Origin of the sequence: Paenibacillus sp. FSL F4-0087 (assembly GCF_038020215.1) — a bacterium.
Lineage (GTDB): Bacteria > Bacillota > Bacilli > Paenibacillales > Paenibacillaceae > Paenibacillus > Paenibacillus taichungensis.
The window spans coordinates 5,478,795-5,536,465 of record NZ_JBBODJ010000001.1 but is presented as its reverse complement, the minus strand read 5'-3'; the positions used below and the strand labels follow the sequence as shown (position 1 = coordinate 5,536,465).

Genomic DNA, 57,671 nt, shown 5'->3' with positions numbered 1-57,671 from the left:
GGCTACCTGTTCTGTCATATAAGAAGAGAGTATGTTCACGTTTACTGGTGGCAAGTCCTTATCTTTGCCACTCCTTTTTTTATAATTGAAGTGCTTCATTAGAGGCTTCATCCGAGTCTGGTTCAACATGAACATGGACAGTGTATACCTCATGTTCCCTTAACAATTCGTCTTCTACATTTGTTGAAATATCATGAGCTTTCTGAAGATCCAAATCCGATCGTACCAGAATTACCACATCGACAACGGCATTATTACCGTAATTTCGGGCTCTTAAGTCTTTTACCGCCTCTACGCCATCTACACTGGCAATTGTACTCCTGTATTCCTTGATTAGCTCTTCGTCAAATCCATCCGTAAGATGGTGTGTTGCTTCACGAAAAATGTCCCAAGCGGTTTTACATATTAGAAAGCCCACTGCTACAGCTGTTAATGGGTCAAGCCATGGTAGGCCGAATTGTGAACCAATAATCCCTATAACTGTCCCTATACTAACCCAGGCATCAGAAATATTATCTTTTGCAGCCGCCATAACCGCCTGGCTCTTGATCTTCAAAGCAAGTCTCTTGTTATATCTGTATACGAGATACATCACAGCGGCACATAAAATGCCTGTCCAGGCTGCCATGATGTCCGGAGATTCGCTTTTCCCCTGGAAGACGGATGTAATCGCTCCGTAAAGCACTTGCAGCCCAACTACCATCATTATGAAAGACGCAACCAGTGAGGCAACGGTCTCTGCTTTCCAATGTCCGTATGTATGATCTTTATCAGCAGGTCGTTGAGCAAGTCTCAGACCGATAAGAACCGCGATCGAAGCTATAATATCGGTAGCATTGTTCAACCCATCGGCTTTTAAAGCTTCAGAATTAGACATATAACCGATAATCATTTTAATTGCAGTCAAACAAATATAAGCAATAATACTGATAATTGCTCCCTTTTCACCTAGTTTTAAGTTGTCATACTTTATTTGCTCCACGAAACGTAATCCCCCTGATCCCAACTGTTTTCTAGCACTTTACGATGGTATCATCACGATGTTGTGTGGGTCTAGAGAAACGTTTTGAACCAAGTAAAACAATGTCTGTACAACGAAAGAGTTTGACCTCGGCCAAAAAAAGTTGCGATAAGTAAACTTTTAGATATTGTGAATCGCACCCCTTCTCCAGTCACAATGCTCCTCTTTACTTCGGTCTGCCCCACCTTTTCCGCCATAGGCTTGACTCTGGTATCGTACCAGGGTTTATCGTGATGTATAACAAATATGGCTTTACAATTCAGGAGTGGATGAAGATGATGTTGCAAAAACAGTTTGACCAAGTGTTTAAAATTATGAAGCAATCGTTTCCCACAGCCGAATATCGGGAATATTCAGAACAGAAGAAGCTGCTGTCCCATTCATGCTATCGCCTTCTTACAGAGGAAAATGAGCAGAATGAAGTGATTGGCTTTCTCGCAGGCTGGGAGTTCGAGTCGTTCAGATATGTTGAGCATTTGGCTGTATCTCCGAACATTCGTGGAGGCGGCATAGGCAAGCGGTTAATGGAGCGTTTCATGAACCTGTCAGACAAGCCGGTTATATTGGAAGTTGAATTGCCAGAAGATGAGCTGAAGCGGAGAAGGATTGGATTTTATGAGCGCCTGGGATTCTGCCTGGGAGATCATTCTTATGTTCAGCCACCCCTTCGTGCTGTAAGTCAGCAAACCTTACCTTTACAGATCATGAGTTATCCGGCAAAGTTGACCCCGACACAATTTGAAATGGTGAGAAAATTGCTGTATAAGGAAGTGTATGGCGCGACTTCAGCATACGCGCACGCATATAATAGCTAAATGCAAACGAGGAAGAAAACCGATGAAAAACGATTATAAAATCAATGAAATCTCGAAGCTTTACGGAATAGGTGTTGACGCGCTGCGTTATTACGAAAAATTAGGATTGCTCGTGCCTCGGCGAGACGGAAACGGATATCGTCTGTACAGCCTTCAAGATATGTATAAGCTGAACATCATTCGGGACCTGCGCCAGTTGGATTTTACCATGCAACAGATCAAAGCGTATTTAGATCAGCAAAGTGTCGAAAATACACTTGAACTGTTATTGACTGAACAGGAACTGATTAAGGAACAAATAGCCAAACTCGAAACTACCCAGCGTATTATTCAAGGCAGAATCAAGGTGTTAACTGATGCCAGCAAAATTCATACAGGAGTTTTCTGTATCAAAACGTATCCTGACCGGCCGTGTCTGCAGCTCAATACACGCATAACTCGGGATGAGGAGATGGATTATGCCATTAAAAAGCTACATCAAAAACATAAAAGTCATATTCCGGACTTTGGAAACCAATTATATGGTGCATCCGTGTCGCTTGAGGAACTAAAACATGGCGTGAAGGATGTTTTTAACTCCGTCTTCTTTATCTTCGATCCTGACGAAGCCAGAACGATCGATTACGATTACATGCTGCCAGCTGGTGAGTATCTTTCCCTTTTTTATCGGGGTAACTACCGTCAAAGTTATGAAAAAATGCTTGAGGTCGTTGCTTATGCGAATGAAAAAGGGCTCTGTGTAATGGGGGATCCTTTTGAAATCTATGAAATTGATAATCGTGATACGATCATTACCGAGCAATTTCTGACCGAAATACAGTTGCGGATTGTCAAAGAATGATAAACTCCTTAAGGTAGAAGTTATTGGATACGACGACTTGATACTATAACTTCTACCCTTATAATAAAAAAAGCCGCTAAATTATTAGCGACTTTTTTTATGTTAGTATGTTAAATCCTTTTCTCTGCGACTGTAACTCCAACTCATTGTAGTGATTAGTGAATATCTTTCTTTTTGAAATTGCCGCCCTTCACTTCGGCTACGTCGTACACTACAATAAAAGCGTTGGGATCAATTTCGTGAATGATATCCTTGATTTTGCTTTCTTCCATACGGTTGATTACGCAGGTAATCTCTTTGAATTGTTCATTGGAATAACCACCGTAAGCATCGGTATAGGTTGCTCCACGACCTAATCGGTCACGAATGGTTTCGACCATGATTTCCGGTTGATTGGTGATAATTTTAAAGGTTTTGGAGCCGCTCAAACCTTCTTCAACGATATGTATCACTTTGGAAGCGATGTAATATGCAAGTGCGGACAAAATCGCCCCTTGCAGACCAAATACAGTTGATACGACAATAAAGACAAACATGTTCAAGAATAAGATTAGATCACTGGTTCCAAAAGGTAATTTGCGTGAAAGCAGGACAGCCAACATATCGATTCCATCCAATGCTCCACCGTTACGTAGCGCCAAACCCATACCAAAACCGATGATAATCCCGCCCACAACGGTAATTAATAGTGTATCCCCTTGAATAATCGTGGGTACATGGTGCATAAGGCTTGTACCCACAGCTAGCGAGGCAATACCGATAATGGAGTAAATAGCAAAGCTCTTACCTATTTGTTTGTAACCTAACCATACAAATGGAATGTTGATGATACCAATCAGCATCCCTAACGGTAAACCAAACAGTTGTGAACCAACGATACTAAGACCTGTCACACCACCGTCTGATACATTGTTTGGAATTAATACGGCTTCCAGTCCATACGAGGTGATAAAAGCCCCGATCATAATCAATAATACTTTGGAGATGATTTTCAGTTTGTTCGATTTTTGCACGTTCCTTTGATTCATTCCTTTTCCCCCTTGGACAATTAACCGATAAAAAATAGTCTATAATAAATATCACTATTTTGGCAAATTAATAATCTTTATTAGCAGGACTGCTTCTGTTGATTGTATCAATTACTCCACAGCTCCAGTGGCGCCGATTCGAAGATCAACTTCCACATCAAAATCAGCTCGGGATAGTTCTTGCCCCCAGTTAGACTGCGCTTCCTTATATAAGGGGTATTGATATGCCCTGGCATAAAATCCAAACCCGAAAGGATCAATTTCATAGTCCTGGCACTTTTTGATGAGCGCCTCAATGTTTTTTTTCATTTCCTTACTCAATTTATTTTCCATTTCCTCAGAATTTTCCAAAAGTTCAAATTCAAGAAACTTTTCAGTTATAATAATGATCGACTTTACTTTAATTTTGTATTGAAATCTGCCATTTTCATAAAAGGATTTAGTTTTTACGGAAATATCGCCTAAAGAAAAACTCACCTTGTCGATGTTAAAGGGCAATGTTTGTTGTAGGTCATCAACCTGAAAAGTTAAACTGACCCCTGGCTCAGCTTGATTTTTCAAAATATGAAGAAGTGACGTTTCCTGATAAGACAGAGAAGTTCTGTATTGCCCTTTTTGGGATAAAAGAGTCGTTCCTTTTAGCATAATCTTGTTATTTTCGATCTTGATCTCCGAGATGGAAGGCGTCATCGCTCGGTCATTCAATTGTCTATGCAGCTCCTGCGCGGTTGTTTTCACAGTAGCTGAACTTCTACTGCCTGAATCCACAATCGCTTTTACAAATAAAGGTAACGGCGGTTGGTCTTTTGCTTGAAACTGAAAAATATCCGCAATAGAACCATCAAAAGCAACGATGCGATCGGTAATCGTATTCCGAGGATCACGGAATGTAACATCAAGGACTTTAAACCAATCCTTATATTGAAGCAATTGGTTTCCTATAATAATGACTTGATAATTACGTCCCGCAAGCGAACCCGGAAATTGGGCATCCTGCTGATTCCTCGACTGCCTTAAACCTTCTGCTATTCCTCCCCCTTCCCGGCTTTTCTTTTGAATGTCTTTACTGAATACAGGTGCAGATATATAATAATGGAGCTTTTTATCTACGACATCCAAACCAAGAGCCAATGGAACCGTTGCATCTTCTAAATTGGTTTTGTCGTTGGAGCAACCTGTGAGCGCAGCCAATAAAATACAAAACAGACTCGAGATCATGAATTTTACGCCCCATTTCATAAGTCTCGCCCCCGTCCCATCTTTTTGCGGATCGCTACATACAGAAGAATGCCCGCAGGCAGAGCAAACTCCATCATAAATCCAATGTAATTAAGTGAATAGTTTATTTGGGCTGATTCAATAAAGCTAGGCCGATAGAGGAAAAAGCTAAGTTCAATGACAACACACCACACTGCAAGGTGGTATCTTTCCTGACCCTTTCCCACCAGCGATGCAGAGCACTTCGACACCAGATACATGGAGGGAATCCATATGCATGAGAACACAAACAGATAAAATGCAATAAATAGCACTTCCACCCGCTCTATAAACTGGAATTCAATGGACTTCATAATGCTAATCACCGGGTCGTTATACTCCCCGATCTCATCTGGGCTAAAATACACGTAACAAATCAGCGTGATTCCCAAGTAAACCATGCAAGTAAGCGTGTTTGATATCATCATGGCAGGCAATGCCTTTTCTTTGTTAACTAGATGGGGATAGAGAAACAAAACTAAACCGATGCCAAGCATCGGATAGATCATAAATTTTATGGATGAAAGAACCGGAAACCATCCCTCTTTAAAGATGGGCAGTAAATAGAGCCAATGGGCATGACTCAGCGTAGATACATAAATGAACGGAATCCAAACGGAGAGCATCGTGACAATTTCACTATACCGGCCAATCGCCTGGAAACCATGTTGCGCAATCTGAAATGTGGGTATGAGCAGCAGCAGGACTAGAATATAAATATATGTGCTCGGCAATAACCATAATTTAATGACAAGTGAAGCAACCATATAACCGTCATATGCCAGAAGCAAATAATAGGCCATAAATATAAAAGCAGCCATTTTTGCTGCCCACACGCCAATATAACGCTGAATCAATTCTAGTATTGAGCTGTTTGGATTATATCTCATCACCTTGACGATCGCTATGGAGGCCAACGTCGCCAGTCCCCAGCCCAAGAAAATCACTAGCCAACCATCCGTCCCCGCATGTCTTGCGAGTTCTCTTGGAAGAGACAAAAAAGCAACGCTGATTTGGAAAGTAGAAATAATAAGAATGAATTGAAGCATAGTTACCGGACGAAAAGTCTTCATTTGCTAGTTTTTCTCCTTCCATCCTCTACTTTTCCCCTGGCGTCTTGACTGACGTGATTGCGTGCTTACTGGACGGTTGTTCATCATCCACAACGGTACCCGTAATAAGGTATCCTTCCAATCCGCAGCTCTAAATGGAGCTATAGGTGTGCTATAGGAGGTATTGAGCGAGTTTAATGTTATTAATCGGCCGATGATGGTCATCATACCCACGACTAGTCCGATGAACCCAAACCAGTTAGCGAGTATCATCATCATGAAACGCATGAGGCGTACAGCTGCCATCATATCTGGATTAGGAATAATAAAAGATGAGATAGCTGTAAAAGCGACGACGATAACCATCACATTGCTGATCAGCCCAGCCTGAACAACCGCCTGTCCAATGACAATACCTCCCACGATCCCTACGGTCTGCCCTACCGGAGCTGGAAGCCGAACCCCCGCTTCCCTTAGCATCTCAAGTGTGATTTCCATAATGATTGCCTCAACGAATGGAGGGAATGGAACTTGGCCCCTTGATTCACCAAGCGTTAACAACAGTTTCATCGGTATTATCTCAAAATGAAATGAAATGACTGATATAAAAAATCCAGGCAAAAAAATGGCGATGAAAAAGGCAAACATACGTAAAACTCTAAGAAACGACGAAATGGACCATCTGGAACTGTAATCATCAACCGTCTGAAAAAAGGACATGAAGGTAACAGGCGCTACCAACACACTGGGCGAACCATCGACCACAACGACACATCGTCCTTGCAGTATTTGAGAAGCAGCTGTATCCGGTCTTTCTGTCGTAATGATTTGGGGTAGTAAAGCAAGGGGTTGGTCTTCAATAAATTCTGCTAATTCTCCAGTGTTAATAATGGCATCCACATCTATGGATTGAATCCGTTCTTCGAGTACTTTAATCATCTCCGGTTTCGCCACATCTTCCAAATAAAGCAAGGATACTTCCGTTTGGCCTCGCTTCCCAACGATATACCGTTTGAGCTTTAACTCTTTGTCCGCGATATAACGGCGGATCATGGCTATATTTTGAGAACCGGTCTCAGTAAATCCTTGATGAGCTCCTTTCAGTGATGGCTCCTGCTGAGGATCCTCAATCGCTCGCTGCGGCAAACCTTTTGTATCTAGTGCATAGGCGATACTTCTTCCTTCGATAAACAGTACGCTATAGCCGAGGATAATGGAAAGTTTGAGATCATCCCACTTGGTATACGGCTTCATATATCCAACCGTTGTTATGAAGTCTTCGGAGGGGTTTCCGGTTTCGAGCTGAAGCGGAGCAAGAACATCATGATTAAGCGACGTTTTGTCAGTCAATGCTTCCATATAGATGATGGTAGCTTGTTCTCCAGTTTGTTTTATATATAGCTTTCGAATGATCAGATCGGGAGTATCTGTGAAAATTTCTTCAATTCTAAGGATGGATTCGTCTAAACTTTTGGTGATGCTTTCATCTTTCCTGATCATGGCAGATTGTTCATCCACTACCCTAGCCTCCCTTCTTCCAGCAACTTTTCCTTATTATGACGATTATTGGAGACGATATGCATATCACTGAAATCTACTTCAAAGTTAGTCCACAAAACTTATTTTATGTAAATAAAAATGTAACCGTTGGCTCTTTTAGTCGGGAATAATATACCTCAAGTCAAACACAAAAAAGACGCTCCTAGTACCCAATTGGATTGGTACTAGGAGCGTCTTATATTGGATCATTTCCTAACAGAAACGGATTTATTATAAAATAGACCATTCTGTCTGAAAACGCAGTATAAAGTAAGGAATAATGAAGTTAAGCCAATCTCATTTTGAAGTCCTGATAGCCGAACTCGCGAACCACTTCGCAATCGCCATCTTTTCTTTTCACTGCGATGGCTGGCAGCGGCATACCGTTAAATGTATTGGTTTTGACCATGGAGTAGATCGCCATGTCCTCAAATACCAGTCTGTCACCCGTTTTGAGCGGTTGGTCAAACGAATAATCGCCGATCACATCACCTGACAGGCAAGTTTGTCCACCCAGACGATACAGGTGGGCTTTCTCCCCTGCTTCTCCCGAACCGATAAGCGGCGGGCGATACGGCATTTCCAGCACGTCCGGCATATGGCATGTTGCCGAGGTATCCAGAATGGCAATGTCCATACCGTTCTTGTGGAAATCGAGCACAGAAGTCACCAGGAAGCCCGCGTTCAGCGCAACCGCTTCGCCCGGCTCCAGATATACTTCCAGACCATATTTTTCCTGCATGCGTTTAATGCAGGCTTCCAGTCTAGGAATGTCGTAATCCTCGCGTGTGATGTGGTGTCCACCGCCGAAGTTGATCCATTCCATTTGTGGCAGCCATTGTCCAAACTTCTCTTCTACCGCATTCAGCGTCGTTTCCAGATCATCTGAATTTTGCTGGCACAAGGTATGGAAATGCAGTCCGGAGACTCCTTCCAACAGCTCAGCACGGAAATCTTCTTGCTTTGCACCGAACCTTGAACCAGGAGAACATGGATCGTAAATCTCATGCCCCTCCTGAGTCGAGCATTCAGGGTTAATACGCAGGCCTACTTTTCGACCAGCCTGAAGCGCTTTGCCCTTGAATTTCTCCAGTTGGGAGAATGAATTGAAGATAATATGATCAGTAATCGAAAGGATTTCATCGATCTCATCTTCGCGATAAGCCGGGGCAAAGACGTGGTTCTCTTTACCCATCTCCTCATGACCCAGGCGGGCTTCATACAGCCCGCTTGCCGTTGCACCGCTCAGATATTCTCCAATGAGCGGATACATCGTGGTCATGGAAAATGCTTTCTGAGCCAGCACGATTTTGGCTCCTGTACGTTGCATGACACCGTTCAGGATTTTGAGATTTCTTTCGATAAGTCCTTCGTCAACAACAAAACATGGCGTCGGTAATTGCTCAAACCGCATCTTAACGAACAAGCTCCGATTCTTTGACTTCTTCTGGCAATTCGTCAACGAGTACTGGGTTGAAATCTTCAACCCATGGGAGACCCCATTTGTTCAACTCTTCCATGAATGGATCTGGGTTGAACTCTTCAACGTTGTATACGCCTGGTTTGTTCCATTTGCCTATCATCACCATTGCTGCACCAATCATAGCTGGAACACCTGTTGTGTAAGAGATGGCTTGGGAACCAACTTCTTTGTAGCATTCTTGGTGATCACAAATGTTGTAAACGTAGTACGTTTTGTCTTTGCCGTCTTTTTTACCTTTGAAAATGCAACCGATGTTCGTTTTGCCCACAGTACGTGGTCCAAGGGACGCCGGATCTGGCAGTACCGCCTTCAGGAATTGAAGCGGAATGATTTGTTTGCCTTCGTATTCGATAGGTTCGATCGAAGTCATGCCCACATTTTCAAGTGCTTTCAAGTGCGTAAGGTAGCTTTGACCAAATGTCATGAAGAAACGAATGCGTTTCAGACCAGGCATATTTTTAGCCAAGGACTCCAGCTCTTCATGATAAAGCAGGTACATGTCTTTCTCGCCAACTTCTTTGAAGTCATAGACACGTTTGATTTCCATTGGTTTCGTTTCGATCCATTCACCTTTTTCCCAGTATCTTCCGTTAGCCGAAACTTCGCGGATGTTGATTTCAGGGTTGAAGTTGGTTGCGAACGGATAGCCGTGATCCCCACCGTTGCAATCCAGAATGTCAATATATTCAATCTCGTCAAAGTAATGTTTCAGGGCATAAGCAGAGAATACACCAGTAACACCTGGGTCAAATCCACTGCCTAGCAAAGCTGTAATTCCCGCTTTTTCAAAGCGCTCTTTGTAATCCCATTGCCATTTATATTCAAATTTTGCCGTATCTTCCGGCTCATAGTTCGCTGTATCCATGTAGTTCGTTTTCGTTGCAAGGCAAGCATCCATGATTGTCAGGTCTTGGTAAGGCAATGCCAGGTTCATGACGATATCCGGTTTAACTTCGTTGATCAGTGCGATCAGTTCGTCAACGTTGTCGGCATCCACTTGAGCTGTCGTAATTTTTGTTTTACCGCCGTCCAACTTCGCTTTAAGATCGTCACATTTGGATTTCGTACGACTTGCGATGCAGATTTCCTCAAATACTTCGCTGTTTTGAACGCATTTATGAACTGCTACTGAAGCTACGCCGCCGGCGCCGATGATTAGTGCTTTTCCCATTTTCCATTCTCCTAACCCAATATGAATTTTTTTTAAATTAACTTCATTATTTTTCTCATTTTTCAACTTTTCGCCCGTTCTGAACCAACAAAAAAAGCAAGGTGAAAAATGCCCCAAACGCGCATCATCACACTTGCTTGTCGATATACATCATTAAAAAGACGCAAAGTTTCCATAACTAAAAAAGTTCAAAAGAACTCCTCTAGCGGAAAGCTTCTTCATGTATATCAATATCAGATCAGAGTCTATATAGCAAATAATTCGCCTTTACCACTCTTATTGACCGTTTCACAAGTTGATGTGCAGATGCACTGGTTGTAAAGTAACCAACTTATAAAATTTGAGCTTTTAACTCAATCAATAAGGCAACATAAGTTGCCAATCGGCGTTTGACCCGGCTGTCCGTATGGCCTTAACTTCCTTAAGAGAAGTGGTCAAAAATTATCTGCTGGAAAGACCTGATTCATGTTGATATATCTGCTTTCCAAAATCACAGGTCTTACAATATCAGATACATTAAAAAAAATCAAGCGATCTCTAAAAATTTATTTATTCATCATTTTGGAACACACATTTCTCTCTTAGGCATATCTGATTATAATGGCAAATCTTTAAATAGTTACTGCCTAATGTATCCAGCTCTTTCTCAATTTTCAAACTGACATGTCAACGATAACGATGTGTAACATAGAAGTTGGATTATCCTAAAATAGATTGATTTAGGTAGAATAATCCTTTAGTTTTCCATGTCGAATATAAGTTATTACGCGAAGTTAAGAAAAAATATAAAACTCCCAAAAATATTTTCTTCCCACTTGAAATTTTATACATTTTTGATAGGAAGATATGATATATTTGGTATGTAATTTAAAATATATCCCAGAAAAGAGGATCTTATGAAAAAAGCTGTTTTGCTATTAGCTGCAATTTTCATGTTTTTGCTTTCCAGCGCTCCATCAGCATCTGCAGCTGGAGACCGCCTCATTTATGACATCATGTATAACAATTCGATTCCACTCGTATCCAACAACGTCAGGTTTTCACTGCAATACAGCGTCTACGGCGACCTACAGCTCTGGGATAACCGCACACACACGATGTTATGGAACACCAAGACCAATGACACGAGAATAAATCACTTCAAGATTGATTATTGGAGTGGAAAACTAGTGCTCCAGGATCCCCAAAACACACCTTACTGGACGTCAGACAACAAGGCATGGTCTACATCGTACTATGGAGCGGACAATCTGCCACCCAACCTCAGGGGTAACGTGCTCATCGTTCAAAACGACGGCAATTTGGTGCTATACAATACAGAAACACCGAGTGCAGGCTGGTATCCTGTCTGGGCTTCCAATACAGGAGGCCATTAAGGTCTATTGTACTGGAGTACAAGCTGTTAATCGAAGCTTCAATTGACTGATGCTTACCCTCATTTCTTTACGGTAATACAAATACACTCCACACAGTATAAACGTGTGCGAGTGTATTTTTTTGTAAGGTGAATGTTTAAGCTGCATTGACGCATACTCTTTCATTCGTATCTGTGTGTATCTTGCTCTCTATACTCCAACTTCTCCGATCATTTGCCGCTCTATCTTTTTCAACTCATAAAAATAACCTTTTTGCTCCATTAACTCCGCATAGGAACCTGCTTCCACTACCATTCCCTGTTCCAGCACTACAATGCGGTCCATCTCTTCCAGACCAGTAAGCCGATGACAGATCAAGAGAAGCGTATCCTCAGCTGCTTGTGCGTAGAGATGTTTCATCACACGTTCTTCTGTAACGTAATCCATTGAGGAAGTAGGTTCATCGAGAAGCCATAACCGTCCCTTACGAAGCATGGCCCGTGCCAAAGCCAGTCTTTGCTTCTCACCATCCGACAGGTTTTCCCCTTTTTCATATACTACATCGGTTAAAGCTGTATTCGGCAGCTGTACTTTTTCCAGCACATCTACCAGTTGTTCATCCGAATGTTCTTCATCATTTAACAAAAGGTTATCCCGGATCGTTCCCCGGAAGAAATGACTTTGCTGCAAGACAACATTAGCCGTCTGCCAAATGCTTGCCTCATCCAGTTCCTTCAACGAAATGTCATTTAATTGAATCTCCCCAGTTGTAGGTGTACGCAGTTTAAGCAGCAGTTCAATAATCGTTGATTTGCCTGATCCGCTCGGTCCGACAATCGCCGTTTTGGAGCCGGGTAAAATATGCAGCGAAATGTCCTTTAACGCTGGTCTCCACCCCCCTTCATATTGAAACGTAACATCGGAGAGATCAATCGAAACAGCCTGATTGGCAGGTAACGCTCCTTCTGGCTGTGAAGACACAGACTGCCTGTCGGAAGTCTGTATGGTTTCCGTCAGACGTTTGGCTGCGTGCTCGCTATCCTGCTTATACAAAGGTAATGTCGCCATTGCCGCAGCTTCTTCGAATACGGTTAGTGAGGCCATGACCAGCATTGCAAGAAACACGCCAGCCAGCGCTCCATCGATAATCAGATAAGCACCAAGTGTCAGCACGCCCCAGGAAATAAGGAACGTAACCAAAGCATGCATGGATTGCCCGCGCAGTAGGTGTCCGGCAGCCCGTTGCTGCTGGACCGTCAACGCAGCAGAAGCCTTCTGCAGCTGCTGCTCCCGTCGAGTCAGTTGTCCGTACACTTTCAAATCCCGGAACCCATACAATACTTCGGTGACTTCTGTGGAAAGCAGCGCCCGTTGTTCGCGAACGTGTCCATGTATTTTTCGCTGCCCAAGCAAAACTATTCCCGGTACAACCAATGTCGTTGTGAGCATACCTACTACAAACAAAACCGCAATCCAGAATGAAAAAGCAGAAGTAAACAACACTGTAGCCAAAAAGACCATAACAACAATAATCGGTGGATAAGCGACGCGCAAAAAATAATGTTGCAGACTCTCCACATCCCCAACAATGCGCGCAAGCAGGTCCCCGCTTCGTTTTTTGTTCAATATACCCGGCGTCAAAGGAATGAGTCGGGCAAAAAAGGATGTACGCAAACGGCTAAGCATGGAAAATGTCGCCCGGTGTGAATACAAGCGCTCTCCGTAACGACTCGCCGCCCGAAGCAGTCCAAGCAGCTTGACCAGCGAGGTGAGTACAATTAAGGTGTAAAGCGGTGGCGCGAAGACCGTCTGCGAAATCAGATATCCGCTAGCCGAGAAGAGGGCCACTCCTGCTATCCCGGCAATAAACCCACCTAGAATAGAAAGAATGATATCCTTGCGCTCCTGAATCATGGCTTTGGACAAAATCGCTAGCTCATTCATGATAAGCCCCCCTTTCGTTGAACATCAACCATCTCGGCATACTGGGGTAGGCGCGCCATAAGCTCTTCATGGCGTCCCGAATCTACTAGCACACCGTCGTCCATAAACAATATACGATCAGCATGTTGAATCGTATATAACCGGTGAGCCACCGTAATCATCGTCGCGGTTTCTGCCAATGTGGCAATGGAATGTTGCAATATCTGCTCTGTGCGCAGATCCAGTCCTACCGTGGGTTCATCAAACAATATGATGGATGGGCGCTTCAAAAAAGCACGTGCCAAGGCAAGTCGCTGCTTTTCCCCACCAGACAGCCCCCTTCCTCCTTCACCAACCAAGGTATCGAAGCCATGCTCCAATTGGGCAGCAAGTTCGGCAAGCCCGGCAGCCTCTGCCGCCTGCTCGATTTCAGTCCTGGATACATTTCGCCCAGCACCAATCGCAATGTTCTCAGCAAATGTACCTGCAAAAATATAGGGATGCTGTGTAATGTAGCTAACGTGTTCGAACCATGAAGTCTCATCATATTTGAATAGCGGCTGTCCATTTACCAGAACCTCTCCTGATGCTGGTTTCAGCAAACCCGCAATGAGATGGAGTAACGTCGTTTTCCCTGAACCACTTTTGCCGACAATGGCAATGTATTCTCCCGGATCAAGCTGTGCTCGACCAGTCTCAAGCTCGAATGATTCGGGCGCATACCGAAATCGGAGATGGTTCAATATGATGGTCGGCGGTATGGAACTGCCATTGGAACGGTCCATTTGCAATGTCCCTATCCCGTTTCCTCTTTCCATCCGATCCATGTTATCGACCTCGTCAATTCCATCGGATGTACCTGATCCTTCTTTGCCATCTACCGATATACTCTCCCCAGCCGTTTCCTCAAGCATCTGCTCTACCTTACGAACTGCTCCCATACTTGTTCGACCGCTGTGAAAAGCCGTTCCCGTATTTTTCAACAGACTGTAGAACTCGGGAACGAGCAGCAGCACGAGAAACGCGGTATGGAACGCCATCGATTTGAATACAAGCAGCTGGATTGCAAGCTCAAGAGCCACGATACCGATGCTTAGCATTACGATCGATTCCAGCATGAACGTATTGGTAAACGCAATCCGCAAAATGCCCATCGTGGCATCGCGGTAACCGAGGCTAGCGCGTTCAATCTCCTGCTGCTGACGGTGAGCCCGTCCAAATATTTTCAACGAAACCAGCCCTTGAAGAGAGTCCAGAAACGTACCGGAGAACTCGGCCAGCTGCGCATATTTCTCCTCTGATTTGTTCTTTGTTTTCAGTCCCACCAAAATCATGAACAAGGGGATAAACGGTGCCGTAAACAGCATAATGAAGCCTGAATTGGCATGCTGCATAAACGTTACCACCAAAATCAGAATCGGAATGATGGCAGCCTCCATCATACGCGGCATGTACTGACTGAAATAACTGTCAGCCTCATCCACAGCATCCAGAGCAACACTGACCTTTCCGCCTGTTTGTCCACGAAGGGTTGATGGCATCGAGGCATGGGTCAAATGTTGCAGCACGGCTGCTCGCATATTCGTCTTCGCACTGGAAGCCATATGCAAACCAACTTTTCCGTTCCCATAAGACAACCCTGTACGTACGACCATGACAGCCAGAAGTATCCCGAGCAGCATGACGACCGACGAAAGGGAAGCCTTCTCCACAAAAATCCGTTGTACTGCTTCAGCAAGCAGCGCAGCCTGACTTACAATCGCTGCACCCAGCGCAAGTGAAATCACTGCAAGAAGCACGAGACGTTTTCGTTGCCCAGACATTTGTTGAGAGATCAGGTTTGTCTTCCTCTTCATGTAAGCTCTCCTCCTTTCAATGAACCTGTGAGATTACTCCCTTACATCACATATTAAATTCAATTTATTTTTTTCCCTTAACATAATCCGCATCAAACAGAAACAGTTTGAAAACCAGAATTAAGGAAGGAATCAACATGCACATGCCACCGATAAACACAACAACCAGTGCGAAGCCCATCGCTGGTGAGGTTACACTGTTTTGAATTGTAATAAACGGATCAAGGATATAAGGATATTGACCAATTCCGTAAGCGAAAAAGGCACAGAAAAATTGCAGCATGATACATATAAACGCTAATCCGTAGCGGCGTCCGTTATAGATCAGCCACATCGCAATCATGAAGAAGGCAACGGAAAGCGCAAGTAGCCACCATAAATCCATCATATTTTGAAAATGTCGCTCATTGTGCTGTCCCAAATAAATAAATGCAGTCAGTGCGATGATAATCGTCGGTGTGCTCCAGAACAGGGCATAGTTACGCACCAGCTTCAATGCAGAGTGATCCTCTGCCCGCGACGCATAGAAGGTCAGAAATGAGCTGCTAATGAACAATACGGACACAATCGCGAGTCCAACGATGCTCCATGATAACGGATTGGTAAACAGTGTCCAGTAATCCAGCGAAACCGTCGAACCCTGCTTCACGATAAAACCACCTTCAGACAGCGTTAGCGCCACTGATAGCGAAGCCGGAATAAGCAATCCCGAAGCTCCATATAGAAACAGATACACGATATTATTTTTGGAACCATAGTTCTCAAAGGCATAAAACGACCCACGAATGGCGAGCAAAATGACCGCAATACTGCCCGGTACGAGCAGAGCTGATCCGTAATAATAAGCCGTGTCCGGAAAGAATCCAACGATGCCAATATAGAAAAAGACAAAAAATACATTCGTAATCTCCCATACCGGTGATAAATAACGGGAAATCAGACGATTAATCAGGTGATCCTGTTTCGTCAAGCGTGCATAAAAGGCAAAGAAACCCGCCCCGAAATCAATGGAGGCTACAATTAAATAGCCATACAGGAACAACCAGAGCACCGAGATGCCAATCAGTTCGTAACTCATGTACGCTCACCCTTTTCTGTAGACGGATTGCGCTTCTCCTTCATCCATTTCTCCATCTCGACTTCTGCCGGATTATTGTTGAACAAACGTCTTAGTACGAGAACACACATGACTCCCAGAACGATGTAGAGAAGCAGGAAGAAGAAAAAGATCATTCTGATGTTGGGTGATGAAGTGGCGGCTTCCTCAACACGCATATATCCCCGGATAATCCACGGCTGTCTCCCCAGTTCAGCATAGAACCAGCCCAGTTCAACTCCGAGAAAAGCCATGGGTGCGCCTAGTGCTATAATCCCAAGCAGCCACTTGTTCAGCTCATTGCGCTTTTTCCAGAACACAAACAGGAAGTACAGAACCGAGATAGCCAGTAGCGTAAATCCGATTCCCGCCATTAAATCAAACAGGTAGTGAACGAGCAGCGGCGGCCATTCGTCCTCCGGAAACTCCTCCAGTCCGGTTACTTCGGCATTAAAGTCACTAAAGGCCAGGAAGCTAAGCAGTTTCGGAAGGTGAAGCGCTCCTATAATTTCATGCTCCGCATTCAGCCATCCCAATAAAATCAAATCTGCGCCACTTTCTGTCTCAAAATGCCATTCTGCTGCTGCAAGTTTCTCCGGCTGATGCTCGGCCAGAAATTTGGCGGACACATCTCCCGCTAATGTGTTCAGTAAGCCGAACAGCAGAACCACCGCCATCATGAGATTCAAGGCTTTTTTGTGGTAGGCGGATGCCCCTTTTCTCAGTAGCGCAAAGGCTGCAATTCCGGCTAACAGGGCAGCTCCTGTCAAATAGGCCGAGCTTAACACATGGAACACCTTGGAGAATGTCGCCGTATTCAGCATCGCCTCCACCGGGTTAACCGCAGTGAATTGGCCTGCTTCCATGACAAAGCCTCCAGGCTGGTTCATGAAGCCGTTCACCGTCGTAATAAACACAGCCGACATGCCTGCACCGGTGACGATGGGAATCGTCAGCAGCCAGTGGATGTACGGATTTTTGAATCGATCCCACGTATACAAATAAATGCCCAAGAAGATGGCTTCAAAAAAGAACGCAAACACTTCCATGAATAGCGGGAGTGCTATGACATTGCCAGCCAGTTTCATAAAATTCGGCCACACCAGGGCCAGCTGCAGTGAAATCGCTGTACCGGTCACCACACCAACCGCCACAGAAATGACAAACCCTCTTGACCACCTCTTCGCCATCAGTGTGTAATGGGGGTCCTTCTTGCGAATCCCCATGAACTCTGCAATTGCGATCATTAGAGGTATACCGACGCCAAGCGTCGCAAAAATAGCGTGGAAGCCCAGCGTCATACCTGTCACCAGCTTGCTCCACATCACCGTATCGATTGCCATCCTTTACTGCCTCCTTTCAAACTCTGTTCGATTTTCGTACTGATTTGAAACTTTTAATTATTAGGTCAGTCATCCCTTGGGCTGCGTTTAATATCAGGTTTAGAGAAGTCCCACGAAATAGGTTCAGAGTTTGTCTATAAAGCGTTCCTCCATCATTGTATGTACAAAGAGAATTTTTTCACAAAGTAAGAGACGAGGAAGCTTTACCTGATACTGAAGGGCCAAAGTACTTAACAGGACCTAATAGTTAAAATTATTATATCTTTGTGAATTAGCAATTCAATCACTGACACGTCTTCGTCCCTAAATGTTCAAGAAAGGATCAACTCTTTCTGACAACTCGGTGAAAAGCGTAAAAAATACCCAAAGGAGCTATTGATTCTTTGGACACAACCGTGGTATTGCGATTTTCAATTCTACTATGCGTGCAAGATGTTCGGGAAAAATAAAACTAAAGAAGCCGCTCGTATAGCGAGCGACTTCTTTAGTTTTTTTGTTCATAAGTCTAACGAAGCTTCAATTCTTTTGCTGTACGGTCTCCTCTAGCCATTGCTGCAAAGGAATATCCTTAGTCAACTCACCGAGCAAAATGTGACTGAATATACCTTCCTGATCTATGATCATAGTCGCTGGCAAACCGGTGATACGATACAGACCGGAGACCTTTCCGGTCACATCAATGATAACAGGGAAATCGAATTCCTGTTTCTCCATAAATTCACGAATGGTGCCCTTCGCTTCCCCCACGTTGACAAACAGGGTCTCTACATCGTTTTGATACGTCTGAGCGATCTGATTAATCATTGGCATTTCCCTCACACAGGGCGTACACCATGAAGCCCAGAAGTTAATCATGACGACTTTACCCCGATAATCGGAGAGCTTCACCTGTTCTCCGGCTGAATTAATCGCAGTGAATTCAGGAGCAATTGCACCGGCTTCAATGGCACCGGTTCTTTTGGGCTCGGATGATGAAGTCTCCTGGTAAATTGCCCACACAGCTACCAGCACTGCAGCCACTCCAATCAGGATAGTAAGCAAACGTCTCATTTTCGCACTCATTTTTTCACTTTTTATTTCCAATAAATTCACCTTCATTTTAAGCCAAGACTATGATGAAATGCAGCATGAAGCGACCCGAACTGTTGACGAAACTCCTCAGTAGAGCCATCTCCCACATTACGTCCTTGGTTCATAAAAACAATCTGATCCGCAACATCATCTGCGATTTCAAGCTGGTGGGTGGAGAACACGACCATATGTCCCTCCTCCTTGATCTGTTTTATCAGATTTGTAAACTCTTGCATCCAGAAGGGGTCCAGTCCATTCGTCGGCTCATCCATGATCAGCAGCGGAGGCTTGGACAGCAGAGCCTGGGCAAATAACACACGCTGCCGCATTCCTTTGGAAAAGGTCGTGACCCGCTTCTTTTTTTGATCGGCCAAGCCTACCATAGTCAGCACTTCCGCTACTCTCTCTCTGGACACTTTCCTAAGCGCCGCCCAGAACTGGAGCACTTCCTCTGCCGTCAGACCCTGGTTGAAATGATAATCATCCGGCATATATCCGATCTGTTCCGAATATCGCTTTCGTTCTTTGGACCAGCGCATTTTGTTTACAATGATTTCTCCGGAGGTAGGTTGAAGAATACCTGCGAGCATACGCAGAACAGTGCTTTTTCCGGCCCCATTTCCGCCACATAAGGCAAGCACATGACCGGAAGAAACGCGAAAGGATATATCTTCAACGATCTGTTGTTTTTTTACGGATTTATACAGTCCAATAATCTCTGCTTCCACGTTATCCATGGGAACGCCCCCTTTCCCAGATCCCGTAGACTACCACGATAGAACATGCAATCCACAGCAGACATATCCCTGTAAAAATCCAGCTTCCACTGGATGGTTGCACCCAATCTACCCACTGATAATATTCAGGTCCCAGTATAGAGCCCCCGCCAAGTTTGATCACAACAAACAAACGTACCAGCTCAGCCGGATTGATGAAGGTTAGAACGGTGAGTAAGGGTTTTACCCACTGATAAGGCATGAGTCCCAGCACGGAGATTAGAAGTGTAGGCCATCCGATCACAGCAAAAAACCAAACGGATACGGATATTGTTAACGCTTGCCACCGATTTTTGGATAACGAACCAATGAACAGTGCAATAGTCAGAAATAGCAGCACCAGTCCACAGGAGAATACTAGAAACAATAAGTACGTCATAACATCCAAAGGGCTACCCACCCATCCGCTAAGAAGTCCCATGAGGCCGTAACCGAATGTTACTATAGTCACTAATACAACCGACAGACCCAGATATTTCCCAACAATAAAAGACATCGTACCGATGGGGTATGTGGACAACAGCTGCCAGCTACCCTCTTCCTTTTCAGAAGTCAACGAGAACGAGCCCAGAAAAAGCGTCATCAGCGGCAACAGATAAAGAATAAGATTTAACATGGAACCTGTCGTGCCAGAGTAGCCTGTTACAAAATTCTGAGAATTAATGATTAGCAAACTCAGACTAAATATGCAGAAAAGAATCAAAAATGAATATGACCAGGGGTTGCGAAATCCCATTTTCATTTCTCGTCGAACGACTTGTAACATATCTCCCATCATGCATCACCATCTTCATTGGACATTTACTTATGGCCTGAATCTTCCGTTGATTCACTTTCCCCATGTGTTTCTTCATGTACGCCTTCACTCATTCCCTCTTCGGAATGCCCATGCTCACCCATCATATCCATCGTCTCTGTGTTTTGTTTCCAGTCGTGGGAGGCGAGATCTTTAGCGGTCATGATCGTTCCTACACCCTGCTCGGCAACAAATGCTTCGGCAGATGGTTTATCCTTGAAATTGAGGATCCCGTAAGCCATCGGTGTACGCAGTGAAGCGTCATATACATACGTGGCTTTGCTGTACTCAATCCATTCCTTGTCATTATAATCACGAACGAAATCCATCCCGATGTTATCTGTTCCGTTCTCTTCTTTCCACTGGTGCATACAACCAATGTCATCAAATTTATAATTTTTACCGTCTTTCGTGGTAAGCTGCGTGGCATAAGCATCATCTTTCACCTGCATTTTGCAAATGGCACAGATATCCACGTCTTCATTAATAGGCAATGCCTCGTATTTTTTTCCGCAAGCTGTTAATAACAGCATCCCAAAGAGAAGTACCATGACTGTTTTCCAATGTGTTTTCATTCTCATTTTCGTAATACCCCCATATTGATCATAATAAAAGTGGCCATGCCCAGCAGAATGCATCCGACGATCCAAACCCCAGTTGTCTCTTTGATCGCTTGTGAACCTTGTGTACCTGACTTCGTCGTCTGTGATTCCGCTTCCATACTCATTAATGGCGATCTGTCGCTTGTCCACTCTACCTTACCTTCCGTAAACAAGTTGCTCATAAAGATCATGCCTGGAGATTGAAAGAAAAGCTGATAGGCCGAATTTCGGTTGACCACTTGCTCATAAAAAGGATTAATCCCATAGGACAATTCACTAATTCCATCCTCGTTCAGGTCAAGACCTTGAAAGGAATCCCAGTAGTTTTCCATCATCTCATTGTTCCGGCTGTCCATCGCTGAAGCTTCGATCACATTCGAAACAAATTGGTTTCTGGTAAACTGATTATCCTCCGCAAGCACGAGCTGAATTCCAATGAAATTCCGGAGCACCACATTGCCGCGAATTTCATTTCCTGAGGATTCAGCAATGTTCATGCCAACACGATTACCTTCCACGACATTGTTATGAACCGAGGATTGCTGTACGTCATACAACAAAATCCCTTGTGAATGCACATTTTCGTTCTGTTTGCGAAAGGAATTTCCCGATACAACCGTATTCTTGACGCCCATGACCATGGCTCCGGTACTGTTGTTCTCTCCCACATTGTCCACAACAGAGGAGCCATCGATATACATACAATGAATTCCATATCTGGTATGTAACAGCGTGTTAGCCTTCACCATAAGATTCCGACTGTTCTCCAGATAGATACCATCCCGCATACCCGTAATTTTGTTGTCTTCGATGTGGGTACGATGGGAATTGTAGAGATCAATGCCATTCCCCTTTTGACCACTGGAAGCAGACTCCGGACCAGCCCATGAAATGGTATTGCTATGTATGAGCCCATCGACAGAACCCCGCAGCACGATTCCAAAACTTTGACTCTGAATATCCAGGCCCGTGATCTCTACACGATCTCCTTCAACCTGAATCGCTGCAGTGGGTTCGTTTGATAAGTGTTGAACCGTGAACCCCTGCAATGTCACTCCATCTGAACGAATGGTGATTGTGGATTCAGCTTCCGTATTCAATAGCGTTACGGAGGAGTCCCCCCGAATAGATATATTCTTGTCTATACTTACGGGACCAGAATAAATACCCGGCTCAAGCACAAGCACTTCTCCAGGGCTAGAACCATCAATGATGGACTGGAGTGGAATAGCATCTTTGGTTTCAGGAGCAGCGTTTGCAGTGTCAAACGGGTAAGATAGCGGGATCGACAGTATCCCAATAAACAGCAACATGCTCAGGACAATCCGTTCGCGAAACATCATAACCTCCTTCATGAAACACACTGCTCATAGTGTACATAAAAACAAATTTTTACCATATAGCTCAAGCTGGCTATAGAGTTGGACCTTTTGTGTCCAAATTGTGAGTTCATTGTGGTGAAAAGCAAATAAAGTGACATCCACTTATACATAAAAACAGAAAGAACGCTCCGATATAGTAAAAAGAGCTTATTACAGACGATTGTGGTCTGTAATAAGCCCTTGCTCCAATGCATAACGTGTCAGTTGAACACGATTTTGAACCTGTAGTTTTTGCAAAATGTTTTTCAAATGATTCTTGACCGTATACTCTGAAATTGTATAATTCACAGCGATTTCTTTGTTGGTCCATCCTGCAGCCACGCCATACAGAATATCCTTTTCTCTTGTCGTTAGCGGAACATCAGGTTCTTTTTTCTCCGTGAGTGAGACATCCTTCAGGATTTGGTAAGCCACCTCGCGGCTCAATGGAGCCTCTTCTGTAACAATGGAATGAAGATATTCCAGCCACATGGACGGTTCCAGATTTTTGAGCAGATAACCCTGAGCTCCCCGCTTCAACGCTTCCAGAAGGTGGAGTACATCATCCGAGACGGTAATCATGACAATTTTCACATAAGGAAAGGCCAATTTGATCCGCTGTGTTGCTTCAAGACCGTTCATAATCGGCATCTGAATGTCCATGAGGATTAGATCGGGCAGCCACTGTTCTGTGTAATCAACCGCTTGTTGACCATCCGATACGACGCCAATCACTTCGAAGCCGGGATCCATGGATAAAATTTCACATATGGCTTCTCTCGCATGAGCGTGATCGTCTACCACAAGTACGCGAGTATGGCTCATAACATCTCACCATCCTTTGAAAATTCGACAACAGTAAGCTGCTGCTCCCTTCGGAATTGCAAGTTAAAGTTCAGTTCATTCATCCGCTCTCTCATGATTTTCAGTCCATATCGATCCTTTCGTTCAAAGGGATTCATCTCAAATCCTTTTCCATTATCTCGAATCGTGATATTCCAGCACTTCTTGTGCCCGTTCCCCTGAATCCACCCTTGTGAAGCAGATGCATGCTTTTGAATATTAAAGAGAGCTTCCCGAATACAAGCGAGCAGTTCTACTTTCTCTTTGTCAGTAAATGCATCATCCGGGATGCTCCAATCCAGTTCGATTTGGACGGGGACATCTTTGGCAATTCTTCGAATTTGGCCAAGTAGTGTGACCGATTCGTTCATAGTGAAGGTATTGTCAACGTTAGGATCATAACGTAAATCGGCAATGGCCTGACGCACATAACGATTGACTTCATGGACCGTTTTCTTGATCGAATACACATCGTCCAGCTGTTGATCCTGCTTGGCTTGTTCCTCCAAACGCCCCACTTTCACCGATAACAAGAAAAGAGATTGGGCGATTCCATCATGAAGTTCCTTGGCCAGCTTTTCACGGGATTCAAGCGCAATTTTGGCAGCACGCTCATGCTCCAGTTCTTTTTGAATACGTTCCAGGATAAGAAACAGCCGAGTTAACAACGTTATACTCACAACATATACAATGACAGGCGTAAGCCAGTTGCCCAAATTCATTGATATATAGGGGAGTAGAAACTGATGTCGTACATATTCCCAGAGACCAACCGTTAAGGTGGGAATGAGCAAGATCATCCACTTGATTTGTTTATAAGACATATTCCCCTCCTGAACTGCAAGATAAGAATCAGTGAGGCAAACGAAGAATATAACCGAACCCCCACAGGGTGTGAATCAGATCTTCCCGATTCGGCACATGCTCGGATAGTTTGTCACGCAACCGTTTCACATGGGTATCTACGGTTCGATAATCCAGATCTTCCTCATGCTCCACTTTCCAAACAATTCTCAGCAAATCCTGCCTGGAGAATGCGATTTCCGCGTGTGTCGCCAGATGATATAGCAAATCAAATTCTTTGGGAGTCATATGAATCTCCTCGTCTTCTACTGTGACTCTTCGGGAAGTAGGATTGATTAAAATAGAGGAGATCAACACCTCGCTTGCTGAATGGTCCTTAGGCGCAGGTTTGATTAATCCGTTATAACGAGCCATCATGGTTTTGATGCGCAGCACAACTTCCCTCGGACTGAACGGTTTCATGACAAAGTCATCCGCCCCGGCTTTGAAAGCTTCAAGCCGATTTCCCTCTTCTGACTTGGCTGTCAGAAACATGACGGGTATGCTTAAGTTGGTCCGTAGATATTGGCATATTTCAATCCCCTTAATATCAGGGAGAATCCAATCCAGAATGATCATGGCATACGAGTCATGATGAAGCTTGCTTAAGGCTTGCCAGCCCAGCGAAGCCTCCTCAACGATAAATTGTTCTTTCTCCAAATACATTCGAAGAAGTCCACGGACCCGTTTATCATCATCTACAATCAATATTCTATTTTGCTGCAGGGTCCCGCTCATGTCTTACCTCCAAATCTTTGCGATATTCGGGTCGATTGCTTAGTTTCTCTTTCTTATAAAACCTCAAGCCAGTGAGTGAACTTGATGTAATCAGCATACCTTCAACGTACTCAAAAGGCATGACTCCATAGAGCCATGCCTTTAATAATCTATCTCTGAATTGTAGACAATGTATGAACGATTATGTTTAGACTTATTTCTTGCCAGTGACGGCTGCTACCACATCGTCGGCAACCTTGCCATCTGCAATTGGGCCGGACATCATCCAATGTCTGGCAGACACTTTGAACACATGATTAGCCTTCACAGCAGGCATCGTTTTCCAAACATGAAGTTTCTCGACTTCCGTTGCAACGGCACTGTTCTCATTGAATTCTTCTTCCGTGCTAATCGATCCTCCGTAGATGGCAAACACATAATCAGCTCCAATGGAGGGCAGCTTCTCCAGAGATGTCGTGACTCCCCAATCGTCCTTAGTATCCTTTTGGAATGCTGCAACGCTTTCATCTGGATTTAATCCCAATTCAGTGTAAATGAGTGGAGCGAAGCTCGGGAAGAACACCTGCAGATCCTTGTCCGATGGACGCATGAAGACAACTGTTTTGTCCGGGCCCACTGCCGAAATGATATCTTCCTTGGCCTGTTTCAGTTTGTCAGTGTTCGCCTGAAGCACCTCTTGTGCTTTATCTTCCAGACCCGTTGCCTTGCCTATTTCCACAATGGTTTTCTCCCAATCATCCGGTGAATAGGCAATGGTTGGCGCAATCTTGCTCAGTTCCTCATAAGCTTTCTCGTCAATGGCGTTTCGCTGAACCACGATAAGATCGGGCTGGGTTGCCAGGATAGCCTCCAGATTCGGATTGAAATCCGCATTTCCAGCGAGCGGGATGTTCAATGCTTTGAGTTGGTCATCCAAGTAATAGCCATCAAAGTCGTAAGCATAGACCATCGGTACGCCCAGGGACAACGTAAGATCCTCAAGACCAAATACGGCAACACGTTTTGGATGCAGCGGAACTTCCGTTTTGCCCATCGCATGTTCGATGACCTGAGTCTGAGGTTCTTCAGCAGTTTGCGTCGCTGCGCCTGCGTTTGTCTTGGTCGTTTCTGTTGTGGCTTGCTCCCCTGCTGTATTTGTTTTATTTCCGCAGGCTACAACCATAAGTGAAAGAACCAACAGCAGTAGCATTAATCCTGCAAATCCGCGTTTCCTTCCAGGTGTAGCCTTTTTTGAACGACCTCGTCTAAAGAGATCATTATTTTCTGTGTGAGACATGAGTTCCCCTCCGCATTTCTTTATTGAGAATGATTATCACATGATGATTATACAGATGTTCCTCAGCGAAGAAAATAGAAGAAGATGTCTAGTTTCGCCCATTACCGGGCACTAAATAGCAAGTTTACTTCCTGAAGCAGAAGTTCATGCCGATTAGCTGTATGTTCCAGGATCGGTTCGCTTAACCAGTGGCCTCCCTGTGTCAGATAGACGTGCCGGTTTCGTACGGCATGCAGCTGCTTCCAGCTTTCCGCATGTTGAAGCCTCTCCCACACCATCTGGGAATGATGGTCCTTCATAACACTAACGATGATGACGTCCGCATCGAATGCGGCAAGCTGTTCGGCTTCCACATATCTGGTAAATTCGATCTGATCCACACCTGAAGCCGCGGCGATTTTCAAATCGTCATAAAATACGGTGCCTGCTCTTCTGCCCCAGATCTGAATGCCCCGGGGTGACACACTTAGTGCGATTAGCTTACCTTGTTGAAACGAATCAGGCATATGATGAAGAACGGTTTCCACCTTTTCCTCATATCGAAGAAGCCATCTTTCACTTTCATTCTCCCGATCCAAAAAACGGGCTGTTCGCCGCAGATGTTGCCGCCAATCCTCACCGTGCCAACTTAGAAACAGCACTGGTGCGATATGCCGCAGCTTCTCCTTCTCCTCTTCGGGGATCATTTCGTCCAAGGCAACAATCCGGTCTGGCCTGGCCCGCATCAATGCTTTGAGGTTGAAATCATAGTCATGGCTGAGTGCTACCTTGACATCATAACGATATTTCCGGCGGTAATCATCTGTCCAAAACTGATCAATGGGTGCTGCGAAGGGGATGATTTGCAGGGTCAGCAAATGTCCGATATTGGGCCAGCTGTACGCGGCTGTTTTGCATTTCCTGTTTGCCATATATGTACGAGGAGGCAATCCGACCTGCTTCTTAAACTGGCTGCTGAAATAGTGTTGGTCCTTGAAACCCGCCAATAGTGCAATGTCCTTCAGTGGTTGTCCTGCTTCCATCAGACGTTTGGCCTCGTTGGTGCGAATTTCTGCCAGATAGTCCATCGAACTCTGACCGAACTTTTCTTTGAATGATCTCATGAAATAATAGCGGCTCATGCCCGCTTCATCGGCCAGGTTCTCGACTGTGATTGTATCCTGATAGTGATGCAGCATGTATTCCCGTGCTCTCTCGAGTGCGTTCTCGTGTTGGTTCTGCTTCTTGAACAGCAGATGCAGCAGGTCCTGGAGACCCGCTTGGCTTGCGAAACGATCTGTTGAATCACCCGTATGCCAGTAATTGACGATTTTTTCGCAAAGTTGCTGCACCTGTGCATCTGGAACCGTGATTGGCCCACCAAGCTCCGTTAACAAACACTCAGAGGACACCTTCTGTCCACCATATGGAATGATGCCGATATGAATCCGGTACACGATCTGCACTCCATCCGTTAAGTAAACGGTCTCGACCCGTTGGCCTGGTAATACAAAATGGGCACTATTAGGTACGAAAGGATGCGGTATGCCATCAATGACGATTTTGCCGTGACGATTTGCAGCAACAAGAATGACATGATCTGGTGTTTCTTCGTATACCAAGCGATAGGCCTTGCCGACCGAATCCTTGAATACGTTCTTTAATCCATACCATGCGAGATCTGCTGCTGTCTGTCCTTCACCCTGCGGGTGTTTTTGTTGTAATTGTGTCATCGTAGCGCATCCCTCTTTTCGAATCTTCTTCAAAATTCTAAATGATAACAATTCTCAATGTCAATCATAATTCTCTCATGCACCAAATATCGTGTATTCGAATATGGATATCTACTAAGCCACAAATTTTTTAAACCTAGTAATAGAGCCCATTCATCAGGTTTTTCACAAAATGGATACCGATAAGCATTTGACAAAGCTATATATTGATATAAAATTAAGAAATAGATCTATATATAGTGTTTTTTTGATCACCTTTCATTTGTCAAGGAGGATATGATAGTGCTAATTGTGTATGATTCAATAACCGGGAATGTTAAGAGGTTTATTTCCAAGCTTCAACTGCCGGCTGTTCAGATTCAGAATCAAATGACGATTGATGAACCGTACGTACTTGTGACATATACAACAGGTTTTGGACAGATACCTGATAAGGTGTCTTCTTTTTTGCAAAAAAACTCTAAATACCTGATTGGCGTGGCTGCCAGCGGTAACCGTAACTGGGGTGAGCGTTTTGCCAAAAGTGCAGATTTGATCTCTGCATCTTATAACGTCCCGGTTATCAGTAAATTTGAATTATCGGGTTCTAAGAAAGACGTGGAGTATTTTGAACAGGAGGTGAGCCGCATTGCGACATATTGAATTGAATAACATGCTGCTAAAGCGTGACTCTGATGGCTTCTTCCAGTTACATAAGGATAAAGAGGCTGTAGAGGAATTTATGAAAGAAATCAAAAATAAAAGTATGGCGTTCGCCAACATTAATGATCAAGTCAAATTCATGATTGATCATGATTATTACGAAGATTTCTATGCTTCCTATACAGCTGACCAAGTTAGAAACGTATTTGAAATTACGCGTGGCTATCAGTATACCTTTCCTTCCTATATGGCAGCGTCTAAATTCTATACTGATTATGCATTGAGAACATTTGACCGCAAAACATACCTGGAGCAATATTCGGATCGGGTAGCAGCTGTAGCTCTTCATCTGGGTCGAGGACACTTTGATACGGCTTGTTTGCTGTCTCGTTCTATGATGGAGCAGCGCCTTCAACCCGCAACCCCTACTTTTCTAAATGCAGGAAAAAGTCGGCGCGGAGAACTCGTTTCTTGCTTCCTGCTTGAAATGGATGATTCACTGAACTCCATAAACTATGTACTGAACACTTGTATGCAGTTATCCAAAATCGGTGGTGGCGTTGCTGTCAATCTGTCGAAGTTGCGTGCTCGTGGTGAAGTCATTAAAGGGGTTGAAGGTGCTGCTAAAGGCATCACGCCTGTTCTCAAGCTGATGGAAGACGGCTTCTCCTACGCCGATCAGATGGGGCAACGTAAAGGTTCTGGTGCAGCATACTATAATATTTTTGGTTGGGACGTTATGGAACTGCTGGATAGCAAAAAGATTAATGCGGATGAGAAAATTCGGCTGAAAACTCTCTCTATCGGACTTATTGTTCCTAATCGTTTCTATAAGCTGGCTCAAGATAATGAGCCCCTGTACCTCTTTGCACCTTATAGTGTCTATAAGGCGTATGGAACACATTTGGATGATATGGATCTGGACGTAATGTATGATACTTTGCTGGCTGACGACCGGGTGAAGAAGAAAAAATCGATGAGCGCACGGGATATGCTAACTAAAATAGCGATGACTCAACTTGAATCCGGCTATCCCTACATCATTAATAAAACCAATGCCAATCAAGCGCATGCCTTGAAAAACGTAGGACAAGTCAAAATGTCCAACCTCTGCACAGAGATTTTCCAACTCCAGGAAACTTCTGAAATTACAGACTATGGTCAACCGGATATTATCCGCAAAGATATCAGCTGCAACCTGGCCTCCCTCAATATTGTTAATGTTATGGAGAGTGGCAAGATCAAGGAATCCGTTCATGAGGGCATGATCGCACTGACCTCCGTCAGCGACATGACGCATGTTGCTAATGCTCCCGGTGTGGCAAAAGCCAATTCCGAAATGCATTCCGTTGGCTTGGGTGCCATGAACCTGCACGGTTACTTAGCCAAAAACAGGATTGCTTATGAAAGCTCAGAGGCCAAGGATTTTGTACGTACCTTCTTTATGACCATGAATTATCATTCTCTGGAGAAAAGTATGGAGTTTGCAGAGCAAACGGGTCAACGGTTCTATGGATTTGAGCAATCGGATTATGCGACTGGCGTATATTTTGATCGTTATGTGACTATGGATTACCGTCCCACCACATCAAAAGTACAAGAATTGTTTAACGGCATTGCTGTTCCGTCTCCCGAGGATTGGAACCAGCTTAAGTCTAAAGTGATGAAAAATGGCCTCTATCATGCCTATCGCATGGCTATTGCTCCAACAGCCAGCATCTCTTATATCCAAAACGCAACATCTAGTGTAATGCCCATCGTAGAACAGATTGAGACACGGACCTATGCCAATTCAACGACATATTATCCAATGCCCTATTTGCAAAAAGATAATGTCTTCTATTACAAATCAGCGTATCAAATGGATCAATTCAAGGTGATTGATTTGATTGCGGAGATTCAGCCACATGTGGACCAAGGCATCTCAACCATTCTGCATGTAAACAGTGATGTATCCACGCGAGAGTTGGCTCGCTGCTATCTGTATGCTGCTCATAAAGGGTTGAAATCTCTGTATTACACAAGAACCAACAAGCTGACGATGGAAGAATGCATTGCTTGTTCAATATAAATAATTTCCCTTTAGGGTATTACGATTGGAGTTTGATATACCATGCCGGCAATTCAAGCTGTGAACTGGAATCGGGCGGATGATGATTTCACTCTGATGTTCTGGAATCAGAATATTATGCAATTTTGGACCGATGACGAGATTCCTTTATCCGATGATAAAATGACCTGGGGCACGCTCAGTGATATAGAAAAAGACGCTTATATGAAAGTTTTGGGAGGCTTAACCCTTCTGGATACGATCCAGGGTGGTGTAGGTATGCCGCAAATTATGGAGCATGTCGATGGACTGCAACGCAAGGCCGTACTTAGTTTTATGGCGATGATGGAACAAATTCATGCGAAATCATACAGTAGTATTTTCACCACATTGGCATCAACCGAAGAAATTGACAGTGTATTTAAATGGGTGGAAGAAAATCCATATCTGCAAACCAAAGCGACGATTATACGTCAGTATTACATGAATATTGAAACATCAAAAGATCTGTATATGGCAATGGCTGCCTCCGTTCTTTTGGAAAGTTATTTGTTTTACAGTGGATTTTTCTATCCACTCTATTTAGCCGGACAAGGCAAACTTACATGCAGTGGTGAGATCATTGATCTGATTCTGCGGGATGAAAGTATTCACGGAGTATATGTGGGGGTGTTGGCCCAGGAAATATATGCAAGCTTTGATGAAACGCAGCGGAACGATGTGTATCAAGGTTTGGTTGATCTTGTACAGCTTCTTCATCAAAATGAGCTGAAGTATACGGAAGAATTATATACGCCCATTCATTTAACCGAAGAAGTGGAAACCTTCCTTCGTTATAACGCTAATAAAGCTATGATGAACCTCGGGTTTGAGCCATTATTTGATGACGAGGAAGTCAACCCAATTGTGTTAAATGGAATCAGTACACATACCAAACAGCATGACTTTTTCTCTAAAAAAGGCAATGGGTATATTCGTACTCTGAATGTAGAACCTCTGACGGATGATGATTTCAAGTTTGAATAAGTCATAAAAAATCTTAATAAGGCTAACGTCTAGCCTATGAATATAAATCAAGAAGGCTGTTCCTCCCAGAGGAATAGCCTTCTTGATTTACTTTTCGAGCAATGAAATCAATCTTTGCAGTAGAACAGGCTCTTCCTTGCGAAATTGCTCCAGCCGAAGTCTTACCTTCGCATACACGGCCTTGTCTTCACGAATTTCATGACGGATGTATTGATCCCTTAGCTTCATTGCCCGGGTAGTTATATCCTGATAACCATTCACAAGTTCTTCGTCGTAAGGGATTATACCCTCATCTATCAAGTAGGTAATCCGTTCACTCATCATTTTTTTGTGCTCCCAGAGCACATGAAGATGCCTCACATCGTTACGGTCACCGAGACGAGGATCGTTGCTCTCTACTGCATCATAGTACATTTGCAAATAGTCGTAGACGTCAATTCCGAAAGCCTGTTCGTCATCAGGAATGTAATTAATGCGATTCAGATGAGTCTCTCCGTTCAGGTAATCATGCAGTTGGTCGAGTGCTACGATTCTATCGAAAGGATAAGGAGAATGCGGCTCGTATTTGTAAAAATAAGTGTGATGATCCGCCGTGAGTCCCTCTCTGAGCAGATGTCTCATGGAATGGACAGCATCCAGGAACTCCGCGAACGGAATCTGTACATTGCGGTAAACTCCCGTATGGTCGAACATGGAAGCATCAAAAAAACGTTTGTCCCAATCGAAACCGTACAGAAAAAGATGATGAGGAAACGGTTCCTGCTGATAGGCCGCTGCTGGTGGTAGCTTGGCTTCGTCCAAAAACACGACGCAATAATAGCCGCTTCGTATCTGATCTGAGAAAAAATGGGGCCAGGCGTCCAGTGCCAAATGCTCCAGAATCGTATAATTCACAGAGCAAGTGAGTAGAAATGGATTATTAAAATTCAGTTCGTTGGGTTTGCCCCGAAAAAAATCGATATAAAACTGTCTGCCATCCTCCAGAAAGGTTTTCTTGCAGGACAACTGAATGAAATTGCTGTAATACCAAGGAATCGTTTCCTCATGTGCACTGGTAATCGAAAGCGTGTAAGCCCACCGCAGAAATCCTTTAAGCGGCGGATTTAACACGGGCAGCTGAACAGCATTCATTCTTTCTCCCCCTTAACTACTTGCACTACTATATCCCTTCACAGCCTGTTTCCAGAGCAATCGTATAACTGTGAAGAGTATAATTGAAGCGACCAGCGCCAGTCCTGTATAGAGCCAGCTGAGCTGTCCTAGCAGAAACATTGGTCCGAAATTGGTAATCAGGAACAGCGGAATGACAAAGGTACCGATCCGCCGGACCCAAGTTGGGTATATTGCCATTGGAAAATTGTTGGCGTCCCAAGCGGAATGAGCGATCTCCGATGCAGAGCCCGTCTGAACGAACCGAAATGACAGCAATGCAGGGATAATCATTAGACAATATGTGATGATAACGGAGACTAATAATAACAACATAAACCCGGCTAGCTGGAGAAACGTCAGGGGAATGTCCATGGCATGCCAGCCAATACCAATCATGACGAAACCAACTAAAATATCGGGGATTGGAAGCGCCAGATCGACATAACGCAAAGAAGCCATAAATTGAAGAGAAACAGGCTTCGTTAGCATTAGATCAAGTGAGCCGTCCTTAATATATTCCGGAATTTTCGTGAAATTGGTGAAAAACAGCCCAACGTACATTCCTGTCACCACGGTGTGCATGCCTATAAATAGAAGCAACCCTTCGGGCGGTATGCCGTCGACGTGAAGATCGGTGCGGAACACAACGAGCACATATAACAGTTTGGCAAGCAGGTAGACGGATTCCACGAGCAGGCTCATCATAAAATTACCCCGAAACTCCATCTGGGCAATGAGACAATTTTTGATGAACATACCGTACAAATGTGCGTATTTTCTCATGGCTCTAAACATATGGGATCTCCGCTACCCCCCAACCGCTGAATATTTCTTCATGGATATGCGCCACGTGAGACGAGATAACCATAAAAACAGAAGTATCCACCCGCACTGGATAAGCAATCCTTGATACATCACCGCCACTTCCGTTTTGCCGCTGAGCACATTGACCGGAAAATAAATGGTATACGGAAACGGCGTGTACTGAAGTGCCTCCACGATCGAATCCCCGAAAATCTCCAATGGGAACATACCTCCGCTCAGAATATTCACAAGCAGACTCGTAATAACGAAAAAATAAGAGATTTCATTTAGATAAAAAGCACTTGCACAGATGCAGTATGAGATCAAGAAATTGAGCAATAGCGCCCCCGACAACGTAACGACGAACAAGATCAGCCGTATGACCTGGAACTCAAGCACACCACCGACAGATGATATCCAGATAATCCCGACAAGCAGCACAGCTGTAACGCCGTAATAGATCGCCTTCTGTCCGAAAAAAGATACAAGCCGATATCCGAAGTAACTAACCGGTTTGATCAAATACTTGTTGAGGCCGCCGTTCTTGATATCGTCAACAATCTGGTGCTCGAACTGGGTAGCGATTAGTTTGGATACCAAGCCCGCCAAGATCGTATACAAAATAATTTGATGATATGAATACGAGAATAGCGCCGATTCGCCGGAATGCTGGTACACCGCTGTCCATATAAAATACTGAACAAGGATCGGAAACGCGGCGCCGAGAAGACCGAGAAAGAAGTGAAATCGGTATTCCATTGATTGCTGCACACCCATCGAAAAAACAGCCGTATACAATTTTCGTCCAGTCATCCGACGGATTCCTTTTGGTAGAGCATCGATATACTCTCCTCGATCGGCACGTCCTCAATGGTCCAGTCAACGATTGGAAACGAATCGAGCATAGCGCGCGACACTTCTTTTAGACGGTGTTTGGGCAGCTCCAGAACAACGCTGTAGTCGTCTGCACTGATCATTTTCCCGAATTTGGCCAGCCGCTGCTCGGCAACCGGTTCCGAGAACTGCAACTTTACAATTTTGTGCTCACCAAACAGATCGTTAATCTTATGAAGATCTCCGTCATACAGAAGACTTCCTTCGTTAATAATGATTGTCCGCTTGCACAAATCCTCCACGTCCTTCATGTAGTGGCTCGTCAGCAGAATCGTGGCACCAAACTGCTCATTATAGTATTTCAGAAATTCCCGCACCCTCTTCTGAGAAGGGAAATCCAGGCCGATCGTTGGCTCGTCAAGATAAAGCAGCTTTGGTCGGTGGATCAGAGCGGCGATTAGTTCCATTTTCATACGTTCACCCAAGGACAGCCTGCGAACCTGTACATCCAGCAGGTCTTGCACATCAAGCATTTCCGACAGTTCGGCAAGACTTCGACGATAGACATCATCCTCGACGTCATATATACATTTGTTCAAATAAATCGAATCGCTCGCGGGAAGGTCCCACCAAAGTTGATTTTTCTGACCCATGACAATGGAGAACAGCCGTTTGAATTCGTTCTTTCGCTCCCAAGGCACATAGCCAAGTACGTCGGCTTCTCCGCTTGTGGGATACAGAATGCCCGACAACATTTTGAGCGTTGTGGTTTTACCTGCTCCGTTCGGACCCAGAAATCCAACGCACTCCCCCGGGCCGATATCGAAGGAAACGGATTTAACCGCTTCCTTCACAAGTGATTTGCGAGCAAACAAGTTTTTCAGTGAATGTTTGAGTCCTGCTTCTTTCCGGTAATATACGAACGATTTGTGCAGTCCCCGTACACGGATAAAGTCCATCCCCGCTCCTCCTGAATGATTGCATGTTTTCCTTTATTAGCGGCTTAAAGTTAAAGCGATTAAACTCCGTTGTTATACAGAAGCACGCATTTGGAGCAAATCGGTGTCAGACCGCAGGCCAGAATCTCGCGTTGTTTTCGCAGATCCTCTCCGTGGAAAATATCAGCCACACTTTCTTCGTATAAATTACCGACACTGAATTCCGGAAAAAATTTGCATGGATTGACTTTACCGTCTGGCATCACGTCCATCCGATTCGAGATCGAGAAACATTTGGTCCGATTCATGGCAGGCTTTTCGCTACCTCGAATAAAACCTTCTACTTCTTCGGGCTCCAACGCAGGCTGATAACGGATGCGTACATTCCACACTCGTGAATTGACCCGTTTAAATTCCTCAATTAATGTGTCGTAACGATCCGGTGAGATGTGAAACGTGAAAGAGTGCCAGCTATTCTTGTGGTCGCTCGCAAAACGAGAGGCAAGGTGCGGAAAGTGCGCATCAAAGTAGGTGTCCATTTTTCCCGCCGTATCGGAAGGGATGTACCATGGGAAGCAGAAGTACACGGAATCAACGCCAAGCTCTTCAAAAAATTCCATCAAGCTATACAGCTGATCAACCATTTGGTCATTTACGGTCAGAGCTACGGACACTTTACCTTTATACAAGCCCTGCTTTTGCAGATCCAACAGCAGCTGTATGGCGTGAATCACTTTTTTGAATGTGCCTTTGCCCCGAATCGCGTCATTCTCCTTCTCGAATCCTTCCAGGCTGACCAGCATGACTAAATTTTTAGACATTTTCAAAATGGAGTCCAGCTTTTGTTCAATGAGAATCGCGTTTGTACAAATGGTCGTATGCCGGTCTTCCTTAGCCAGCAGTTCTGCCAGTTCATCGAACTTGGAGTAAAATAGCGGTTCTCCCCCCCATAGGAACACACGTGATTTGCGTTCTCTCGTTTCGGCGAGCAGTTTCTCCACGACGGGAATCTCGATTTCGTCTCTTTTCACTTCACTGGCAAAGCCGTGATGGAAGCCATCTGGATTCCATTCAAAGCAATGCTTGCAGCGAAGATTACAGCCGTTATTAAGCTTGATTCCGATCTCATAAGGCACGGGTGCCGCATAGGTCGGGTCCTCCCGGCGTTTCCTTCCCGTTTCTGCGAGCGGAACGAGGGTTCTTTTCATATTTTGGAATGTCAGCTTATCAAACGTAACTGCTGTTTTCGGCTGCATGCGTTTTCCTCCCCAAATGATTGATTTTTGATCGCTGCTCCAGCAAACGTCTGTACATTTCTTCGAGAAGTTGTTCCGAGTAATCTAGGGCTTTCCATTCCGCAAATCCGATACCGAAACCACAGGATTCCCAATAGTTTGAATTCTGAAGCTCATGGTCGCCGAACGGCTCTAACATGACAAAAGGTATTCCGTAGGACAATGAATCGTTCAGTGTCGCTCCTCCGGGCTTGCTGATAATGGCAGCGCAATTGCGCATCAATTCCGTGTAATCAGAGTAATTATTGAGAGGAATGACCCGAAGAATGCCTTCTTCACGCACATATCGGTTCATTGGCGGAAACGAATGCCGCCCTTGGGCATCCCGACTCCACGGGTTCCATGAAACCTCTGTTCCGAAGTAACGTGTGCTCCCATCGTCTTCCTCGACCTCGGAAGGATCATAGACGATCACATCCAACAAGTAACCACATTGACGAAGCTCTGCAATCGTTGACGCGTATGTTCCTATCCCCCAACCGCCGCCATGAATCAGAATGCGCCCATCACGCAGTGCATAAGGCAGGAGTTCCGTTTCATCTGAGGCAATATAGCTATCTGGAGACAACCTTGATGGCTCGTAAAGCCAAACGTTTTTGTAGTCCGGATACAAGGACTTGTGTACTTTAAACGATGGCGTATCACATACATCCAAGCGGATCAGTTGAATATCCAGAGGTATGTGCGCAATGGCTTTGTACCTCTCCAGGATTGGGAGCCAAAAACCGGTAAACACAGCAAAATGAGATACCTCATTACGTATCCAGGAGTCCAACAGGAACTGGACTTCCTCTTCATCCAGGGAAGAGTCTACAGGCTTAGCCAGTTTATGCCCCATAAGGGCAACAGAGAAATCGGCATGAAATGCTTTTTTAGTGGAATTAATCTTGCACCTGATTTCTTCATGATACAGGTTCTCCAGAACGTGAACGTCTGTCCTAACACCTCTATCTTGTAGGTACGTGTTCAGATGCATAGCCGGAATGTATGCACCAAGCGAATTGCCTGACGCAAGCAGGGTAACCGAAGATGAATTCATGCGCAGCCTCCGCATTCCAGAATTAGTTGTACACCTTAATGGACAAGTCAGCGAGTACCTGCCTCAGACTCACGATCAGTTCACTGCGATGTTCGTCATCACGGCCCACCACCGAGATATACAATCGTCCCTTCGGCATACCCCGATGACTCTGGATTCCCTCGGAAATACGTCGAGAGGTCAGAATTTCATTCACTATCACGGTGTTAGATGAAATAGGCATAATTCCATACTCATCTTGCCCTTTGAATAGAAGACCGGATACACGCAAATCGTCGAGCAACTTTCCGAACGTGAAGCCTTCAGGTAGACCGAGAGAAAGGAAGGTAAGCAGGCCGCTATGGCCGTACGTTTTCCAGCCTTTATCGAGATAAGTATTAATAAGGCCCATGGACTTACGGGCGTTAATCTCAACAATGGGTACAATATCGCCGTCCTCCAGAATCATGGAGTCGATGCACACGAAGCCATGGTATCCATCCTCGAATAATATCCGAAGTGCCTTTTCCATCGTATCAAAATAACCCGCGTTCTCCAGCAGAAGGAGCAAAGCCTCATCTGCTCTAATAGACCCGCCGTAATTCTGCTGCTGATTCAGCATACACTGAACCGAAAGGAAATCTCTCTCACCGCTCTTATGAATGAACCAATGTGAGCTGAAATCGATCGCTTTTCTCAGCAGTGGTTCCAGCAGGAATTGCGAGCGCAATCCTCTTCTCTCCTGCTTGTCCAGGTGTTCAGCTATCCTTCGTTGCATGGATTCATTTTCAATGAGCATGTTGCCCTTGCCGGAAACACCGAATGGATCTTTCAGCAAATACGCCCCCCGCTTCAGCAGCGTATTTCCGACAGCCTGCACTTCTACTACACTGTTCACTTCCGTGCCATAACACTTCTCTCCGATTCTGTTCAGCAGTCGGTTGGAGTAGAATTTGGAATTTACACGTTTAACCGTCTCAAGGTTGGGCAAAGAACCCAACGATCCTTCGGCACGTAGGTACTCCTCAATATCAGCCGTAATGGCATAAGGAGAGAGCTGTTTTTCGTTGTGGGTCAACATCACTTCACGCTGTTGATCGTCTGAAGCAAGACTGAACATGCACTGCTTGAAAACGTCCGGTTCGGGTAAGGAACTCTGTTCATCGTTCAAATCAAAGTTGTAATGGCTATGAAAGGAAAAACCTAACCCGTTCAGATACTCGTACAGCTTTGGATCGATTTTGCAGCGGGTGTAGAGGATATCGTCAGGTCCGCAAAATGGAAATAACAGCTCGTCCATACATAGGACAATGGATTCCCTGTCCTTATCAGGAATAGCAGGTAACTTGGCTAAGTCCGGATCCCTCCATCGCGTTTCCGGATCAAACGTCCCCATAACGATCGTTGGAATTACTCTGGCCTCACTTCTGGACATCTTCGTACAATGATTGCTCTTGAGACTGGCAGCTTTTTAGAAAGGTAATAAATGTGTCGATAGACTGGAGATGTTCATAATCGAATTCGTCATAGTCAATGATTACGTTTAACTGATCCTCGACTTTGAGCATAAACTGGATCATTTGCAGAGAATCGAGACCAATATCGTTATTCAGTTCCGTTGCTGGGGACAAGGATTGGCGTAGTTCCGGTTGGTCTTCTTTAATAGCGCACAAAATATCTACGATTTTATCGTACATGACTACACTCCTTTAAAGCTAACATTGTGTGAGGTACAACCGAAATTATTACGCTTACATATGCATTCAAATCAAACCTGAATTTGGTTTTTATTTCTCCTTCCTCTTCCAAAGTTACAATTATTATCTTTATAATGACATTTTATGTCAAGGGATAAAAACCTCTGATATTCTACTCATAACATGGCTACTACCAACTAAAAAATCGCTATTTATAAGGGTTTTTCCGGGTCGACCCTCCTCATTTTGTTTTGAACGATTTTCTCCCTTTGATAAGATCAAGACAAATTGTTAAAATTTATGTACTAACGTTAAAAGCCACCCATTTAATAGGAAATGAGGCGAGAACATGATTGAAATTACGATTGAATTGGTACGTCAATTAATTGATAGTCAATTTCCGAAGTGGAAAGGCTTAACGATAACACCCGTAGAAAAAAGCGGGCACGATAACCGCACCTATCGATTGGGTGACGAAATGACGATTCGTTTACCAAGTCACGAACGTTACGCCTCTGCTGTAGAAAAAGAACTGAAGTGGCTTCCAGTTTTCAAGCCTCAACTATCCTGGCCCATTCCAGCTCCCATTGCAAAAGGTGAACCTTCGGACGACTATCCCCTTCCCTGGTCGATCAACCAATGGATTGCAGGTGAGACCGTCACACATACCAACGTACTCGACCTAAGCGTTTTTGCCGAAGACCTCGCTAAATTTCTGAGGGAACTCGAAGCCAATGATGCTAGTCAAGGAATACCCGCAGGCATTCAAAATTTTCATCGCGGCGGGGACTTAGCGGTTTACGATACAGATACAAGAACCGTCATTGAAAAGGTATCCAGCGAATACGATCCAAAGCTCATGACTGAAATATGGGAGCTTGCCCTGGCAACGAAATATCAAGCTGCACCGTTATGGATCCATGGTGATGTTGCAGTAGGTAATCTGCTCGTGCAAGATGGACGATTATGCGGGGTTATTGATTTTGGAACTATGGGTGTGGGCGACCCTTCTAGTGATCTTGTGATAGCCTGGAACTTTTTTGATGATGTAAGTCGCGAAATTTTTCTAAGCTGCATGAATGTTGACCAAGATACGGTTGATCGTGCCCGTGGCTGGGCTTTGTGGAAAGCACTCATCTCCTACGATTGGAATGAACCAGGCTCCGAAGCCTCGAACTGGGGAAAGCATGTCATAGATGTCATTATTCGTGACTATAAATCGCTCTAAGCATATGAGCCAACCAAATCCCTACGCTGGACGTACAGCCGCGCGTAGGGATTTCTTTCTGCTTATCCGAAGATTTGTTTTGCGTTTTATTTTAGCCATCCCATTTCAATTCTAAATCTTGCAATGTTAATCACAAATCAGTGTTGACATTGAGCTTAGGATAAAGCAGTTCGTTATAACGAGCTGGGGTGATGATGCAGTGGAGATGCAGATATGAACTGGGGAGCGTAAACTGATCTTACTATTGTGAATTTTTCATATACTGAAATAATAATATAGTGTACGAAGACAAGGTGCCGTGAGTTAACATTTGAAGCTACACGATTAAATTCCCCTTTAATTCTTGGATGGAAATCTGGCGAAAGCACCCCCTCCCTATGGACATAGCCAGTACGCTCTTCTTATTGTGAATTTTTCATATAGTGAAAATATAAGGTTGTTGCCAATAAAAAAGCCGCCTTTAAGGCGACTTTGTAGTTATCATGCTATTTTTATAGCTGAAAGCTGAAAAAATCAAGTTCGTCCAGTCCAATCAGCTCCCGCTATTTCTTTCCAACGTTCTCTAATCTCGTCATATAACTCCTTACTCAGAGCTCCTTTGGCGACAAGATCCGCATTTTGCTGCCAACGATTAGGTTTGGCTGTACCCACAATCGCCGTGTCTACCCATTCTGTACTGAGCGTAAAACGTAATGCCGTTTCAACGGCTGCTTGTGCATCTTCGCCCAGAAAACCATAACCAAGTTCATTCAAGCGCTTCCAGTATACAAAGGGATATGCTTCTTCCGGAAGCGAGTCATACGTCCATGCCGCATTGGCAATGGGACGTTTGGCAATAACCCCCATATTTCTCTTTCTCGCTTCTGGCAACGTCAGATCGATGGCTTCCTGATCAGCAATGTTCAGCGAGGTTTCCAAGCTGTCGAACACACCTGTCTGAATCGCATAAAGTGCATCTGTCGTATCGCCACTATATCCAATAAATCTTGTTTTCCCAGCTTCCTTGGCTCGTTGCAGCACTTCAATGACTGCTCCTTGCCGAAGTACTTCTTCAGAGCAACTATGAAGATGGATTACATCAACGTATTCCGTTTTTAGTCGTCGAAGACTACGGTCAATCGTTTGCTCTAATACTTTGGCGTCCCAATCTGGGCCATCTACCCCAGCGGCATGTCCACATTTGGTAAACAAATAATAATCGTCTCTGCGATGTGATAGCACATCTCCAATTAACTCTTCACTATCCCCATAACATTCAGCCGTGTCAATGACGTTTAACCCTGCATCCAACGCACTGTTAAGCAATGTTTCTACATCTGCTTTGGATACGTTCTTGCCGATCTCCGCTCCACCAAACCCAAGTGTACTTACTTTCATGCCAGTGTTTCCGTAATTACGCAGTTCCATGGATCATTTCCTCCAAGCTTCGTGAATTTGGGTACAGATAATGAATGTACATATAGTACAAATTAGTCTTCGGTATGTATTACCCTTTTGTTGGGTATTACACCCACTTGTTCATCTTACTCTATTTCCTCCAACACGGATACATCCGTTGAATCAGGTTACGAAGAACTGACTCGGGTTCCCCAGTTCAGGATGAAATTTCTCACGGAAGCGGCCTCCCGTATATTCCCCTATGATTTTTCGCCAGAATGCCTGAGCAATGACATTGTTGCGAACCTGGGTTACTTTCCACCTTCCCGGAAAACGTTCAAACAGCTCATAAGCTGCCCGGGTACCCACTCCACTACGCCGGTATTTCTGCATGACAAAAAACTCAGTCAAATAGTAGTCATTATCCTTGCTGCCTGGTTCACAACGCTCTACTAACGCAAACCCTGCTGGTGCCTCATCACTTGTAATCAAAAAAGGAAACTTACGGTCTTCCTCTGACCAAAAAGCGTCCAATCCGGGATACTCCGGGAAAATACCGTTACTATCCACATCAATATTCAAATATTTAGTAAAATCATACAGATAAAATTGCATTAAGTGCCTAATCACCTGACTGCGTTCCCGGGGAACCAGCTCTATTTTTATATTCATCCGGTTCACCTCCTCTGCTCTACTTATAACTCATACTTTAAAGCGTTACACCGCCAAGGGCAAGGAAGCATAGATGTGTGTTATTCCGGTTCCGTGAACAGGCTGTGACGATCTAAATATGGTAAACTAGGATATAGCATATTTTAGAAATTATTTTAACATGGGGGTGCCGAACTTGACCAATGTGCAAAAAGAGATTGACCGACGCAAGCTGGATGACAAACTGCCTTCCATGCCTTGGTTCGTTCAGCAATTCATTGACTATAAATTACCCGACTTATCTCCTTCTACTCTGCTTGAATATTTAAGGGATTATGAAGCCTTCTTTGGCTGGTTACGCGCAGAAGGATTATCCGAGGCAAGCTCTAATAAGGAAGTTACATTGCTTGAACTAGAAGTCCTTCGAATGGAATCAGTGACATCATATCGATTATTTTTGGCCACCAAGCGTGAAGGAGCCAACTCCAGAATCACGGTTTCCCGTAAACTTTCTTCTCTGCGTTCGCTCTTTCATTATTTAAGTCAGATTGCGGAAGACGAAGATTTCTACCCCCTGCTGAAACGAAACATTATGGCGAAAATTGAGATCAAACGTACCCATAAACCCAAAGATACAGCAGCCAAACTAAAGGGTAAACTTCTGGAAGAAGAAGAGTTACTGGAGTTTATCGGATACATCCTTGAAGGATATGCCGTGGATATGGAAAAGAACAAACAGGCGATCTACTCACATGAGCTAAACAAAGAACGGGATGCCTGTATTGCCAGCCTCATTCTGAATTCAGGTTTGCGTGTATCTGAAGTGGTGAACCTGAACGTGGATGATCTGGATCTGAACAATAAACTTCTATATGTATATCGCAAAGGTAATAATGATGAGACGTTTAAGACGCCCGTGTATTTTAGAGAACAAGCCAAGGATGAACTCGCAACTTATATCAATCTGCGTCAGTCACGTTACCGCACACCCAAACGGGAAAAAGGCTTGTTTATCGCTCTTCGCAATGGAGATTCCGAAGGAAGTCGGATGACCAAACGGGCCATACAAGCCATGATCATGAAGTACGCCAAACAATTCGGCAAGCCGTATCTGACTGTGCATAAATTGCGCCATTCTTTTGCAACCGACTATTATCTGCAAAATGATATCTATAAAACAAAAGAACAGCTTGGACACGCTTCTACAGAAACAACCGAAATTTACGCGCACCTCACAGATAAAACGATGTCTGAAGCAATTGAACGTCGTACAGATGATGGGATCTAGCCTATTTATGCAGTTCAGCATAAATTCGATTCATTAGCTCATTAAAATGTAACTTAAAAAGCGATTCTTCCAGGAGGATGTCCTGTAAGGATCGCTTCTTCATATCTATGGCTTCGCAAGATTAATGAAAACACACTCTTTTCCTTACATTTCATATCATTCAGTTTACATAATAATTATTTCGTCATAATCTTCTTTTCTCTTCATGACATTCACGCGAAACCAGCCATCTTGCTATATCCTCTGCCTCATGAACAGAATGCCAAACGAGGCCCTCACTATCCTCCATACATTCTCTCTTGTCATGCTCCAGATCCAGCCATGAAACGATCCCGATTACATCCTGTAACGTGTCTTTTAGAGAAAGATCTTTCTCTTCACGGACCATGATCAATTTGGGATATGGTGCTAGTTTGTATCCCTCAATGAGAATCCAGTCGTAGGCAGACAGATATTTTATCATGTTTTCCAACGGCGTCGCTTGTCTTTCAATGAGTGCAGTACGTTTCTCCGACATAACAACGATTGCATCGGCCCCTGCTTGAGCAAAGCTGTAGGAATCGGTTCCTTCGTGATCCATCTCAAAATGATCATGTCCATCATGTTTTATTACAGCCACTCTTCGTCCAGCAGAGGTAAGGTACCGGGTAAGCGCAGCAATTAAAGTGCTTTTGCCTGAGTTTTTATATCCAACAATCTGTATGATATGTGGTGAAGTACTTCTTATTTCAGACATGTATGACCTACCTGACATGACCTGTGGGGAGTCTGAGAATTCGAACCTGTTCCCCCGCAGGAATGCCTTTTTTCTCGGGCGGAACAACGATCAGACAATCGCTATCTTTAATAGTAATCATGACACTGGATTCGTCCACACGCGAGGCAGAAGGTTTAGCATATACCATTCCGTTACGTATCTCTGTCCGTCCGCGTACAAAGCGCGTGAAATTGTTGACCTTTGTATAGTCATCATCCAATATGGCTGTCCATTCTTCCAAATATGGATGAGCATCAGCCTGCATCGAACGAATTGTTGGCCGAACAAACAACTCAAAGCCGACAAAACAAGCCCCCGGATTGCCCGAAAGTGCAAATAGCAGCTTGTCATTAACCACTGCAGCCGTCGTAACACTGCCGGGACGCATGGTCACTTTGTTAAACAGCATCTCCATATTCCCTTCCCGAACCAAGTCCCCCATAATGTCATAATCTCCAACCGATACTCCACCTGTTGTGACCACCATATCATTATGTTCAAGCGCTTCTGTAAGCTTCGTACGTGCGGTATCCACATCATCTGCAATCGAACCATACATAACCGGCTCGCCACCCGCTTCAACGACCAGAGACCGAAGCATATAACTGTTACTGTTCCGAATACGCCCGGGTTGCAATGGCTCGTCCACTTCCAACAACTCTGTACCTGTTGCAAAAATGGCTACCTTGGGGCGTTTGTATACAGGCACTTGACCTACGCCGAATGTCGCCAGCACGGATTGTTCACCTGCCTGAATAATCGTTCCTGCTTCCAGCAGCAATTGGCCCTCATGAACTTCCAATCCAATTGGGGTAATGTTAGCATCAGTCTGAATATGGCGCTTCAGAGCAATCCATTGTTCCCCATGCTCTTCTTTACTTTCAGTCATCTCCATCATAACAACAGCATCTGCACCTTCCGGTACCTGAGCTCCTGTCATGATCCGAGCAGCTGTACCCGATGTAATCGTAAGATCCGATGTATACCCGCATGGAATTTCATCAATGATACGGAGCCAAATCTGCTGCTCGCTTGATGCTTCAATCGTATCCGAACTTAGAATCGCGAACCCATCCATTCCGGAACGACGAAAGAATGGGTAAGGATGGGGAGCATGAATCGTCTCAGCAAGCGTTCGACCATGTGCTTGCTCAAGTGTTACTTTTTCTATTGAACCCGAACTGACATGAGCAGCAACTTTCGCCTGCGCATCCGGTACTTGTATAGCTTTACGGATAAATTTCGCAGTCGTCATATCCGTTGAATGTGAATTTATTTTCAATGGTGATAGAACCTCCCTGGATCATTTGTTCATCTTAAAAAGTGTAGCCCGAAAGCTAGGTCATGACAAGTACTCTCCAACATATCATTCACATGAAAGACGAATGGACAGACCATAATATGTAAGAGAAAGGAGCTGACCTTTATGAACCAACGATGCGAATTATGTGGAAGGGAGCCTGTCGAGACAACAGTACATCACCTGACACCGAAAGAAATGGGCGGAACACATATGCCTACTGCAGATCTTTGTATCCCTTGCCACAAACAGATTCATTCTCTGTATACCAATCGCGATATTATTACCTTAGGTTTAACTGAGATACAGGCTCTAAGGAAAGATGAACGCATCGCTCCTTATATCCGCTGGATTCGCAAACAACCTGCCACAACCATTCCTCGTGTTCGAAAGTCCCATCATGTCCGCAAATCGTAAAACAAAAAGAACAGCGTCCAAGGTCATGTTCAGTGGCATAGCTCGCTCCACCTTACCTTTTCACTGTTCTTCTGCTAATGCTTTAATATTGCGGGCCCCATTCATGAGGAGTGCTACCTACGCCTCATGATTCGGCCGCCGCCAACCCTCGTTTTGGGTTTTTTATAGGAACTCTTCGGTGAATCAAATAATCCTCCAAGGCCGCCACTACTTTTATTACGATCAATTGTGCCTTTGCTTTGTTCCTTATTCCGGCTGAATAATCCTCCACCGGAGCCTACGCTTGAATCCTTATCGCTGCCACGACGGGTAATCGACCCTTTCCGGTCAACGGTAATGGGCGGCGCAACCTTTTTATCGCTGCTCGTCGGTGTCCGATAGGAACCTTCTCTTGGTTTGTACGTGTCCTTGTTCGTATAACCCCGATACGTACCGGACCCTCTACCCCCGAACGAATCAAACAAATTACCGATTAATGTTGCGGTTAAATAACCTTGCAAAAAGGACGAATCATAATTCTGCCGAACATATTCCTTTGAATCCACCTCAACCAAGGTGTCTTCCGCTTTATTCGGGTCTTGCTGCAAATGATAATACTGGTCCTGATACACCAGGAACATCCGCTCTGTATTTTCCGCCGAGATCTGATCCGGCTTCCGCTGTTCAGATAAATCCTGAGCAACCTCTGGAACGGTACGATCGGCAGCTCGGTACACATAGGATGTCGTATTACCACTGCCGCTGACCGATTCAAGCGGATATGTGTCCTGAACGGATGGTGCTCCGCACGCGGACAGCAGCGACATCACAAGGCTGAGGACCAGCATTAATTTTAATGCATGTGCCAAGCGCTTTTTCATTGGAACCTCTCCTAGCTCGAACGAATCACTTTGATATCCGCAGGAAGAATGGACTCACCTTCATACAGCGTAAATCTTCTGTCTTGCCACTCCACACGCAAAAGCATGTTATCATCAGACTGATATTGCCATACTAATTGTTCCCCAGCCTGACCATAGGGTGTCCTGCCTGCAGTGGTTACCATTCCTCCGTATTCTTCCTCCAAATGATACGCACGTCCATCCAGATCCAGCAACGTAGGCACCTCGTCTGGTGCATCGAGACGGCCATCAATTGGTGTATAGAGGGCATACCGGGTCATTTCCCGTTCTTCAATATGCAAATGTCGGATTGCCGTACCATCCTGCAACGTGAGTACAGCTGCATTTCGCGCTCGATGATGTACCCGCCCAACAACTTCATAGGTGACCAGCGAAACTTCACAGATATCACCAGGTGCCAGCTGAAGCATTGTTTTCTCTACCTTAGGCGGTTCAGGTTTGGCTATTATCCCTTTAATCCGTTTCCACACACTCATACCCATTACTCCTGTTCTTTATCTTATAAACAAGCTGCAATAATTAATGCGCCCACGATATGTAGTGCACCCGAGAACAAACCATAACCAGTCTTGCCCTGCTGTATTCCCGTATCCAGATCCAGGTTGGCCCATCTCCGAATCATAAAGTGAACCACACTCTCCAGAATCAGCAAAATAATAAATGAAACAACGGATACCAACAACGCTTCTCCAAGATGACCGGCTGTCGAAATGGAGGTGGCGAGTACATATCCCTGAGCAAACAGCTTCATAACCATACGTGTTGTAACGGCCATATTGCCCGCCTTCACTTCAGCAAAATCCTTATACTTCGTGAACAAAGAATCCACATACATTAAGACAAACAGCAAAACCGAACCCGATAACGTCCAGACCAGCATTGCCAAAATGTTCAAATCCATTTACATAGCCCCCACATCTCAACATGAACCGCAATTAAAAGCGAAGGAGAAACGCTGGTCTCTCCTCCGCTGGTGCCCCTGCTTGCTTACAAGGTTTTAGTTCTTATTTTCGTATTGCTTCATCAGTGCTGCCAGTTCATCCTCAACAGCCTGATCTTTGCCCAGCTTCTCGAACTCATCATCCAGCGATTTTCCTTTGGACGACATCTCATTGCTGGCTTCGGCCTGTGCTTCCATCTGCATCATTTTTTCTTCCATGCGCTTCATGCCGGCACTTGCAGTGTCGGAGCCAAATCCGTTCAGCGCCTTGTTGATTTCGGTTTGAGCTTTTGCAGCGTTGTAGCGCGCAACCAATGTTTCACGTTTGTTTTTCATTTGCGTCAATTGTTTGCGCATTTCGTCCAGCTTGCCACGAAGGTTATCGGCAGAAGCCTTGTTTTGATCATAGCTTGTTTTGTACTCGGCCATCTTCTCTTCAGCGACCTTCTTCTCTTCCAATGCCCGACGAGCCAAATCCATATTCTGTGCACGCGCTGCTGTATGTGCTTGCTCCTCACGTTTCTTCACGAGAGCTTCCTGTTCTTCAAACAGCTGCTTGAATTTCTTCTCAATGGCGATCTGTGCAGCAACAGCTTTCTCCGCATCTTCCAGATCTTCCTGCATATCCCGGATATATTGATCCGTCATTTTGATCGGATCTTCTGCCTTGTCAATAATAGAGTTAATGTTAGACATCGTTAAATCGCGCAATCGTTTGAAAATGGACATTATGGTATTCCTCCTAGTCGATAGTTCATCCTTGTATATAATCATACATACGTGGCAATGTTCTACTCGTTTCAATTTTAACAAAAAAAATCATAAAAAACGATTTTAGCCTGCTTAGCCTAAATGGAACTATTGAATCAATCGACCCGTTTGGCACAGCTCTTCATCAAGCAGCTTCTCTGCAGTCTGCACAATCTCGTCAATCTGCATCCGCGTAATTTCATCAAAGTGAATCCCCATTATTACGGTAACGGTTACCTTTAAATGAAGGGCAGCCTTACGTGCCAGTCTCTCACACAACTCTTGTTCTTTATGCCCTGGAATATGCACCGTAGCCCCACTCACTCGTTCACGGTCTGGATAAAATGTGGCTACTGCTCCAATATGTGATCTTCCTCCAGTTACCATAAACACTTTGTCTTCCCCTGCCTCAATCACCTGTAAACGAACGGAGTTTAAATCGTATGTACTCATTTTGCTCCACCTGTCCTTTTCAATATGTATATGTATGGTGGAATTATGGCTCCGATTTAATGAATCAGCAGTGAAACATCTCACATCATGCATAAATACGGATGGCCCCGGGCATACCAAAGAGAACGCAATTTGGGAAAAGGAGGCACGAACATGCGTATACGCCTCATCATGTTATCCATCATGGTCATTCTTCTGGGAGGAAGTTATGCTCCTGCTCAGTTATGGGCTTCTTCAAGCCCGCAAACCGAACCTGCTTCGAAGTCTGATTCTCCTGAAGAAGAACAGTTGACTCTGGGACAACTCAGACAGAAATATGCGGATACGTTCAAAACCAATGGCCCCTCAACAAAAAAGGTCGCTCTGACTTTTGATGATGTTCCTGATCCACGGTTCACACCGCAGGTGCTGGATATTCTAAAAAAATACAAGGTGCGGGCTACGTTTTTCATTGTAGGAAATCGCGCTGAGAAACATCCGGATCTGGTGAAACGTATGATAAAAGAAGGGCATATTGTGGGCAATCACAGCTACAATCACCCGGAATTCAGCAAGCTAACCATGAATGCATTTCGCAAACAAATCTTACATACCGGGGATATTATTCGAAATCTAGCGGGTTACACTCCCAAAATGATTCGTCCACCCTATGGTGACATTAACGAGCAACAGCTCCAATGGGCAGCCAAGCAACATTACAGCATCGTGAACTGGAACGTTGATTCTCTGGACTGGAAGGGCCTCTCCAAAGAGGAAGTCAAACAAAACATCCTGTCCGCCGTCAAACCAGGTTCCATTGTTCTGCAGCATGCAGGAGGCGGTGTAGGATCGAAGCTGAGTGGTACGATCGAGGCGTTGCCTGAAGTTATTGAAGAATTGCGAAACCGCGGGTACGAGCTGGTGACTTTGGACGAAATGCTGGAACTGCCAAAGGGTAAATAGATTTGATACGGCAATGGATATTCAAAAGGGTGTTCTTCAATCACATTATTGTGATTGGAGAGCACCCTTTATTGTTTAATTTAGATTAAGTTGGAGTCACATATGATGATGTGCAGCTTGCTTTGATTTTATTTCAAAATGTAAAGTTCCACATCCTGAATACCAAATGTGCTCACGGATTGCTTGCTGCCAGGAATAAAGATATCGATCTTGTGTCCTTTAATGGCACTGCCCACATCACGAGCCGTAGCGACAAATGCCTGTTTTGGCAGTCCTGGATGTGTATGACCTGTCACCAGTACCTTTGTACCCAATGGAATGATACTTGGGTCTACTGCAATGGTACCCAATTCAAGCGGATTACCGAAGTAATCCACAGCACCCCATCCTCCATTTTCGGAAGCATCAGCGGAGTATGCTGTTGCTTTGACGTCGACAGCTTTGCTGTAATCAAACGTTTTTCCCCAGGCTTGTACAACTTTACTATCTGCATTAACGTCAAGGCTTGCGGCAGTTACCGTTTTGGCCTCCGTTTTTGCTGCTGCAGCAGAAGCTGTGTTTGTTGTTTTACCAGGGATCGTAATTTTCAAACCACCATAAATGTTGTAAGCTGAAATGTCATTATTAGCTTTAATAAGAGAGTTAAGTCCAACTCCATATTGTTTGGATAAGGTGTAGAAGGTATCCCCCTCTTTGGCCACATGAACTGAATCAGCATGAGCCGGAACGGCCTGAATGAGCATTGCTGCTGTCAGCAAAGCTGTTGCTGTTTTGGCTATACGTTTCTTGTTAATCATGGTCTTCCTCCCTCATTATGCCTGCGAAGTTAGTTGTCGGATTCGGATGGAGGAAACCACCCTATAGGTTCAATTACATTTAAGAATTTATGTAGCCCTAATTCACCCCAAGCCGTGTGCAAATAATTCTTCCCCTAGCACACTCTGCATCATTACATCCCACACTCCCAACTCCGGAAGTTTCGGCAGGAACAAATATATCACAATTTTGTAACCAGGGGTCGTAGTAAATGTTACCATCTGGCTAATTCACTTTAATATTTAGGCTGAATTCAAGCCGTTTTTTCAAATAAATGTCTATTTGAGCTTTAATCATTGATGACAGAAACGTTACTTTTTATGTAATTCCGTGCGTATCCTTACATAACAAAACAATCCCTGCCGACGGTTCGTCGACAGGGATTGTTGAGGGGATGAAATTCTCATCCAAAGTATAGATTTTGCATTTTCATCTTGATCTTCATCCTTATTATTGGATGGTATTAGAGCACTTTAGCGAGGAAGTCACGTGTACGTGCATGCTTGGGCTCGCCAAACACTTCAGCAGGCGTTCCTTCTTCTACAATAACCCCACCATCCATGAACAGGATACGGTCTCCTACTTCGCGTGCGAAGCCCATCTCATGGGTTACAATAACCATAGTCATGCCGCCCTCTGCAAGCCGCTTCATGACATCCAGTACTTCACCGACCATTTCAGGGTCCAGTGCTGAAGTAGGCTCGTCAAACAGCATGACATGCGGCTGCATCGCAAGCGCTCTTGCAATAGCGATCCGTTGTTTCTGTCCACCGGACAGCTGATTTGGATAAGCGTCTTTTTTGTCAGATAGGCCAACCGTCTTGAGCAAATCTGAGCAGATTTGTTCCGCTTCGTGTGCAGATTGTTTTTTCACTTTAATGGGAGCAATCGTAATATTCTGTTGCACCGTTTTGTGCGGAAACAGATTGAAATGCTGGAATACCATCCCCATTTTTTCACGTGTTGCATTAATGTTATGTTTGGGGTCAGTGATCGATACACCTTCAAAATTAATTTCGCCTGAAGTCGGCTGCTCCAGCAGGTTCAAACAGCGCAAAAATGTACTTTTCCCCGATCCGGACGGACCGATGACCACGACAACCTCGCCTTTGCCAATTGTTACATTAATGCCCTTGAGCACATCGTTATTTCCATATGATTTGTGTAATTGTCTAACGTCTATCACTTGCACTCAACTTCCTTTCCAGTCGACCCAGCAGCTTGGACAAAATGAACGTCAGCACAAAGTAAATGGCCGCTGCAATCAGGAATGGATTCATTCCTTGGTACGTAATGTTTTTGACTACACTTGCCTGGTACATAATGTCCACCATACCAATAACCGAGATGATGGAGGATTCCTTGATAATGGTCACGAACTCATTACCGATCGCCGGCAACACCGCTTTGAACGCTTGTGGAAGCACAATGAAGCGCATGGCCGCACCTCTGCCCATCCCCAGGGAACGAGCTGCTTCCAGTTGACCGCGATCCACACCCTGTATACCTGCCCGGAAAATCTCGGCAAGATAGGCACCACTATTAATGGATAGTGTGATAATCCCCGCCTGAAGTGGCGTGAAATTAATCCCCAACGTTAGAGCAAGACCGTAATAGATAATCATCAACTGAACCAGCATTGGTGTACCACGAATAACTTCAACGTAAGCTGTTCCGATCCAACGCAGAATGGAAACGTCATGCAGACGGAACAAACAAATGATCAAACCGATAATTACCCCGAAGATTACACCGAGTGCAGACAGTAAGAGGGTGTAGCCCACACCTGTTGCATAAAAGCTTTTGTACTGCCAGAACACTTGGAAAATGTTTTGGTCTTTTTTCACCTTGTCTGCCATCAACTTGCTTGCTTCAGTAACCATCTGATCGATTTTATTTTCGCTTTTCAGACGCTCGAGCGTTCCGTTCACTGCACTCAGCAATTCCGTATTGCCCTTACGAATCCCGATTGCCGCTTCGGCCTGCTCTTCATCCGGAATAGCTGGAGCTAATCCAATCACGTCATCCAGGTAACCGGCAGCTACTGTATCCTCAACGATTGCAGCATTTACACGATTGGTCTGCAATTGCAGTACGATATCAGATATTTTATCAAGTGCTGTCAATTTTGCGCCTGGGATTCCCTGGCCAATCGTTTCCTGAATGGAGCCTTTTTGGACACCAATTTTTTCATTTTCCAGATCAGCCATGGTTGGATATTTATCTTTATCCGCATTGCGAACCATGATGACTTGCTTTGATTTATAATAGGTATCGGAGAAGTCAATGCTTTGTCTACGATCATCCGTTGGCGTCATTCCCGAGATGACCATATCCACCCGACCACTCTGCAACGCAGGAAGAAGTCCGTCAAAACCCATATCCTCTATTACAAGTTCTGCGCCAAGATCGGCAGCAATTTCTTTAGCAATCGAAATATCAAATCCGACAATTTGGTCTTTACCATCAATCACTTTATGGAATTCATATGGTGCAAAGTCGGCACTTGTACCGAGCACCAGCTTTTTACTGCCTGAATTGCTTGTAGTTCCCGTTGCCATCGCAACAGGTGCAACCGTAGTTAGCAAGACCACAAAAGCTAGCAGCATCATGGTGTAACGACTAATCAATTTCAACCCTGTTCTCCCCTTATAATACTTTGTATGCTTTCTGTTGTTGATGCCTGAGTCATTATAAAGTAGAATGCATGATTATGCAATGCATTTCGACAGGATTCGATTACAGCCCGTTTCTGAAAAATAACCGCAACTATGATATAATTATTGAATTATTTTCATTTTTGCTTAAGGAGTCCATCATGACACATACCAAAACACAAATACTAACTGTTATTGACCAATATGCTTCCCGTTTTAAGGAGATTTCATCATACATTGGTGCCAATCCCGAACTTGGTAACGAAGAATACCTTGCTTCTGCTCGGTTAAAAGAAGAACTTGCCTACCATGGTTTTTCTGTAGAAGCTCCTGTCCTTGGTTTGGACACCGCATTTATCGGTACGTATGCTGCTTCCAAACCAGGTCCGACGATTGCCCTGTTATGTGAATACGACGCACTTCCGGAAATCGGTCATGCTTGTGGGCACCATCTAATCTGTATGATGAGCCTCGGAGCTGCGGTAGGTCTGAAGTCCATACTGGATGAAGTCGGCGGAACATTAAAAGTGTTCGGTACGCCAGCGGAAGAAACGCGTGGGGCCAAAGTGCCTATGGCTGAAGCAGGATTGTTTGATGACTGTGATGTCGCACTAATGGCGCACCCTTATTACGCCTATGAGAAATCTGGCAGTTCCCTGGCTATTGATGCTGTACAATTTGAATTCCATGGGAAATCTTCACATGCTGCTGCAAGTCCACATGAAGGCATTAACGCCCTGGATGCAGTAATCCAGACGTTTAATGGCATTAATGCGTTCCGTCAACAAGTGAAAAGCACGGTTCGTATTCATGGGGTTATCAATAGCGGAGGACAGGCAGCCAACATCATACCTGACTACGCTTCAGCACAATTCTATGTACGTGCCTCGACGAGAAAAGAGTTGAATATTCTCACTCAACGCGTAATTCAGATCGCGGAAGGTTCTGCTTTGCAAACGGGATGCCGGCTTGTTACATCTAATTATGAGACTTCCTATGATGAGATGGTCACGAATGAATCGTTATCTGCTGCTTTTAGTGCTAATCTGCTTAAACTGGGTATTTCTCAAGAGGAGATCGTAAGTGGTAACGACCATGGTTCTATGGATATTGGTAACGTATCCTTGCGTTGTCCTGCGATCCACCCATATATCCGTGTTGTGGACGAAGTTCATACGCTTCATTCCATTGAATTCCGGGATCTGGCGTTACAGGAACGGGCCCTGGACGGTATGATCCTTGGAGCCAAGGCAATTGCTGCAACTGCTTATGATGTTCTTACACAGCCTGGGCTGCTGCAAACCATTCAAACAGAGTTTAAGCAAGCAAGTCGCTAAGTTTTTCGCAAAATGCTGCGTATTTGCAGCAGGGTGTTCTGCAGGACCTGCATTTCGGGTCTTAAGGAGCACCCTTTTGTTTTGTCATAAATACGTATATACGGACACAAGCTGGAAATGCTGTGAAAAGAAAACGTTGAAAAGTGTTGAAATCTTTACATTTAGCGGCTGAACTAATGGTTCACATGCTGTCTAACTTGGTTATTTATAGCTATAACTTTATCTTGAGCTCAGGAGGTGTTGTCATGCTGCTCGAAGCGATGTATCACGTTCCACGCGATAAATGGGCTTATGCTTATAATCCCTCGACGATTCACCTGCGTGTACGAACGAAGAGAGACGATGTACAATATGTGACTGCACTGACTGGTGATAAATACGATTGGAATGGAACCTATAAGGAAATTCAATTGGAAAAAGCGGCTTCCGACAATATGTTTGATTACTGGGAAACTGCAGTTAAGCCCAAATTCAAACGTCTGACTTACATCTTTCGCATAACCGCCGGTACCGAAAATATTTATTTGGCTGATAACGGAATTCATTATACTCCCCCGTATCCTACAGGAGGATATTATGAATTTTCCTACATTCATGAAATTGATGTATTTAAGGTTCCCGAATGGGCTAAAGAAGCTGTGTTCTACCAAATCATGACCGAAAGGTTTGCCAATGGTAATCCCGATCTGAACCCGGAAGGAACCCAGGAATGGGGCGGTCGACCTGAACTGGATAACTACTTTGGCGGAGACCTGCAAGGTGTTCTCAATCACCTGGATGATCTGACTAAACTCGGTGTTAACGCCATCTACTTTACCCCTCTGTTCCAAGCAAACTCCTACCATAAATACGATACCGTTGATTATAAAAAAGTAGACCCTCAATTCGGGGACAATGAAATGCTCAAAAAAGTAGCAGAACAATGTCATCGCCGCGGAATCCGTGTCATGCTGGATGCGGTATTTAACCATTGCAGCGAAGACTTCCCTCCTTTTCAGGATGTCCTGAAGAACGGCAAAAACTCCAAATATGCAGACTGGTTTCATATTAATGAATATCCGGTGCAGATCAAGGATGGTATACCAACCTACGATACCTTTGGATTTTATGGCAATATGCCCAAGTTCAATACCGCCAATCCCGAAGTAAAAGACTATTTGCTTGATGTGGCTGAATACTGGATCAAGGAGATTAAACTAGACGGTTGGCGACTCGATGTTGCGAATGAAGTGGATAACCATTTCTGGCGTGATTTCCGCAAAGTAGTCAAAACCGCCAATCCGGAAGCCTATATTGTAGGCGAAGTTTGGAGTGATTCCCTGACATGGCTTATGGGAGATCAATTTGATTCCGTAATGAACTACCCTTTTGCTGACAAGGTGCTTGAATTCTTTTGTGGTTCGATGGATGGTTATAACTTCGCTAACGAGATGGGCTCACTCATTATGCGTTACCCGCAACAGACGAATGAAGTCATCTTCAATATGCTGTGCAGTCATGACACCCCACGTCTGCTTACTCGGGCCGGAGAAGACAAACGCAGATTAAAATTGTCGGTTGTGTTTCTTTTCACTTATATTGGTACGCCCTGTATATTCTATGGGGATGAGGTTGGTATACGTGGAGAAGGTGATCCGGATTGCCGTAAATGCATGCAATGGGACCCTGCCAAGCAAGATAAGGAGCTTTATGACTTCTATCGCCTGATGATTGATTTGCGGAAAAGTAATGAGGCTCTTCGCAAAGGCCGCTTCCGTTTTTTGAAGGCCGATCACAATGATCCATGCATCATTTATGAACGTATGGATGACTCTCTTCACTTTACGGTGTGGATGAACAATACTCCGCTAGAACGTACACTCTCACATCCGATGGAAACCAAGGACTGGAAGGATGCTCTAACCGAAGATGCTGTTGTTCCCACCAATGGAGTGATGAATATTAAACTTGATCCTTACGGATACCGTATTTTGTATAGACAATTGGAACCGAGCTAACTACTTGCCAGAAAAACTCCTGAAGAATTGAATAACCTTTTAATGATCATCGGATGCTCAGGAGTTTTCTGACAAAGAGCTGAAGTTTAGGCTATAACTTCGTCGTTTTCAAATCCCCATTTGCATCTATGGTTATTTTCCACCGCGTAGAATTTGGACCAAGCATGACAATTTCATTTATTAATTGATATAACGTTCCATTATTGTCTTTAACCAGATCAACGACTATGTTTTTCCCATTTGTAAAGGGACTTGCACCAAAGAGATAACGTCCCGTCGCACTTGCCGCAGCCATCAGCATGTTATCTCTTATGATGTTGCCCTCCACCGTATTATTAACCATGTCCAGATGCACTGCCCACCATGTTCCCTCATATTTCAAGCGATTTCCAGTGACGATATTGTTGGAGCCACGAACTTGAATACATGTGCCTTTTCCTGCAACTGAATTGTGAGAAAAGGTACAATCATTATGCAAACTGACCATCCGGTCAGGATTGGTCGTCTCAAAGCCTGGCTCAATGATGTTGCTCGATGCAATCACTCCATTGGCAATATCCATTGCTATCCCCGCTTGGGCAATATAATTGCCTTTTACGATAATA

At 44.5% G+C, this 57,671-nt stretch carries 54 protein-coding genes and 1 riboswitch (1 of these 55 only partly in view); of the genes, 12 read left to right on the top strand and 42 right to left on the bottom strand.

Features of this window, described 5'->3' with window-relative positions; all coding sequences use genetic code 11:
- Nucleotides 1–79 precede the first annotated feature (79 nt).
- Nucleotides 80–982 carry a cation diffusion facilitator family transporter gene (locus MHB84_RS25495; RefSeq protein ID WP_076289183.1) on the bottom strand — a complete coding sequence of 301 codons (903 nt, stop codon included), beginning with the start codon at nucleotides 980–982 and terminating at the stop codon, nucleotides 80–82.
- 314 nt (nucleotides 983–1,296) lie between these two features.
- Here MHB84_RS25495 and MHB84_RS25490 point away from each other — a divergent pair, with 314 nt between their 5' ends.
- Entirely contained in the window at nucleotides 1,297–1,836 is a 540-nt protein-coding gene (locus MHB84_RS25490) for a GNAT family N-acetyltransferase (RefSeq protein ID WP_076289182.1), read from the top strand.
- Nucleotides 1,837–1,858: 22 nt separating this feature from the next.
- Nucleotides 1,859–2,677, top strand: a complete 819-nt coding sequence (locus MHB84_RS25485; RefSeq protein ID WP_076289181.1) for a MerR family transcriptional regulator — start codon at nucleotides 1,859–1,861, stop codon at nucleotides 2,675–2,677.
- 155 nt (nucleotides 2,678–2,832) lie between these two features.
- On the opposite strand, the gene MHB84_RS25480 is transcribed toward MHB84_RS25485, so the two are convergent.
- From MHB84_RS25480 to MHB84_RS25455, 6 genes are all read right to left on the bottom strand, one after another.
- A complete protein-coding gene (locus MHB84_RS25480) occupies nucleotides 2,833–3,705 on the bottom strand; it encodes a YitT family protein (RefSeq protein ID WP_076289180.1) in 873 nt (290 codons plus the stop codon).
- 111 nt (nucleotides 3,706–3,816) lie between these two features.
- Nucleotides 3,817–4,944, bottom strand: a complete 1,128-nt coding sequence (locus MHB84_RS25475; protein ID WP_076289179.1) for a Ger(x)C family spore germination protein — start codon at nucleotides 4,942–4,944, stop codon at nucleotides 3,817–3,819.
- A complete protein-coding gene (locus MHB84_RS25470; RefSeq protein WP_076289178.1) occupies nucleotides 4,941–6,035 on the bottom strand; it encodes a GerAB/ArcD/ProY family transporter in 1,095 nt (364 codons plus the stop codon). Before MHB84_RS25470 ends, MHB84_RS25475 begins: the two co-directional genes overlap by 4 nt.
- A gap of 3 nt (nucleotides 6,036–6,038) precedes the next feature.
- Nucleotides 6,039–7,514 (bottom strand): spore germination protein, encoded by a 1,476-nt coding sequence (locus MHB84_RS25465; protein WP_076289357.1) that lies wholly within the window; start codon nucleotides 7,512–7,514, stop codon nucleotides 6,039–6,041.
- A gap of 325 nt (nucleotides 7,515–7,839) precedes the next feature.
- Complete coding sequence (nspC, locus tag MHB84_RS25460) at nucleotides 7,840–8,967, bottom strand: carboxynorspermidine decarboxylase (RefSeq protein WP_076289177.1); 1,128 nt, start codon at nucleotides 8,965–8,967, stop codon at nucleotides 7,840–7,842.
- 1 nt (nucleotide 8,968) lies between these two features.
- Complete coding sequence (locus MHB84_RS25455; protein WP_076289176.1) at nucleotides 8,969–10,207, bottom strand: saccharopine dehydrogenase family protein; 1,239 nt, start codon at nucleotides 10,205–10,207, stop codon at nucleotides 8,969–8,971.
- An 896-nt stretch (nucleotides 10,208–11,103) separates the two neighbouring features.
- On the opposite strand from MHB84_RS25455, the gene MHB84_RS25450 reads away from it, so the two are divergent.
- Complete coding sequence (locus MHB84_RS25450) at nucleotides 11,104–11,583, top strand: hypothetical protein (protein WP_076289175.1); 480 nt, start codon at nucleotides 11,104–11,106, stop codon at nucleotides 11,581–11,583.
- Between the two features lie 189 nt (nucleotides 11,584–11,772).
- Here the strand turns inward: MHB84_RS25450 and cydC are convergent, their stop codons facing one another.
- The 14 genes from cydC to MHB84_RS25380 form a co-directional block, all read right to left on the bottom strand.
- Nucleotides 11,773–13,506 (bottom strand): thiol reductant ABC exporter subunit CydC, encoded by a 1,734-nt coding sequence (cydC, locus tag MHB84_RS25445; protein ID WP_076289174.1) that lies wholly within the window; start codon nucleotides 13,504–13,506, stop codon nucleotides 11,773–11,775.
- Nucleotides 13,503–15,341, bottom strand: coding sequence for a thiol reductant ABC exporter subunit CydD (cydD, locus tag MHB84_RS25440; RefSeq protein ID WP_076289173.1), 1,839 nt, complete (start codon nucleotides 15,339–15,341; stop codon nucleotides 13,503–13,505). Before cydD ends, cydC begins: the two co-directional genes overlap by 4 nt.
- A gap of 64 nt (nucleotides 15,342–15,405) precedes the next feature.
- On the bottom strand, nucleotides 15,406–16,419 hold the full coding sequence (locus MHB84_RS25435) for a cytochrome d ubiquinol oxidase subunit II (protein ID WP_076289172.1): 1,014 nt from the start codon (nucleotides 16,417–16,419) through the stop codon (nucleotides 15,406–15,408).
- The gene (locus MHB84_RS25430; RefSeq protein ID WP_076289171.1) at nucleotides 16,416–17,780 is read right to left on the bottom strand and encodes a cytochrome ubiquinol oxidase subunit I; all 1,365 of its coding nucleotides are present in this window, start codon (nucleotides 17,778–17,780) and stop codon (nucleotides 16,416–16,418) included. Before MHB84_RS25430 ends, MHB84_RS25435 begins: the two co-directional genes overlap by 4 nt.
- A gap of 516 nt (nucleotides 17,781–18,296) precedes the next feature.
- Nucleotides 18,297–18,842: a TlpA family protein disulfide reductase gene (locus MHB84_RS25425; RefSeq protein WP_076289356.1), complete on the bottom strand. Its 546-nt coding sequence runs from the start codon at nucleotides 18,840–18,842 to the stop codon at nucleotides 18,297–18,299.
- 32 nt (nucleotides 18,843–18,874) lie between these two features.
- Nucleotides 18,875–19,588 (bottom strand): heme ABC exporter ATP-binding protein CcmA, encoded by a 714-nt coding sequence (gene ccmA / locus MHB84_RS25420; RefSeq protein ID WP_076289170.1) that lies wholly within the window; start codon nucleotides 19,586–19,588, stop codon nucleotides 18,875–18,877.
- Complete coding sequence (locus tag MHB84_RS25415; protein WP_076289169.1) at nucleotides 19,581–20,402, bottom strand: ABC transporter permease; 822 nt, start codon at nucleotides 20,400–20,402, stop codon at nucleotides 19,581–19,583. The genes ccmA and MHB84_RS25415 overlap by 8 nt, the downstream gene beginning before the upstream one ends.
- 26 nt (nucleotides 20,403–20,428) lie before the next feature.
- Nucleotides 20,429–20,998: a nitrous oxide reductase accessory protein NosL gene (locus MHB84_RS25410; RefSeq protein ID WP_076289355.1), complete on the bottom strand. Its 570-nt coding sequence runs from the start codon at nucleotides 20,996–20,998 to the stop codon at nucleotides 20,429–20,431.
- A 2-nt stretch (nucleotides 20,999–21,000) separates the two neighbouring features.
- The gene (locus tag MHB84_RS25405) at nucleotides 21,001–22,365 is read right to left on the bottom strand and encodes a right-handed parallel beta-helix repeat-containing protein (RefSeq protein WP_256716806.1); all 1,365 of its coding nucleotides are present in this window, start codon (nucleotides 22,363–22,365) and stop codon (nucleotides 21,001–21,003) included.
- A gap of 192 nt (nucleotides 22,366–22,557) precedes the next feature.
- A complete protein-coding gene (locus tag MHB84_RS25400; protein WP_076289167.1) occupies nucleotides 22,558–23,211 on the bottom strand; it encodes a response regulator in 654 nt (217 codons plus the stop codon).
- Nucleotides 23,208–24,053, bottom strand: a complete 846-nt coding sequence (locus MHB84_RS25395; protein WP_076289166.1) for a sensor histidine kinase — start codon at nucleotides 24,051–24,053, stop codon at nucleotides 23,208–23,210. Before MHB84_RS25395 ends, MHB84_RS25400 begins: the two co-directional genes overlap by 4 nt.
- Before the next feature lie 28 nt (nucleotides 24,054–24,081).
- On the bottom strand, nucleotides 24,082–24,810 hold the full coding sequence (locus tag MHB84_RS25390) for a response regulator transcription factor (RefSeq protein ID WP_076289165.1): 729 nt from the start codon (nucleotides 24,808–24,810) through the stop codon (nucleotides 24,082–24,084).
- A 193-nt stretch (nucleotides 24,811–25,003) separates the two neighbouring features.
- Nucleotides 25,004–26,086, bottom strand: coding sequence for an ABC transporter substrate-binding protein (locus MHB84_RS25385; RefSeq protein WP_083678896.1), 1,083 nt, complete (start codon nucleotides 26,084–26,086; stop codon nucleotides 25,004–25,006).
- A gap of 101 nt (nucleotides 26,087–26,187) precedes the next feature.
- Nucleotides 26,188–27,798 (bottom strand): helix-turn-helix domain-containing protein, encoded by a 1,611-nt coding sequence (locus MHB84_RS25380; RefSeq protein WP_076289164.1) that lies wholly within the window; start codon nucleotides 27,796–27,798, stop codon nucleotides 26,188–26,190.
- A 282-nt stretch (nucleotides 27,799–28,080) separates the two neighbouring features.
- On the opposite strand from MHB84_RS25380, the gene nrdI reads away from it, so the two are divergent.
- From nrdI to nrdF, 3 genes are read left to right on the top strand one after another with little or no spacing between them, the layout of a single operon-like run.
- Nucleotides 28,081–28,440, top strand: a complete 360-nt coding sequence (gene nrdI / locus MHB84_RS25375) for a class Ib ribonucleoside-diphosphate reductase assembly flavoprotein NrdI (RefSeq protein WP_076289163.1) — start codon at nucleotides 28,081–28,083, stop codon at nucleotides 28,438–28,440.
- The gene (gene nrdE / locus MHB84_RS25370) at nucleotides 28,427–30,511 is read left to right on the top strand and encodes a class 1b ribonucleoside-diphosphate reductase subunit alpha (RefSeq protein WP_076289162.1); all 2,085 of its coding nucleotides are present in this window, start codon (nucleotides 28,427–28,429) and stop codon (nucleotides 30,509–30,511) included. The genes nrdI and nrdE overlap by 14 nt, the downstream gene beginning before the upstream one ends.
- Nucleotides 30,512–30,553: 42 nt before the next feature.
- On the top strand, nucleotides 30,554–31,516 hold the full coding sequence (gene nrdF, locus MHB84_RS25365) for a class 1b ribonucleoside-diphosphate reductase subunit beta (protein ID WP_076289161.1): 963 nt from the start codon (nucleotides 30,554–30,556) through the stop codon (nucleotides 31,514–31,516).
- Nucleotides 31,517–31,603: 87 nt separating this feature from the next.
- Here the strand turns inward: nrdF and MHB84_RS25360 are convergent, their stop codons facing one another.
- From MHB84_RS25360 to MHB84_RS25325, 8 genes are read right to left on the bottom strand one after another with little or no spacing between them, the layout of a single operon-like run.
- Nucleotides 31,604–32,647 carry a hypothetical protein gene (locus tag MHB84_RS25360; RefSeq protein WP_076289160.1) on the bottom strand — a complete coding sequence of 348 codons (1,044 nt, stop codon included), beginning with the start codon at nucleotides 32,645–32,647 and terminating at the stop codon, nucleotides 31,604–31,606.
- A gap of 12 nt (nucleotides 32,648–32,659) precedes the next feature.
- Nucleotides 32,660–33,451, bottom strand: coding sequence for an ABC transporter permease (locus MHB84_RS25355; protein WP_341143073.1), 792 nt, complete (start codon nucleotides 33,449–33,451; stop codon nucleotides 32,660–32,662).
- A gap of 24 nt (nucleotides 33,452–33,475) precedes the next feature.
- Complete coding sequence (locus MHB84_RS25350; protein WP_076289158.1) at nucleotides 33,476–34,285, bottom strand: ABC transporter permease; 810 nt, start codon at nucleotides 34,283–34,285, stop codon at nucleotides 33,476–33,478.
- Nucleotides 34,282–35,265 carry an ABC transporter ATP-binding protein gene (locus tag MHB84_RS25345; protein ID WP_076289157.1) on the bottom strand — a complete coding sequence of 328 codons (984 nt, stop codon included), beginning with the start codon at nucleotides 35,263–35,265 and terminating at the stop codon, nucleotides 34,282–34,284. Before MHB84_RS25345 ends, MHB84_RS25350 begins: the two co-directional genes overlap by 4 nt.
- A 59-nt stretch (nucleotides 35,266–35,324) precedes the next feature.
- Entirely contained in the window at nucleotides 35,325–36,500 is a 1,176-nt protein-coding gene (locus MHB84_RS25340) for a radical SAM protein (protein ID WP_076289156.1), read from the bottom strand.
- Nucleotides 36,472–37,578: a hypothetical protein gene (locus MHB84_RS25335; RefSeq protein WP_076289155.1), complete on the bottom strand. Its 1,107-nt coding sequence runs from the start codon at nucleotides 37,576–37,578 to the stop codon at nucleotides 36,472–36,474. The genes MHB84_RS25340 and MHB84_RS25335 overlap by 29 nt, the downstream gene beginning before the upstream one ends.
- Before the next feature lie 22 nt (nucleotides 37,579–37,600).
- Nucleotides 37,601–38,992 (bottom strand): hypothetical protein, encoded by a 1,392-nt coding sequence (locus tag MHB84_RS25330; protein ID WP_076289154.1) that lies wholly within the window; start codon nucleotides 38,990–38,992, stop codon nucleotides 37,601–37,603.
- A complete protein-coding gene (locus MHB84_RS25325) occupies nucleotides 38,979–39,254 on the bottom strand; it encodes an acyl carrier protein (protein WP_064637210.1) in 276 nt (91 codons plus the stop codon). The genes MHB84_RS25330 and MHB84_RS25325 overlap by 14 nt, the downstream gene beginning before the upstream one ends.
- Before the next feature lie 349 nt (nucleotides 39,255–39,603).
- On the opposite strand from MHB84_RS25325, the gene MHB84_RS25320 reads away from it, so the two are divergent.
- The gene (locus tag MHB84_RS25320) at nucleotides 39,604–40,482 is read left to right on the top strand and encodes an aminoglycoside phosphotransferase family protein (RefSeq protein ID WP_076289153.1); all 879 of its coding nucleotides are present in this window, start codon (nucleotides 39,604–39,606) and stop codon (nucleotides 40,480–40,482) included.
- A 513-nt stretch (nucleotides 40,483–40,995) separates the two neighbouring features.
- Here MHB84_RS25320 and MHB84_RS25315 read toward each other — a convergent pair.
- Both MHB84_RS25315 and MHB84_RS25310 read right to left on the bottom strand, forming a co-directional pair.
- A complete protein-coding gene (locus MHB84_RS25315; RefSeq protein WP_076289152.1) occupies nucleotides 40,996–41,889 on the bottom strand; it encodes an aldo/keto reductase in 894 nt (297 codons plus the stop codon).
- A 153-nt stretch (nucleotides 41,890–42,042) separates the two neighbouring features.
- Nucleotides 42,043–42,531, bottom strand: a complete 489-nt coding sequence (locus MHB84_RS25310; protein ID WP_076289151.1) for a GNAT family N-acetyltransferase — start codon at nucleotides 42,529–42,531, stop codon at nucleotides 42,043–42,045.
- 175 nt (nucleotides 42,532–42,706) lie between these two features.
- On the opposite strand from MHB84_RS25310, the gene xerS reads away from it, so the two are divergent.
- Nucleotides 42,707–43,798 (top strand): tyrosine recombinase XerS, encoded by a 1,092-nt coding sequence (xerS, locus tag MHB84_RS25305; protein WP_256716805.1) that lies wholly within the window; start codon nucleotides 42,707–42,709, stop codon nucleotides 43,796–43,798.
- Between the two features lie 184 nt (nucleotides 43,799–43,982).
- Here xerS and mobB read toward each other — a convergent pair whose 3' ends face one another.
- Together mobB and MHB84_RS25295 are read right to left on the bottom strand one after the other, a co-directional pair.
- Complete coding sequence (gene mobB / locus MHB84_RS25300) at nucleotides 43,983–44,534, bottom strand: molybdopterin-guanine dinucleotide biosynthesis protein B (protein WP_076289149.1); 552 nt, start codon at nucleotides 44,532–44,534, stop codon at nucleotides 43,983–43,985.
- A 7-nt stretch (nucleotides 44,535–44,541) separates the two neighbouring features.
- Nucleotides 44,542–45,810, bottom strand: a complete 1,269-nt coding sequence (locus MHB84_RS25295) for a molybdopterin molybdotransferase MoeA (protein ID WP_076289353.1) — start codon at nucleotides 45,808–45,810, stop codon at nucleotides 44,542–44,544.
- Between the two features lie 171 nt (nucleotides 45,811–45,981).
- On the opposite strand from MHB84_RS25295, the gene MHB84_RS25290 reads away from it, so the two are divergent.
- Nucleotides 45,982–46,272: a restriction endonuclease gene (locus MHB84_RS25290; RefSeq protein WP_076289148.1), complete on the top strand. Its 291-nt coding sequence runs from the start codon at nucleotides 45,982–45,984 to the stop codon at nucleotides 46,270–46,272.
- Nucleotides 46,273–46,385: 113 nt separating this feature from the next.
- Here MHB84_RS25290 and MHB84_RS25285 read toward each other — a convergent pair whose 3' ends face one another.
- From MHB84_RS25285 to lpdD, 5 genes are all read right to left on the bottom strand, one after another.
- On the bottom strand, nucleotides 46,386–47,132 hold the full coding sequence (locus tag MHB84_RS25285; protein ID WP_076289147.1) for a DUF4247 domain-containing protein: 747 nt from the start codon (nucleotides 47,130–47,132) through the stop codon (nucleotides 46,386–46,388).
- 11 nt (nucleotides 47,133–47,143) lie between these two features.
- Complete coding sequence (locus MHB84_RS25280) at nucleotides 47,144–47,650, bottom strand: DUF4178 domain-containing protein (protein ID WP_076289146.1); 507 nt, start codon at nucleotides 47,648–47,650, stop codon at nucleotides 47,144–47,146.
- A gap of 23 nt (nucleotides 47,651–47,673) precedes the next feature.
- Complete coding sequence (locus tag MHB84_RS25275) at nucleotides 47,674–48,075, bottom strand: DUF350 domain-containing protein (RefSeq protein WP_063562809.1); 402 nt, start codon at nucleotides 48,073–48,075, stop codon at nucleotides 47,674–47,676.
- A 96-nt stretch (nucleotides 48,076–48,171) separates the two neighbouring features.
- A complete protein-coding gene (locus tag MHB84_RS25270; protein WP_024634017.1) occupies nucleotides 48,172–48,843 on the bottom strand; it encodes a PspA/IM30 family protein in 672 nt (223 codons plus the stop codon).
- A 129-nt stretch (nucleotides 48,844–48,972) separates the two neighbouring features.
- Nucleotides 48,973–49,317, bottom strand: coding sequence for a prenylated flavin chaperone LpdD (lpdD, locus tag MHB84_RS25265; protein WP_076289145.1), 345 nt, complete (start codon nucleotides 49,315–49,317; stop codon nucleotides 48,973–48,975).
- Between the two features lie 153 nt (nucleotides 49,318–49,470).
- Here lpdD and MHB84_RS25260 point away from each other — a divergent pair, with 153 nt between their 5' ends.
- Nucleotides 49,471–50,259: a polysaccharide deacetylase family protein gene (locus tag MHB84_RS25260; RefSeq protein WP_076289144.1), complete on the top strand. Its 789-nt coding sequence runs from the start codon at nucleotides 49,471–49,473 to the stop codon at nucleotides 50,257–50,259.
- 128 nt (nucleotides 50,260–50,387) lie between these two features.
- On the opposite strand, the gene MHB84_RS25255 is transcribed toward MHB84_RS25260, so the two are convergent.
- The 3 genes from MHB84_RS25255 to MHB84_RS25245 form a co-directional block, all read right to left on the bottom strand.
- Nucleotides 50,388–51,056: a 3D domain-containing protein gene (locus MHB84_RS25255; protein WP_076289143.1), complete on the bottom strand. Its 669-nt coding sequence runs from the start codon at nucleotides 51,054–51,056 to the stop codon at nucleotides 50,388–50,390.
- A 2-nt stretch (nucleotides 51,057–51,058) separates the two neighbouring features.
- Nucleotides 51,059–51,254: riboswitch (cyclic di-AMP (ydaO/yuaA leader) on the bottom strand.
- A 284-nt stretch (nucleotides 51,255–51,538) separates the two neighbouring features.
- Nucleotides 51,539–52,261, bottom strand: coding sequence for an amino acid ABC transporter ATP-binding protein (locus MHB84_RS25250; protein ID WP_076289142.1), 723 nt, complete (start codon nucleotides 52,259–52,261; stop codon nucleotides 51,539–51,541).
- A complete protein-coding gene (locus MHB84_RS25245; RefSeq protein WP_083678894.1) occupies nucleotides 52,248–53,711 on the bottom strand; it encodes an ABC transporter permease subunit in 1,464 nt (487 codons plus the stop codon). Before MHB84_RS25245 ends, MHB84_RS25250 begins: the two co-directional genes overlap by 14 nt.
- Before the next feature lie 182 nt (nucleotides 53,712–53,893).
- On the opposite strand from MHB84_RS25245, the gene MHB84_RS25240 reads away from it, so the two are divergent.
- Nucleotides 53,894–55,069 carry a M20 family metallopeptidase gene (locus tag MHB84_RS25240; RefSeq protein ID WP_076289351.1) on the top strand — a complete coding sequence of 392 codons (1,176 nt, stop codon included), beginning with the start codon at nucleotides 53,894–53,896 and terminating at the stop codon, nucleotides 55,067–55,069.
- A gap of 245 nt (nucleotides 55,070–55,314) precedes the next feature.
- Nucleotides 55,315–57,066 (top strand): alpha-glycosidase, encoded by a 1,752-nt coding sequence (locus MHB84_RS25235; protein ID WP_076289141.1) that lies wholly within the window; start codon nucleotides 55,315–55,317, stop codon nucleotides 57,064–57,066.
- 91 nt (nucleotides 57,067–57,157) lie between these two features.
- Here the strand turns inward: MHB84_RS25235 and MHB84_RS25230 are convergent, their stop codons facing one another.
- Nucleotides 57,158–57,671, bottom strand: partial view of a NosD domain-containing protein gene (locus MHB84_RS25230; RefSeq protein WP_076289140.1) — the final stretch only. Its footprint extends 1,193 nt past the window's final position; only the last 514 of its 1,707 coding nucleotides appear in the window; its start codon lies beyond the right edge, outside the window; its stop codon occupies nucleotides 57,158–57,160.

Coding starts and splice junctions, on each gene's coding strand:
- MHB84_RS25490 (WP_076289182.1), top strand. CDS start 1,297: ATGATGTTGCAAAAACAGTTTGACCAAGTGTTTAAAATTATGAAGCAA.
- MHB84_RS25485 (WP_076289181.1), top strand. CDS start 1,859: ATGAAAAACGATTATAAAATCAATGAAATCTCGAAGCTTTACGGAATA.
- MHB84_RS25480 (WP_076289180.1), bottom strand. CDS start 3,705: ATGAATCAAAGGAACGTGCAAAAATCGAACAAACTGAAAATCATCTCC.
- MHB84_RS25475 (WP_076289179.1), bottom strand. CDS start 4,944: ATGAAATGGGGCGTAAAATTCATGATCTCGAGTCTGTTTTGTATTTTA.
- MHB84_RS25470 (WP_076289178.1), bottom strand. CDS start 6,035: ATGAAGACTTTTCGTCCGGTAACTATGCTTCAATTCATTCTTATTATT.
- MHB84_RS25465 (WP_076289357.1), bottom strand. CDS start 7,514: ATGATCAGGAAAGATGAAAGCATCACCAAAAGTTTAGACGAATCCATC.
- nspC (WP_076289177.1), bottom strand. CDS start 8,967: ATGCGGTTTGAGCAATTACCGACGCCATGTTTTGTTGTTGACGAAGGA.
- MHB84_RS25455 (WP_076289176.1), bottom strand. CDS start 10,207: ATGGGAAAAGCACTAATCATCGGCGCCGGCGGCGTAGCTTCAGTAGCA.
- MHB84_RS25450 (WP_076289175.1), top strand. CDS start 11,104: ATGAAAAAAGCTGTTTTGCTATTAGCTGCAATTTTCATGTTTTTGCTT.
- cydC (WP_076289174.1), bottom strand. CDS start 13,506: ATGAATGAGCTAGCGATTTTGTCCAAAGCCATGATTCAGGAGCGCAAG.
- cydD (WP_076289173.1), bottom strand. CDS start 15,341: ATGAAGAGGAAGACAAACCTGATCTCTCAACAAATGTCTGGGCAACGA.
- MHB84_RS25435 (WP_076289172.1), bottom strand. CDS start 16,419: ATGAGTTACGAACTGATTGGCATCTCGGTGCTCTGGTTGTTCCTGTAT.
- MHB84_RS25430 (WP_076289171.1), bottom strand. CDS start 17,780: ATGGCAATCGATACGGTGATGTGGAGCAAGCTGGTGACAGGTATGACG.
- MHB84_RS25425 (WP_076289356.1), bottom strand. CDS start 18,842: ATGAGTGCGAAAATGAGACGTTTGCTTACTATCCTGATTGGAGTGGCT.
- ccmA (WP_076289170.1), bottom strand. CDS start 19,588: ATGGATAACGTGGAAGCAGAGATTATTGGACTGTATAAATCCGTAAAA.
- MHB84_RS25415 (WP_076289169.1), bottom strand. CDS start 20,402: ATGGGAGATATGTTACAAGTCGTTCGACGAGAAATGAAAATGGGATTT.
- MHB84_RS25410 (WP_076289355.1), bottom strand. CDS start 20,998: ATGAAAACACATTGGAAAACAGTCATGGTACTTCTCTTTGGGATGCTG.
- MHB84_RS25405 (WP_256716806.1), bottom strand. CDS start 22,365: ATGTTTCGCGAACGGATTGTCCTGAGCATGTTGCTGTTTATTGGGATA.
- MHB84_RS25400 (WP_076289167.1), bottom strand. CDS start 23,211: ATGAGCCATACTCGCGTACTTGTGGTAGACGATCACGCTCATGCGAGA.
- MHB84_RS25395 (WP_076289166.1), bottom strand. CDS start 24,053: ATGTCTTATAAACAAATCAAGTGGATGATCTTGCTCATTCCCACCTTA.
- MHB84_RS25390 (WP_076289165.1), bottom strand. CDS start 24,810: ATGAGCGGGACCCTGCAGCAAAATAGAATATTGATTGTAGATGATGAT.
- MHB84_RS25385 (WP_083678896.1), bottom strand. CDS start 26,086: ATGTCTCACACAGAAAATAATGATCTCTTTAGACGAGGTCGTTCAAAA.
- MHB84_RS25380 (WP_076289164.1), bottom strand. CDS start 27,798: ATGACACAATTACAACAAAAACACCCGCAGGGTGAAGGACAGACAGCA.
- nrdF (WP_076289161.1), top strand. CDS start 30,554: ATGCCGGCAATTCAAGCTGTGAACTGGAATCGGGCGGATGATGATTTC.
- MHB84_RS25360 (WP_076289160.1), bottom strand. CDS start 32,647: ATGAATGCTGTTCAGCTGCCCGTGTTAAATCCGCCGCTTAAAGGATTT.
- MHB84_RS25355 (WP_341143073.1), bottom strand. CDS start 33,451: ATGAGAAAATACGCACATTTGTACGGTATGTTCATCAAAAATTGTCTC.
- MHB84_RS25350 (WP_076289158.1), bottom strand. CDS start 34,285: ATGACTGGACGAAAATTGTATACGGCTGTTTTTTCGATGGGTGTGCAG.
- MHB84_RS25345 (WP_076289157.1), bottom strand. CDS start 35,265: ATGGACTTTATCCGTGTACGGGGACTGCACAAATCGTTCGTATATTAC.
- MHB84_RS25340 (WP_076289156.1), bottom strand. CDS start 36,500: ATGCAGCCGAAAACAGCAGTTACGTTTGATAAGCTGACATTCCAAAAT.
- MHB84_RS25335 (WP_076289155.1), bottom strand. CDS start 37,578: ATGAATTCATCTTCGGTTACCCTGCTTGCGTCAGGCAATTCGCTTGGT.
- MHB84_RS25330 (WP_076289154.1), bottom strand. CDS start 38,992: ATGTCCAGAAGTGAGGCCAGAGTAATTCCAACGATCGTTATGGGGACG.
- MHB84_RS25325 (WP_064637210.1), bottom strand. CDS start 39,254: ATGTACGATAAAATCGTAGATATTTTGTGCGCTATTAAAGAAGACCAA.
- MHB84_RS25320 (WP_076289153.1), top strand. CDS start 39,604: ATGATTGAAATTACGATTGAATTGGTACGTCAATTAATTGATAGTCAA.
- MHB84_RS25315 (WP_076289152.1), bottom strand. CDS start 41,889: ATGGAACTGCGTAATTACGGAAACACTGGCATGAAAGTAAGTACACTT.
- MHB84_RS25310 (WP_076289151.1), bottom strand. CDS start 42,531: ATGAATATAAAAATAGAGCTGGTTCCCCGGGAACGCAGTCAGGTGATT.
- mobB (WP_076289149.1), bottom strand. CDS start 44,534: ATGTCTGAAATAAGAAGTACTTCACCACATATCATACAGATTGTTGGA.
- MHB84_RS25295 (WP_076289353.1), bottom strand. CDS start 45,810: ATGACGACTGCGAAATTTATCCGTAAAGCTATACAAGTACCGGATGCG.
- MHB84_RS25290 (WP_076289148.1), top strand. CDS start 45,982: ATGAACCAACGATGCGAATTATGTGGAAGGGAGCCTGTCGAGACAACA.
- MHB84_RS25285 (WP_076289147.1), bottom strand. CDS start 47,132: ATGAAAAAGCGCTTGGCACATGCATTAAAATTAATGCTGGTCCTCAGC.
- MHB84_RS25280 (WP_076289146.1), bottom strand. CDS start 47,650: ATGAGTGTGTGGAAACGGATTAAAGGGATAATAGCCAAACCTGAACCG.
- MHB84_RS25275 (WP_063562809.1), bottom strand. CDS start 48,075: ATGGATTTGAACATTTTGGCAATGCTGGTCTGGACGTTATCGGGTTCG.
- MHB84_RS25270 (WP_024634017.1), bottom strand. CDS start 48,843: ATGTCCATTTTCAAACGATTGCGCGATTTAACGATGTCTAACATTAAC.
- lpdD (WP_076289145.1), bottom strand. CDS start 49,317: ATGAGTACATACGATTTAAACTCCGTTCGTTTACAGGTGATTGAGGCA.
- MHB84_RS25260 (WP_076289144.1), top strand. CDS start 49,471: ATGCGTATACGCCTCATCATGTTATCCATCATGGTCATTCTTCTGGGA.
- MHB84_RS25255 (WP_076289143.1), bottom strand. CDS start 51,056: ATGATTAACAAGAAACGTATAGCCAAAACAGCAACAGCTTTGCTGACA.
- MHB84_RS25240 (WP_076289351.1), top strand. CDS start 53,894: ATGACACATACCAAAACACAAATACTAACTGTTATTGACCAATATGCT.
- MHB84_RS25235 (WP_076289141.1), top strand. CDS start 55,315: ATGCTGCTCGAAGCGATGTATCACGTTCCACGCGATAAATGGGCTTAT.